The 40,677-nt window shown below is 33.8% G+C and carries 33 protein-coding genes; 22 read left to right on the top strand and 11 right to left on the bottom strand.

Annotation, left to right across the window (positions count from 1 at the left end):
- Positions 1 to 214: 214 nt before the first annotated feature.
- Complete coding sequence (locus ACGH6P_RS10400; protein WP_267349680.1) at positions 215 to 1,606, bottom strand: MATE family efflux transporter; 1,392 nt, start codon at positions 1,604 to 1,606, stop codon at positions 215 to 217.
- Between the two features lie 363 nt (positions 1,607 to 1,969).
- Between ACGH6P_RS10400 and yejK the strand changes: the two genes are divergently transcribed.
- The 5 genes from yejK to ACGH6P_RS10425 all read left to right on the top strand — a co-directional run bounded on the left by yejK (position 1,970) and on the right by ACGH6P_RS10425 (position 7,522).
- The gene (gene yejK / locus ACGH6P_RS10405) at positions 1,970 to 2,974 is read left to right on the top strand and encodes a nucleoid-associated protein YejK (RefSeq protein WP_267349678.1); all 1,005 of its coding nucleotides are present in this window, start codon (positions 1,970 to 1,972) and stop codon (positions 2,972 to 2,974) included.
- 43 nt (positions 2,975 to 3,017) lie between these two features.
- Complete coding sequence (gene nfo / locus ACGH6P_RS10410) at positions 3,018 to 3,857, top strand: deoxyribonuclease IV (RefSeq protein ID WP_411597420.1); 840 nt, start codon at positions 3,018 to 3,020, stop codon at positions 3,855 to 3,857.
- Positions 3,858 to 4,186: 329 nt separating this feature from the next.
- A complete protein-coding gene (locus tag ACGH6P_RS10415; RefSeq protein ID WP_411597421.1) occupies positions 4,187 to 5,194 on the top strand; it encodes a hypothetical protein in 1,008 nt (335 codons plus the stop codon).
- Between the two features lie 170 nt (positions 5,195 to 5,364).
- Positions 5,365 to 6,372: a hypothetical protein gene (locus ACGH6P_RS10420; protein WP_411597422.1), complete on the top strand. Its 1,008-nt coding sequence runs from the start codon at positions 5,365 to 5,367 to the stop codon at positions 6,370 to 6,372.
- A gap of 562 nt (positions 6,373 to 6,934) precedes the next feature.
- Positions 6,935 to 7,522: a hypothetical protein gene (locus tag ACGH6P_RS10425; protein WP_267349672.1), complete on the top strand. Its 588-nt coding sequence runs from the start codon at positions 6,935 to 6,937 to the stop codon at positions 7,520 to 7,522.
- Between the two features lie 107 nt (positions 7,523 to 7,629).
- Here ACGH6P_RS10425 and yccS read toward each other — a convergent pair whose 3' ends face one another.
- Positions 7,630 to 9,774, bottom strand: a complete 2,145-nt coding sequence (yccS, locus tag ACGH6P_RS10430; protein ID WP_411597423.1) for a YccS family putative transporter — start codon at positions 9,772 to 9,774, stop codon at positions 7,630 to 7,632.
- 455 nt (positions 9,775 to 10,229) lie between these two features.
- Between yccS and ACGH6P_RS10435 the strand changes: the two genes are divergently transcribed.
- Positions 10,230 to 10,556 carry a Grx4 family monothiol glutaredoxin gene (locus tag ACGH6P_RS10435; RefSeq protein ID WP_411597439.1) on the top strand — a complete coding sequence of 109 codons (327 nt, stop codon included), beginning with the start codon at positions 10,230 to 10,232 and terminating at the stop codon, positions 10,554 to 10,556.
- A gap of 41 nt (positions 10,557 to 10,597) precedes the next feature.
- Here the strand turns inward: ACGH6P_RS10435 and rnt are convergent, their stop codons facing one another.
- Entirely contained in the window at positions 10,598 to 11,281 is a 684-nt protein-coding gene (rnt, locus tag ACGH6P_RS10440) for a ribonuclease T (RefSeq protein WP_411597424.1), read from the bottom strand.
- 106 nt (positions 11,282 to 11,387) lie between these two features.
- Positions 11,388 to 12,140: a hypothetical protein gene (locus tag ACGH6P_RS10445; protein WP_267349666.1), complete on the bottom strand. Its 753-nt coding sequence runs from the start codon at positions 12,138 to 12,140 to the stop codon at positions 11,388 to 11,390.
- A 371-nt stretch (positions 12,141 to 12,511) separates the two neighbouring features.
- On the opposite strand from ACGH6P_RS10445, the gene ACGH6P_RS10450 reads away from it, so the two are divergent.
- The 7 genes from ACGH6P_RS10450 to cysZ all read left to right on the top strand — a co-directional run bounded on the left by ACGH6P_RS10450 (position 12,512) and on the right by cysZ (position 19,251).
- On the top strand, positions 12,512 to 13,270 hold the full coding sequence (locus ACGH6P_RS10450) for a Nif3-like dinuclear metal center hexameric protein (RefSeq protein WP_411597425.1): 759 nt from the start codon (positions 12,512 to 12,514) through the stop codon (positions 13,268 to 13,270).
- 95 nt (positions 13,271 to 13,365) lie between these two features.
- Positions 13,366 to 14,244, top strand: a complete 879-nt coding sequence (dapA, locus tag ACGH6P_RS10455; RefSeq protein WP_267360616.1) for a 4-hydroxy-tetrahydrodipicolinate synthase — start codon at positions 13,366 to 13,368, stop codon at positions 14,242 to 14,244.
- Positions 14,245 to 14,279: 35 nt separating this feature from the next.
- A complete protein-coding gene (gene bamC, locus ACGH6P_RS10460; protein WP_411597426.1) occupies positions 14,280 to 14,996 on the top strand; it encodes an outer membrane protein assembly factor BamC in 717 nt (238 codons plus the stop codon).
- 258 nt (positions 14,997 to 15,254) lie between these two features.
- A complete protein-coding gene (gene purC, locus ACGH6P_RS10465) occupies positions 15,255 to 15,965 on the top strand; it encodes a phosphoribosylaminoimidazolesuccinocarboxamide synthase (RefSeq protein WP_411597427.1) in 711 nt (236 codons plus the stop codon).
- Positions 15,965 to 16,420: a DUF441 domain-containing protein gene (locus ACGH6P_RS10470; protein WP_267380089.1), complete on the top strand. Its 456-nt coding sequence runs from the start codon at positions 15,965 to 15,967 to the stop codon at positions 16,418 to 16,420. The genes purC and ACGH6P_RS10470 overlap by 1 nt, the downstream gene beginning before the upstream one ends.
- A gap of 3 nt (positions 16,421 to 16,423) precedes the next feature.
- Positions 16,424 to 18,367, top strand: a complete 1,944-nt coding sequence (locus tag ACGH6P_RS10475) for a tRNA(Met) cytidine acetyltransferase TmcA (RefSeq protein ID WP_411597428.1) — start codon at positions 16,424 to 16,426, stop codon at positions 18,365 to 18,367.
- Positions 18,368 to 18,438: 71 nt separating this feature from the next.
- Entirely contained in the window at positions 18,439 to 19,251 is an 813-nt protein-coding gene (cysZ, locus tag ACGH6P_RS10480) for a sulfate transporter CysZ (RefSeq protein WP_411597429.1), read from the top strand.
- Between the two features lie 32 nt (positions 19,252 to 19,283).
- Here the strand turns inward: cysZ and ACGH6P_RS10485 are convergent, their stop codons facing one another.
- The 3 genes from ACGH6P_RS10485 to ACGH6P_RS10495 form a co-directional block, all read right to left on the bottom strand.
- Complete coding sequence (locus ACGH6P_RS10485) at positions 19,284 to 19,475, bottom strand: hypothetical protein (RefSeq protein WP_267360622.1); 192 nt, start codon at positions 19,473 to 19,475, stop codon at positions 19,284 to 19,286.
- Positions 19,476 to 19,600: 125 nt separating this feature from the next.
- Entirely contained in the window at positions 19,601 to 20,737 is a 1,137-nt protein-coding gene (gene dapE / locus ACGH6P_RS10490) for a succinyl-diaminopimelate desuccinylase (RefSeq protein WP_411597430.1), read from the bottom strand.
- Positions 20,738 to 20,750: 13 nt separating this feature from the next.
- Entirely contained in the window at positions 20,751 to 21,107 is a 357-nt protein-coding gene (locus tag ACGH6P_RS10495; RefSeq protein WP_411597431.1) for an ArsC family reductase, read from the bottom strand.
- A 353-nt stretch (positions 21,108 to 21,460) separates the two neighbouring features.
- Between ACGH6P_RS10495 and ACGH6P_RS10500 the strand changes: the two genes are divergently transcribed.
- The 5 genes from ACGH6P_RS10500 (at position 21,461) to tkt (ending at position 27,763) form a co-directional block, all read left to right on the top strand.
- Positions 21,461 to 21,703: a ferrous iron transport protein A gene (locus tag ACGH6P_RS10500; protein WP_267349646.1), complete on the top strand. Its 243-nt coding sequence runs from the start codon at positions 21,461 to 21,463 to the stop codon at positions 21,701 to 21,703.
- Positions 21,700 to 23,997, top strand: coding sequence for a Fe(2+) transporter permease subunit FeoB (gene feoB, locus ACGH6P_RS10505; RefSeq protein ID WP_411597432.1), 2,298 nt, complete (start codon positions 21,700 to 21,702; stop codon positions 23,995 to 23,997). The genes ACGH6P_RS10500 and feoB overlap by 4 nt, the downstream gene beginning before the upstream one ends.
- 95 nt (positions 23,998 to 24,092) lie before the next feature.
- Positions 24,093 to 24,323, top strand: a complete 231-nt coding sequence (locus ACGH6P_RS10510; RefSeq protein ID WP_267349643.1) for a FeoC-like transcriptional regulator — start codon at positions 24,093 to 24,095, stop codon at positions 24,321 to 24,323.
- 360 nt (positions 24,324 to 24,683) lie between these two features.
- Positions 24,684 to 25,634 (top strand): transaldolase, encoded by a 951-nt coding sequence (tal, locus tag ACGH6P_RS10515; RefSeq protein ID WP_411597433.1) that lies wholly within the window; start codon positions 24,684 to 24,686, stop codon positions 25,632 to 25,634.
- Between the two features lie 122 nt (positions 25,635 to 25,756).
- Positions 25,757 to 27,763 (top strand): transketolase, encoded by a 2,007-nt coding sequence (gene tkt, locus ACGH6P_RS10520; RefSeq protein WP_411597434.1) that lies wholly within the window; start codon positions 25,757 to 25,759, stop codon positions 27,761 to 27,763.
- A 78-nt stretch (positions 27,764 to 27,841) separates the two neighbouring features.
- On the opposite strand, the gene ACGH6P_RS10525 is transcribed toward tkt, so the two are convergent.
- From ACGH6P_RS10525 to ACGH6P_RS10540, 4 genes are all read right to left on the bottom strand, one after another.
- Positions 27,842 to 28,942, bottom strand: coding sequence for a phosphoethanolamine transferase (locus ACGH6P_RS10525; RefSeq protein WP_267360629.1), 1,101 nt, complete (start codon positions 28,940 to 28,942; stop codon positions 27,842 to 27,844).
- A gap of 797 nt (positions 28,943 to 29,739) precedes the next feature.
- On the bottom strand, positions 29,740 to 31,128 hold the full coding sequence (locus tag ACGH6P_RS10530; RefSeq protein ID WP_267349637.1) for an MATE family efflux transporter: 1,389 nt from the start codon (positions 31,126 to 31,128) through the stop codon (positions 29,740 to 29,742).
- 9 nt (positions 31,129 to 31,137) lie between these two features.
- Positions 31,138 to 32,454: a 30S ribosomal protein S12 methylthiotransferase RimO gene (rimO, locus tag ACGH6P_RS10535; protein WP_411597435.1), complete on the bottom strand. Its 1,317-nt coding sequence runs from the start codon at positions 32,452 to 32,454 to the stop codon at positions 31,138 to 31,140.
- Positions 32,455 to 32,847: 393 nt separating this feature from the next.
- Positions 32,848 to 33,777: a siderophore ABC transporter substrate-binding protein gene (locus ACGH6P_RS10540; RefSeq protein WP_411597436.1), complete on the bottom strand. Its 930-nt coding sequence runs from the start codon at positions 33,775 to 33,777 to the stop codon at positions 32,848 to 32,850.
- Positions 33,778 to 33,946: 169 nt separating this feature from the next.
- Here ACGH6P_RS10540 and ACGH6P_RS10545 point away from each other — a divergent pair, with 169 nt between their 5' ends.
- The 4 genes from ACGH6P_RS10545 (at position 33,947) to ACGH6P_RS10560 (ending at position 39,924) form a co-directional block, all read left to right on the top strand.
- Complete coding sequence (locus tag ACGH6P_RS10545; protein ID WP_411597437.1) at positions 33,947 to 35,935, top strand: TonB-dependent receptor domain-containing protein; 1,989 nt, start codon at positions 33,947 to 33,949, stop codon at positions 35,933 to 35,935.
- 756 nt (positions 35,936 to 36,691) lie between these two features.
- Entirely contained in the window at positions 36,692 to 38,260 is a 1,569-nt protein-coding gene (locus ACGH6P_RS10550; RefSeq protein WP_267349631.1) for a hypothetical protein, read from the top strand.
- An 841-nt stretch (positions 38,261 to 39,101) separates the two neighbouring features.
- Positions 39,102 to 39,260, top strand: coding sequence for a hypothetical protein (locus tag ACGH6P_RS10555; RefSeq protein ID WP_267360640.1), 159 nt, complete (start codon positions 39,102 to 39,104; stop codon positions 39,258 to 39,260).
- Between the two features lie 127 nt (positions 39,261 to 39,387).
- The gene (locus tag ACGH6P_RS10560; RefSeq protein WP_411597438.1) at positions 39,388 to 39,924 is read left to right on the top strand and encodes an antiterminator Q family protein; all 537 of its coding nucleotides are present in this window, start codon (positions 39,388 to 39,390) and stop codon (positions 39,922 to 39,924) included.
- Positions 39,925 to 40,677 lie beyond the last annotated feature (753 nt).

Consider the following 40,677-nt stretch of genomic DNA (forward strand, 5'->3'; position numbering starts at 1 on the left):
CTCAACTTGATACTCGATTTGGCTCAGATAAATATTCACGAATTGGTGGACAACTAGGTTTAAATTATTCATTCTAATAATAGTAATATCTTACTAAATACAAAGCAGTACAATTAAGTACTGCTTTTTTTATAGATAATTATTAATAACATCAAAAACGATACAACTGTATGGCTTAATCTAACCTAATAACCGATTCTAAACAGCTGAAAAATTATTCATTTAGTTTTGATGAACAATCTCGATTTTTAATGGATTTAAAATAACAATAGAGCACAATATAGGCCGTTCCTGTCGATAGCAGATCTGCTGTTGGCGATGCTGCCCAAACACCATCAAAACCAAAGAATAGCGGTAAAATATATAACGCAGGTAATAAAATTAAAATCTGCCTTGAAAGACTTAATAGGATCGAAATTTTTGCCATGCCAATACATTGGAAAAAGCTTGTTGTCACCATTTGGAATCCAACAAAAGCAAACGAAAGTGTCGTATAGCGAAGCGCTATAGCTGATAAAGAAACCAAATCCTGTTCAGAACTAAAAGCACGAACAAGTGTATCGGGAATAAAAAATCCCAGTATAAATCCAATAGATGTGACCACCGTTGCAACCTTAACCGCATAAAAAAACGTTGCTTTAACTCGTGCGTAATTTTTAGAACCATAATTGTAACCAATTATAGGTTGCATGCCTTGATTAATACCTATGACTATCATAATAATTAAGGTAATAAGTCGATTTGCATTTGAATAAGCTGCGATAGCATCATCGCTCGATTCATGGGCTAATGGTGCATAGTGATTAAGTTGCCAGTTGATAAACACAACCACAACGGAAGCGGCAATTTGCATAGCAAAAGGTGACATCCCGATGGATAAGATCGCTTTGACAATTTTTAAATTAAGTCTGAAATTGCGTAGATACAATTTAATATTGCTATTTTTACTAATAAAATGCTGCATGACAAACAGAAAACTTATCAACATAGATAGTGTGGTTGCCAAAGCAGCCCCACGCATACCCCAACCCAAACCAATAATAAAGATTGGCGCTAAAATTATATTAGCAATAACGCTGACAAACATCGTTACCATCGCTTTAAACGGATAACCACTTGCACGCATCATATTATTATAGTTAAACGTCAATGTCAGGAAGATACTGCCAGGTAAAAAGACTTCTAAAAATTCTCTGGCATAAGTGTGATTAACGGGACTAGACCCCACAAACCGTAAAACGGGATCAACAAAAAAAAGCAATAATGACAATGTTAAACCACTTAATAGCGCAGTTAACATAAACGAGGTACCGGCAACTTTTTCTGCCTGATCATTTTCGCCTCGCCCTAAAAAAATTGATATTCGGCTAGCAGAACCTATTCCAACTAACATACCTATTCCTGCCGCAAAATTCATGACTGGCAAAATAAGCCCAGCGGCGCTGAGTGCTTCACGTCCAATCCAATGACCGATAAAAATACCATCAATAATGTTATATAACGTATTAACAATTGTTCCTATTACCGCAGGCAATGCATATTGCCAAAATAATGAACTGATTTTTTTATTTCTGAAATCATTATAAATATCTTTGGAGTGAGCCATAGTTATTCTTACCACAATAAGGTTTTTTAAAAGTTATTTGTTTACAATATAGTTTAATATATTATTTAAAGTCAGTAATGTTTGCTAGTTGAATTAGCTAAATTCGTTACTTTGACGATTTATCAAACCAACATTTAAAATTAATATTCAATTAATACCAGTAAATTTTTTTAAGAAAGCGAGTCATCGTCATCTATTGTAGCTTTAAATGGTAAGAAAGCTTATGTAGATAAGATGTTATTGCCGATTTTGGAATGTTTATCTCATATAAGTCAAACAGGTTTTCATTTGTTGATAGCACTTTTTCAGTGCTTTGGTAAAATATATCATAATTTAATACTGCGATCCAAATAGGAATCCCTAATGAGTGTACAAATAGAAAAAGTTATTTTGCATAAATTAATTAGAAAAAGCGATACTGAAATTGAACTACAATTGCGTGACTCGATGTTAAGTAATCAACAAGCTGTGGTTAATTTAATTGAAGATATAAACCGTATTTATAATAATAAAAGTAAAGCATATGGTCTGTTCAACGAAGAAAGTTTATTTGAACAATCCCTTAAAGAATTACGGCTTGGCAACCAAGATTTTTTACATTTTAGTCAAGAATCTACCAAACAGTTACGCAATGAACTGGCTAAATATCCTTTTGCTGAAGGTGGCACAGTCGTTTTTTGTCACTATCGTTATTTAGCCGTAGAGTATCTGATCATTGCGGTTTTAAATAGTTGTTCGAGTATGTTAGTCAATGAACAACTTGATATATCTGAAACACAATATTTAGATATTGATCATGCTGATATTATCGCTCGAATTGATATCACTGAATGGGAAACCGATGCAGATTCTAAACGTTACTTAACCTTTTTAAAAGGAAGAGTAGGGCGTAAAGTATCAGACTTTTTTATGGATTACTTAGGTGCAAGTGAAGGGTTAGATGCCAAAGCACAGAATAAAACTTTAGTGAAAGCGGTTGATGATTATTGTCAGGAAATGCAATTTGATAAACAAGACAAAGTTCATGCACGTGAAAATGTTTACAATTATTGCCAAGCTCAGTTGCAAGCCGGTGAAGAAATTGAGCTTAAAAATCTCGCCAATGAATTACCAACTCATGGTGATAACAATTTTATGGAATTTGTTAAAAACAGTGATTACGATTTGGAAGAAACGTTTCCGGTTGATCGTAGTGCTTTGCGTCAACTTAAAAAATTCTCAGGAAGTGGTGGGGGATTAACACTAAGTTTTGATTCCGATCTCCTTGGAGAACGAATTAAATGGGATCCGCAAACCGATTCATTAGTAATAAAAGGTGTGCCACCTAACTTACGTGATCAGTTGCAACGCAATAGTAGTTCAAACTAATTATACACTTCCTTTTTTAACACAATTATCAGGATTCAAAAGTATGAAATATGTTGGCGCGCATGTGAGCGCTTCTGGTGGGGTTGATAACGCCCCAATCAATGCTTATCAAATTGGCGCAACTGCTTTTGCGCTATTCACCAAAAATCAACGTCAATGGCATGCAAAACCACTTGAAAGCGCTATGATCGATAGCTTTAAAAAGCGCTGTGAAAAATACGGCTTTACTAGTAAACAGATATTGCCACATGATAGTTATCTTATCAATTTAGGTCATCCGGATAGTGAACAACTTGAAAAATCACGCACCGCCTTTTTAGATGAAATGCAGCGTTGTGAGCAACTCGGATTAACGTTACTTAATTTCCACCCGGGTAGTCATTTAAAACAGATATCAGTAGATGAATGCCTCAGCCGGATTGCTCAATCCATTAATATTACGTTAGATAAAACTAACAATGTGGTTGCCGTAATTGAAAATACCGCAGGTCAAGGCTCTAATTTAGGTTATAAATTTGAACATTTGGCACAAATCATTGACCAAGTGGAAGATAAAAGTCGCGTTGGTGTCTGTATTGATACTTGTCACGCCTTTGCTGCCGGTTATGATTTACGTACTGAAAAAGCCTGTCAAGAAACGTTCGCCGAATTTGAAAAAATTGTTGGTTTTGAATATTTACGAGGCATGCATTTAAACGATGCCAAAAGTGAACTTGCCAGCCATGTTGACCGCCATAATAGTTTAGGAAAAGGGAACATTGGTGAAACGGCTTTTAAATATATTATGCAAGATCCAAGAATTGATGAAATCCCGCTGATTCTCGAAACTATCGATCCGGATATTTGGGCGCAAGAAATTGCATGGCTAAAAGCACAGGAGTAAATAAAATTAAATTAAAAAATGCCAATGAGAAGAGCAACTATTCAAAGATTTACTGCCAGTGGTATTTTGCTTTGAATAGTTCGCATTTAGCTGTGAAGGTCTCGATTTTATTGTGCCTGAAAAGGATAGGATAGCATTGAAATGTGATAATCGCTATTAAATGGGACTTTCAAGACATTATCCAGTTAAAATTTGACCAAAGTACATTGGTATTTGAAAGAATTACAATAACAATAAAGGTAATAGGAAGGCACACAAAGTGTGCTAAAACAGTGAATCAGACAACCAGTAGCCTAACGTTGTCTTATAAAAAGTGCATAGGAAATAAAATGAAAAAGCAGTTATATTTATTATTGATGAGTTTTATCACATTGTTATTACTCAGCAATTGCAGCACCAACACCAATTCGGATAAATCTGAAACATCTGGATCGAACATAGAAGTAATAAAAGATGTCGAGATATATTATGTGGAGAGCGTCGAATATCTCGACCCTGATAGTATATTTTTTCATGTATCGTTATCGGAAACTTTACCGCCCGATGCTGACAAGAAAATACTACCTGCCAATCTAACCCCAAAAAAATATACATTAACCGACAAAGAACGTAAATTGTTTATGAAAATGGCAGGGATTGCAGAAGATGCGTATTTCTGGATTTATGATTACACAAACAATCAACTCTACTCCTATCCAATTTTATCTATGGAAGCAACGGCGATATTAGATTCTTATAGATCCGATCGTTCGCCTCCTTATGATACGGAAGATTATCGAATTGGATTCGACTTACCGCAAGATTTATTGCCAAGATTTCGTTCAAATTATGATTTATTCGTTTCTATAACAAAAGACAATCCTTTTGCACAAGAACAACTTACACCACTTGACTGGCGGTTAATTCCAAATGCAAATTATCCGGATACAGGGCCAGATAAATTATCAAATAGAAATTATGGAAATCTCCCGAAGTATCTAAAAAGTTACATGGCCAATGCGAATAATATGACTTTTTATGTTCAGGATTATGTAGATGAAAAAGAGCCACAACTACGGGATATTTATAAAATTTTTGATAGAGAACTTCTAGTTGTAGATAAAGAAGGTAACACTCTTTTTAAAAGGCGCATGTATCAATCGGAAGGAACCTCATTAGTTGGTTTAAACAATTACCATGATTATGAAAATGAAAAATTCCAATGGGCAGGACAATTATTCAAAGATTTACCCCCAGTGGTATTTGGTTTTGAATGGTTTTCATTTAGCTGTGAAGGCCTCGATTTTATTGTGCCTGATAAGGGAGGGATAAGATTTAAATGTGATAATCGCCATTAAATGGTACTTTCAAAATATTATCTAGTTAAACTTTAACCAAAGTTTGTTGGTGTTTGAAAGAATTACAATAAAAATAAATGTAATAGTAAGGCACACAAAGTGTGCTAAAACAGTGAATCAGAAAACTAGTGGCATAACGTTGTCTTATAAAAAAGTGCATAGGAAATAAAATGAAAAAACAGTTATATTTATTATTGATGAGTTTTATCACATTGTTATTACTCAGCAATTGCAGCACCAACACCAAGTCGAATACATCTGAAACTTCAGGATCGAACATAAAAGTAATAAAAGATGTTGATATATATTATGTGCAGAGCGTCGAATATATCGACCCTGATAGGATATTTTTTCATATATCGTTATCGGAAACTTTACCGCCCGATGCTGACAAGAAAATACTACCTGCCAATCTAACCCCAAAAAAATATACATTAACCGACAAAGAACGTAAATTGTTTATGAAAATGGCAGGGATTGCAGAAGATGCGTATTTCTGGATTTATGATTACACAAACAATCAACTCTACTCCTATCCAATTTCATCTATGGTAGCAACGGCAATATTAGATGTTTTTAGATACGAAGGTTCCCCTCCTTATAATACGGAAGATTATCGAATTGGATTCGACTTACCGCAAGATTTATTGCCAAGGTTTCGTTCAAATTATGATTTATTCGTTTCTATAACAAAAGACAATCCTTTTGCACAAGAACAACTTACACCACTTGATTGGCGGTTAATTCCAAATGCAAATTATCCGGATACAGGGCCAGATAAATTATCAAATAGAAATTATGGAAATCTCCCGAAGTATCTAAAAAGTTACATGGCCAATGCGAATAATATGACTTTTTATGTTCAGGATTATGTAGATGAAAAAGAGCCACAACGACGAGATATTTATAAAATTTTTGAAAGAGAGCTTCTAGTTGTAGATAACGAAGGAAACACTCTTTTTAAAAGGCGTATGTATCAAGGTGAAGGTATGTCATTAGTTGGATTAAACAATTACCATGATTATGAAAATGAAAAATTCCAATGGGCAGGACAACTATTCAAAGATTTACCCCCAGTGGTATTTGGTTTTCAATGGTTTTCATTTGGTTGTGAAGGTCTCGATTTTATCGCACCCTACAGGGACGGTATAGAATTTAAATGTGATAATCGCCATTAAATGGTACTTTCAAAATATTATCTAGTTAAAATTTGACCAAAGTACATTGGTATTTGAAAGAATTACAATAAAAATAAATGTAATAGGAAGGCACACTCAGTGTGCCAAAACCGTGAGCTCGACAACCAGTAACAATAATTTATCTTAATAAACGGCATTGGCAGTGAAATAAAAATAATAATCACTAAGATTTTATTGGATATGGCATAACGCATTATTAAATTGATGTAATACACTTAAAACATTTAATGATCATATAAATTTAAAAATTATGGTCATAATATATTGAAAAAAATCATTAAATCAGTAAGATATTTTTTGAACTGAAAAGGTAAAAATATACAATAGCGAGAATATACTATTCGTTTTTTTATATTTTTTTGAGTTGTTGTTACATAAATAAGAGTATAATTGCCTAAAAATAAATACCATAGTTAATGGTATCAAAAAGTTTTTTTCTATGTTCATTAGATTGTATTATATTTAGACAGATTAATCATAATATAAAAACATTATAGTTTAACCCTATACGCTTAAATATTTTTAAAATCAAGGATGTAGTATGAGTTATATTCAAAAATTATTTAGAAACATTGGTATTTTAGTTGTTGTTACACTATTAAATTTTGTTTGTTATGCAATAGCTGCCCCTGCATCAAATCTATCTGATAATGAACAAATAGCCAAAAATGTTGAAGTACGTGAGTTAATCTATATTGATTATTTAAAAGAAAAAAAACGTTTTGCCTTTATCCCTGTCACTGATGATTTACTTAAACATGGTGGTCGTTCAATAGAAGCTTTTTTCTTAAGTCATGCAGAGCAAAATCATACCGATCCGGTAAGTGCAGAATACAAAAAAAAATATTACCGTATTGAAGGTAAAGACTATGAAATATTTATAGCTAAATCAGGCTTATCAAATTCAGATTTTGTCTTCGTGTTTGATAAAGATTCGAAACAACTTAAGTCATTTGCATTAAATGAGTTGAATGCTATAGCAATAATTAGCCCTGATCACTCTATTAAAGATAGTGGTCCTTATTTTGAATCCGATTTTTTATTTGGATTTGAAATTGATGCTGATAAATTAAAGGATTTTACCAATCCATTAGTTTACATTGGTAAAGAAAATCCATTTATTCATTAAAATTACCTTGAAGCATTCCAAAAATTTTTATTAGATGTTTGAGAATATAATTAATTGTATTGACCAGATTCATTAATGATCCTCAAACATCTAAATTTTCTAAGCAATCAGTTTGTTGGTTCTTCTAACTCCACTACTAAATTAATGAATTCTGGCAAAATGTCTAATATTAATGCCAGTTGCTGCAAAACCAAAATATCATTGGTGTTTTGTTCGTCATTAATGGAAATGGTTTCAATATAATTTGAAATCATTTTTTTCATGACTTGTTCATTTTCATCGATTTTTTTATCGTTTAAAAGATTGATGATATAGACTGCTAGATCATCAAATAGATCCAATGTATGTTGAGCAATGATTTTATCTCGGTGCGAACCTAATGTTGAAAGATAGCTGATTAACGTGTGATTAAGCGTTAATAAACGGAAACCCTGTTCAATCACGTTTCGATTTACATGAGGTTCTTTTGTCATCAGACTAATCAATGTCGATAGGTCAGCATTACTATCGTGGGCGGCGCGTCTTGCTAATCGATATTTTGGGTCATTGGTTTTGCCCGTTAAATATTGACTTCCAATAAGCGCCAGATAGTGACTATCATCATGGCAAACGCGATCAATTAGTTTGGTTAAATTTCTAAACTTCCAGTCTGGCCAAATAAAGCTAACAGCAAACCATGCAATAAAACAGCCTATCAGTGTTGCAATAATTCGTAGGATAGCAACTTCTACACTATTTTCGCCAATTAAACTGAAACTAAAAAAGACTAATAATGTAATAAATGCGGTAGCGTAAGCATATTGAGAATTTTTAAATAAGAAAAATAGCCAACCAGTTATGATGATTAAAATTAACTGTTCAATGATGCTTGGAAATAGATAGGTTAACGGAATGCCGACAATAATACCCAAGATAGTACCAATAATACGTAATTTTAGTCGATATTTAGTCGTTGAATAGTTTGGTTGGCAAACAAAAAGACTGGTAAGGATAATCCAATAACCATGAGAAAGATTAGAAAAATAAATGATGATATAGCCAACAAACAGGACAATACTCATACGTATTGCATGACGAAAAAGGGAAGACTTGAGAGTTAAATTATGCTTAATTTTAGCAAAAATATCATAGAAACTTGTGAGTTCCTCATCAATTAATTCATTATTTTCTTTGTCTTTTGAAAGATGTTGTTCATTATCAATATTTGCTAATAATAAGTCGATAGATAACAAATTTTGATAAAGATTTTGTAGGGATTTAACCAGTAAGGCTTCCGTTTTATTTTTAGCTTGATAATGGGCAATAGCTTCTTCTAAATATGAAAAATGACGAGCAAATAAGGAATCATGCTGATAAGTTTGATTCATTTTAATGGCAACAGCTAATTTGGCACATGCTTTTGATTGTAAATTCAAAATTCGTGCAAAGCGAAATAAAATATCACTATGTTTAAAATGTTGACTTAGCGCTTGATAATCACCATGTGAAGAGCTTGCTCGCTCATGAATATCTTGAGCAACAAAGTAATAACTAAGCATTTTTTTCACATATGATTGGCCTTGATAAGCTTTTAATCGGTTAAAAAGAGCGTGTTTAGCCTGATTAAACACATTAATCAATTGATTGTTACATTCGGTTAATTCTAATGTTTGACTTTTAAATTCATGAGTTTCATCTGGGTCAAACATCGCTGCTTTAGCATCAAGGTAATGACTTAATTTTACAAAACAAGTTGAAATAGTCTGTTGGGTCGTTCGAATCGGCTGAATAAGAGATTCAATCAAAGAGACAATGTTATACCATAAAGCGCCGAGTAATAAATAACAAGGTAGCGTGTAATTATCATCAAATAAATTATGCCCTAACATGGTATAGGCTGCGATCAATAACGATCCAAAAGCAATCACACCATAACGTTGACCCAAAGAACCAAGCATAATGAAGATAAATGTTGAACTCATCAACCCTATAATGAATAGAAGTGGAATATTAAATAATAGTTCGACAGAAAAGGTAGCAATTGCAAAACACACTAACGTTAATAAAATATTTATACATCGGCTTAGTAAACGTGTATCAATTTCGGATAATCCTGCTGCCACAACACCCAGTGTTAAAGGAATGACATACGACACATAGCCTAAGTACCAAGGAACCAAGGTTGAACCTGTTAAACTGATTAACATACGAATACTGAAAAGTAGATTACTACTATAAAAGACTTTACGTAAAGTTAAGATTATTGGATGCACGATGTTTTTTGAATTGAATGTTAGTTACTGTAAATGTAAGTAGCATACTATATTGTGTCAATTTGTAAAAGGGCTGAGGCAACTTGCTAAAACTAATGTATTGATTATTTGTGTTAACTAAAGTTAAATTAAAATATATCATTGACACAAAAGTCATTGCTAAGTGAGATCTCGTTATTAATGAATGTATTTATTACACTAATAGGTTAAGCCTTTTATTTATTTGTTTGGCTTCTTTTAATGCAAAATAAAACCATGTTACTTACTGAATTTAAAGTAATTTATCTGCTCATGTCCCGATTGATTACTGACTTAATTTATCTACTAATGACGTAATTAAAGGTTATCATTACGTCAACTAAATGGGTAAGAGTATAACTCGCCTTATTTCTAAGTTAAAATACGACGTAAAGTAGATATTAAATAACAAGGAATAAATCGTTATGACAACTGAAATGACAACACTTGATAAGATAAAAAAACAAATTGCAGAAAATCCTATCATTCTGTATATGAAAGGCTCGCCTAAATTACCGAGTTGTGGTTTTTCAGCACAAGCAGTACAAGTATTATCTCAATGTGGTGAGCCTTTTGCGTACGTCGATATTTTACAAAATCCCGAAATTCGTGCTGAATTACCAAACTATGCAAATTGGCCTACTTTTCCACAGTTATGGGTTGAAGGTCAACTAGTAGGGGGATGTGATATTATGATCGAAATGTTCCAAACTGGTGAACTGCAAACATTAATAAAACAGACAGCTGAAAAACATAAAGCTTAAAAATAGACACATTATTTAAATAAGAGAGTTTGATTACTCTCTTAAATCTCTTGAACTTCTTCGTCTATTGAACTTGGCTCGAGTTGAGGCAATGGCCAGCCTCCTAATCGCTTAAATCGATTCACTATTTCACAAAATAAAATAGCGGTTTTTTCGGTATCATAAAGTGCAGAGTGGGCTAACTTGTGATCAAAAGGAATGTGAGCAAGTTCACATGCTTTTGCTAGAACGGTATGCCCAAACACTAAACCACTCAGTGCTGCAGTATCAAAAGTAGCAAAAGGGTGAAACGGATTACGTTTAATATTGGCTCGTTCTGCTGCTGCCATTAAAAAACTATGGTCAAAGTTTGCATTATGCGCAACCATAACAGCACGATTGCAATCGTTTGCTTTAATTCCCGATCTAACCATTTTAAATATCGCTTCAAGCGCCATTTTTTCGTCAACAGCTTGTCTTAATGGATTGTCGATATCAATACCATTAAAAGCTAAGGCACTCGGTTCTAAAATTGAGTTTTCAAATGGATTGACATGAAAATGAAGGGTTTGGTCTGGAATCAGCCATCCCTCTTCAGTCATTTGTAGTGTGATTGCCGCAATTTCTAGAATAGCGTTAAGTTTTGGGTCAAATCCTGATGTTTCTATATCTATTACAACAGGATAAAAACCACGGAAGCGTTCACATAATTTAGCATTTGGCACAATAGTTGTCTTATTTAGCATAAAATAAAATTATTATGCCAGTTTTTACCGTATTCGCCTAGTTTTACCTTCGATTCAGCACTGTTGAACTCGAAAAAAAATATACTAAATAAAAACACTAAAAACGCTATCTGTATAATTTTTGTTTAGATTGTTCAATTGATTTTATCCAAGTCTGATTAATACGTTTAGCATGTTTAGGCATGTGTTTTAAGCGTAGTTCAATTTTTTGTAAAACTTCTTTAGCGAGTGAAAATTGCTGCCACTCAATTAAGGTTTGTAAATAGTATGAAGCGGCTTCTAAACTTGGATAATAACTGATTAATGCATTAAATTCTTCTTGAGCTTCTTTTTTTAAATCAAGTCCAATTAAGATTTTGGTATAAAGTAAATGTCCTTCATCAGAACGATAAGTTGGATTTTTATCTCTTAGATAATCCAAAGTTTCTTTTGCCTTTTTGTACTGTTCAACTTGATAGAGTGCGTAAGCATATTGTAATAAAATATCTGGTGCTGATTCATAGATCCCAGTTAATGCTTCTTGATAATAAATTAACGCTTCATGAGCTCTATCATTATCAACGAGTGCTTTAGCTAAACAGACTTTTGCTTCAACAGTGGGCGAAATTTCATAATTACTTAAAGCTTCGCGAAGTTCACGTTGCGGATCTAACGCTTTTAATAATTTTGATTCAATTTGATATCCCACTGAGGTTTGTCTAAAATCGGGTAGAAATATGACTAAAAAGTAAATCAAACTACCAATAAAAGGAAAAAGGAACAATATAGACAGCCAAAATCGTTCTTGCTCTGTTTTAATTACATGAACAGCAAAAAATAGAGCGATAATTGTACTGAATCCTATACCTAAAAATGGCAAAACATATACCTCATTGAATATAAACCGACGTAATGTATCATTTAGCTAAAACTTAATAAATAATAGAAAAGCACAAATTTGTTAATTTGTTTAACTCCGTGTTTTCATGCATCCAAAAATCATTTTAAAACAGGATGTTATTTATTGACCTTCTGTAAATATGAAAGAATTTATTTAAAATATCACCATTAATATCACTATATCGAATCGTTACGTGAGATAATTTATAATAGTTTATACTTAATCATATAGGCTGGTTTATAAAAAAATTGCCAATATTTCGATTATAATAATTTCGAGATTCATTAAAGGATTTTATTAAAAAATTCATATTGTTCTTTAAAAAGTCATTAAAAATACGAGAGGAAAACGTGCAAAATTTTGAACTTCAACAAATTATTAATCATGAATTACAAGTTGAACGCTACCGTGACTATGCACCTAATGGTTTACAAGTACAAGGACGTAAGCAAATAAAAAAAGTGATAACTGGGGTAACCGCATGTCAACGTTTATTAGATGAAGCCGTTAAATTAGATGCTGATGCGATTTTAGTTCATCATGGCTTTTTTTGGAAAAATGAACCACTAACGATAACAGGAATTAAATATAAACGCTTGCAAACATTGCTTTCAAATAATATTAATTTATTTGCGTATCATTTGCCTTTAGATGGACATCCTGTTATCGGCAATAATGTATTACTTGCGGATTTATTCAATATTGAAGTGGATAAACGTGAGGATATAACCGATTTACTGTTTAAAGGGACACTCATTGAACCGACCACATCACTGCAATTTAAGCAAAAACTTGAACAAGTTTTGCATCATCGTTCACGAGAAATATTATTTTGTGGCGATAATGCTCCTCAAATAATTAAACGAATTGCGTGGTGTAGTGGTGGTGGTCAAGACTTTATAGAAGCAGCAGCAGAACAAGGATTTGATGCTTTTTTTACAGGTGAAGTTTCTGAACGTACCATTCATATTGCTCGAGAATATGGAATTAATTTTTATGCAGCAGGGCACCATGCCACTGAACGTTACGGAATCAAAAAACTTGGTGAATGGCTAGCCAAGCAATATGACCTTGAAACTATTTTTATTGATATTGATAATCCTGCATAACAAAAGTTGAATTTAAATAAGAAATATCGCATACTTGTCGGTAGATTTTTTATTCTTGAAGTTGGTTATCAATAAATAATATGAGAGGTCATTTTATGTTTACAGGAAGTCTGGTCGCCCTTGTTACTCCAATGGATACAAAAGGAAATGTAGACCAAGTAAGCTTAAAAAAATTGGTCGAATATCATATTGCCAATGGCACATCGGCAATTGTTTCTGTTGGTACCACTGGCGAATCAGCAACGCTTGATCATCATGAGCATATCGATGTAATTAAAAGAACGATCGAATATGCAGATGGAAAAATAAATGTCATTGCCGGAACTGGCTCAAATGCGACTAAAGAAGCAATTGAATTAACTAACCGTGTTGAAAATATTGGTGTAGTTGGCTGTTTAACCGTTGCGCCATATTATAATAAACCAACTCAAGAAGGTCTTTATCAACATTTTAAAGCAATTGCGGAAAATACAGCTTTACCCCAAATAATCTATAATGTACCGGGTCGTACTTGCAGTGATATTAAGCCAGAAACAGTTGGACGATTATCTAAAATAAAAAATATTGTTGCATTGAAAGATGCAACAGGAGATTTATCAAGAGTTTATAAAACTCGTAAACTTGTTGGTAGTGAATTTAAATTATTAAGTGGTGATGATGCGACTTTCTTAGATTTCATGATTTTAGGTGGTGACGGTGTGATTTCCGTGACAGCGAATGTAGCTGCCAAACAGGTTGCAACAATTTGTGAACTTGCAACGAAAAATCAAATTCAAGAAGCTCGAAAACTGAATGATACGTTATCAGCACTACATAGTAGCTTATTTATTGAGCCTAACCCAACTCCAGCAAAATGGGCTTGCACAAAATTGGGTCTAATGGCGAACGATACGATCCGTTTGCCGCTGGTTTCACTTACAGATGCTTCTGTGTCTGTGGTTGAAAAAGCTCTTAAAGATGCGAATTTACTCTAATTTATGTATAACCAATAATTTATAAGCAGATATCTATGTTTAATAAAACTATGTTAAAAAACAAAGCGATTAAAAACACAATGGTGATGACAGCCATTGCATCTTTATTTTTGGTTGGTTGTGGTAGCGATCAAAATTATAAACGAGAAGTTGATGGGAACGAAGATTATTTGAATTCGCCAGTTTTGAAACCGCTAACTGTCCCTCAGGGTGTAACGGTACCTGCTGAAAGTTCCGAATATTATATTCATTTTAATAAAAATGAAGGCGCTGTATATGGTAAGCAAGTGGATATTCGGGCACCTATCATTCCTATTCCAACTATTCCTGATTCTTATGCGTCTTATAACTATGGTACCGCTTCATTAAATGCGCCTGCTGATGCAAATGTATGGTCTGTTATCCCAACTGCGCTGAATAAATACAATATTCCGATTAGTAGCAGTGATAATAATGTTATTGTTACGGGCAATGCTTCAATTTTTTCAAGTGATGAAGAGCCGAACATCCAAGCGTCTTATGTTATTCATCGACAAAATTATCCTGGTACAGAAAATATCATTGTCGAGTTGAAAACATTAACGCGTGGCACACAAGATATTTCTTCTGATTCTATTGAAGTGCAACGGTACGTTGTTCGCTTATTTAATTTAATAATGGATGAGGCTGCACCTAAGTCATCACAAGTAGCGCAAGAACAAACAGATGAAAACGCCGTTGAAGACAAAACCATTCATGAAGATTCAAAATAAAGCAAGACGCTATGAGATATTATTTGTGACAAGTAACATTTTGATAAATAGTTAAGATAATCAGTAGTGAAGAATTTAGTTAATTCTTTTATGTAAAACTGGCTATAGATTGAACTTCACTATTCGAGACGATATAGCAAACAATAGCATCTTATTATTTATTGCATTGGTACAAATAGGTGAGTATCGAAAAGTTTAAAACTAAGGAGCGAATAGCTCCTTAATCATTTGTTGGCAATTTGATATAAGGTTAGAACCATGAAAAAGTTGGCTGAGCTTTACCGTGGTAAAGCAAAAACGGTTTATACTACTGAAAATCCCGATCTATTAGTGTTAGAGTTTCGCAATGATACTTCCGCTTTTGATGGCTTACGTATTGAACAATTAGAGCGTAAAGGGCGCGTCAATAATAAATTCAATTATTTTATTATGAATAAACTGCGTGAAGCAGATATTCCTACTCAAGTTGAAACGCTTTTGTCTGATACAGAAGTCATCGTCAAAAAACTGGATATGGTACCTGTGGAGTGTGTGGTTCGAAATCGTGCCGCAGGTTCTTTGGTCAAACGCTTAGGGGTTGAAGAAGGTAAGGTGTTAAATCCGCCAACATTTGAATTATTCCTAAAAAATGATGCATTGCATGATCCCATGGTTAATGAGTCATATTGTAAAACATTTGGTTGGGCTACTGATGAACAGTTATCAACGATGAAGGCACTAAGCTTTAAAATCAATTCAATTTTGACCGATCTTTTTGATAAAGCAGGATTTATTTTAGTGGACTATAAACTTGAATTTGGATTGTTTAAGGGTGAAATTACGTTAGGTGATGAATTTTCCCCTGACGGTTGTCGATTATGGGAAAAAGAAACCTTAAAAAAAATGGATAAAGATCGTTTTCGCCAAGGGCTTGGCGGTGTCATTGAAGCTTATGAGGAAGTCGCCACCAGAATCGGCGTTGCTTTGTAATGTTTGCTCAATTTGATATCTCCTTTTTTCTTTTACTGGGTTTAGCTGCACTGTGTTATTTAACGCATAATAACACAGTCACTTTTGCCGTATTATTGCTACTATTATTTAAATTAACACCATTGTCGACCTATTTTCCGTTTTTAAATCAATATGGACTGACAATTGGTATTGTCATTTTAACGGCGGCTATGATGGTTCCGCTTGCCGACGGATCTTTGAGTATCAAAGACATATTAAAATCATTCACAACATGGCAATCAATTTTAGCTATCTTTGTCGGCGTACTTGTCTCTTGGCTAGGTACCCGTGGGGTTTCTTTAATTGGCGCACATCCCACCATTGTTAATGGTTTAATCATTGGAACCTTGATTGGTGTTGCCTTTTTCAAAGGTATTCCAGTTGGCCCCCTTATTGCCGCAGGCTTGCTTTCCATATTGATTGGAAAAAGTTAGTCGATGATTAATCTTGATAGCACCAGAACTTTATGGGTGTTGCGTGGTGATGTAACGAAATTATTCAGTCAATTAAGTGACATCATTAAGCAACATAAAGGGGATTGGATCACAATAAGTGATCAAGCCATTTTATCAAATTATGTGCCAAATATCGTATCAATATCTAATACTAAAACCCTTTTAGGACAAGAGTATTTACATGCCATTTTTGATGCAACTCAGTCATTTAATTTAGAAGCATTTGCCATGTTGTCAGGAACGCTTGTAAAAGGAAGCCGATTGATTTTGTTATTGCCTGAAAATTATAATCTTTGGGCAGACAAAGATAGTTTACGTTGGAATGAAGATGCTTATCCAATACCTGTGCCTAATTTTATAAACCATTTACAGCACACTATCTCTAAATTTAACGGTTTCCAAAAAAATAACTTTTCTGAATGTTATTTGACATCGCCTGATTATGATGAACAGCAACACACATTAAAACAAGTGTTAAACAGTGATAAGCCTATCAATGTTATCACGGCAAAACGAGGTAGGGGAAAATCCGCTTTGGCAGGTCAATTCTCTCACTATCGACATTGCATTGTTACGGCTCCTAACAAAAAATCGCTGACCACTTTCTTTCGTTTTGCTAAACCTGATGTTCGTTTTTATGCACCTGATGAATTAATCGAAAAAGGTGTCGATGATTTTGCTGACTATCTTATTATTGATGAAGCAGCCATGATACCTTTGCCAATGCTAAAAAAATTGCTGCAACTCGTGAATTTAGACAAAAGCCGTATTTTACTGACTACTACGGTTGAAGGTTACGAAGGTACCGGACAAGGTTTTTTATTAAAATTATTAAATGATAAGCAATGTGATCATTTTCATCTTGAAAAACCAATTCGGTGGAATGGCGATGATCAGTTAGAATATTTTACTGATTGTTTAGTTCTCAATGGACTAATATCAGCAGAAATTCAGCGAATTAATAATACAAAGCCAATTGATTATTCCATAGTAGCGCGTCATGATTTAAGTAGTTTGAAGGAGATCTTTTATTTACTGAAAACAGCCCATTATCAAACTACGTTAGTTGATTTAAGGCGACTTTTAGACGCGACAAATTTGACGATTTGGCAGGCTAAACAGAGTCATAACCTAATTGGTGCAGCCATAACGGTTAAGGAAGGAGATTTACCGGATGACTTAATTGAAGAAATATGGAAGGGTAACCGTAGACCAAAAGGAAATATGGTTGCACAATCTTTGGTAGCCCATGCAGGTGTTAAACAAGCAGCAAAATTAAAATCTGTCAGAATAAATCGCATTGCAGTGATAGCTTCTTATCGAAGACAAAATATTGCAACGCAATTGATACAACATACTTATGAAGCGGCAAAAAAACAACATCAAGATTTTTTATCCGTGAGTTTTGCCTATAGTAGGGAAAATTATCAGTTTTGGTCATCTGTAGGTTTTGTACTTGTACATGTTGGTAGTCGTTTAGAGGCAAGTAGTGGCACATATTCGGTAATGGCAATAAAACCGATTAACCAAAATGGTATAAATTTGGTCAACGTGCTATCCAAAAAGTTACAACGTAACATGATGTGGTTAAAAGAGATCATCGCACTCCCATTTGATGAAATGCTTATTGCTGATACTGATCAGCAATTGACTAAGCAAGATATTATGGAATTATACGGATTTTGTTATTTTCATCGAGCATTCGAAGCAACTTATGCTTCATTATGTCGCTTACAACAATTTAATGATAAGCAAAATAATCGAGTGAAATTATCTGTCTTAGGTGCTTTACTGAAAAATAAAAATCAAGGCAATGCGATCATTCAGCAATTTCAATTGACTGGGCGAAAAGCATTATTAGAAACAATTAAACAAGAGGTTAAGCAATGGTTGAATAGTAACAATGAAGTTATTTATGAAAAATAGCAATGTTGTTTTATTGAAAACCATGCTGATAAGTTAAATTTAGCGTTATTTCATGTTTAAAAGGAACAAGAGTGAAGAGTAATAATGTAGATAAATTAAGATTTAATTCAAATTTTAATCATGATCGGCGTAGATCGGGATTTGAATATTTTCTGTTAGGCTGGTCCTTAGCATTCAGCCCGAAAATTAGACATTTTGTATTCTTGCCTTTATTGGCGAATATGGTGATTATGTCAGCGCTATTTTATTGGTTTTTTTCCACAATTACCGGCATGGTTGACTGGGGATTATCTTATGTACCGGGGTGGCTTTCTTGGCTTGGCTATATTATTAGTTTTATGGTGATTCTGATTTTAGTCATATTATTTTGTTATTTTTTTAGTACAGTGGCTAACTTTATTGCTGCACCTTTTAACGGCTTGCTTGCCGAACAAGTTGAAGCTGAATTAACGGGTATACCTGCACCCGATACTTCTTGGTTAAGTGTAATCAAAGATTTACCTAGAATATTTGGTCGTGAAATTCAAAAATTAATCAATTATGTATTATGGTCTATCCCAATATTATTAACGTATTTTATTCCTGTTATTGGTCAAACAGTCACACCGATAATTTGGTTTTTATTTACTGCATGGCAAATTAATATTCAATACGCTGATTATCCTTTCGATAATCATAAGATTACTTTTCATCGTATGCGTGAGTTACTTAAGCAGGATAAAGTTGATAATTTAGTCTACGGTATTTTAGTTAGTTTTTTTACTATGGTGCCACTATTAAACCTAATTATTATGCCAATTGCAGTTTGTGGCTCAACTGCGATGTGGGTCGATCGTTATCGCCATCAAGCTTTATTTAAAAGTGATATTAACGATATCCGATAGGGAAGAAAGTGATTAATTTTTTTCGAAATTAATCACTTTTTGTTTTTATCCTCAGCACTTTTTGGAGTTTGGTTATTCTCCTCATCATCATAAGGTATGGGTTTAATTCCTTTTTTATCAATGTAAGACTTAAAATTAAGCTTATTGAGAGCTTTAATGGCATTAATAAAAATACCTAAGATGAATAATAAAATTACCCACCAATAATCTTTTATCCACTCCATTTTTTTACCTTTGTTGGATGCATGTTAGTGACGCTCGTTTAGTCGAATGTCCAAAGTAGCATTAAATAATCTATTCAAATTTTGTTTGAGCAGATTTAACAAGTTAGATAACTTAGCCAATCTTATTAAACGAGTAATTTTTCCAAAATTCTTTGATAAATTTTTTTCAGTGTGATGATATCCTGACAATTTACATTTTCGTTAATCTTATGGATTGTTTTATTTAATACCCCAAACTCGATAATCTGACAGCCCATTTTTGCAATGAAACGTCCATCTGATGTTCCGCCACTTGTTGATAATTTTGTCTCAATATTTGTGTTCTCTTTTATCGCACTTGCTGTAGCTTGAGTCAGTTCACCTTGCGGCGTTAAAAACGGATGACCTGATAAACGCCAATTTAACGTATAGTTTAATTTATGCTTTTGTAAAAGTTGCTCAACGCGGGTTTTAATTAATTCGTCAGTGAGTTCACTACTGTATCGAAAATTGAACTGCACCGATAGATCACCGGGCACAACGTTTTCAGCTCCTGTGCCTGCCTGAATGTTTGCAATTTGCATAGAGGTTTGCGGAAAATATTGATTGCCATTATCCCAAACCGTATTAACCAGTTCAGCCAGTGCAGGGGCAAATCGATGAACAGGATTGTCAACTAAATGAGGGTAGGCGACATGACCTTGCATACCATGAATAATTAAATTTGCTGTCAAAGAACCTCGACGCCCATTTTTAATTTGATCGCCTAAAACCTTATCACAAGAAGGCTCTCCTACAATACAATAGTCTACACGTTCCTGACGTTCAATAAGACGATTAACAACTTTAACTGTTCCATCGGTTGCATCAGCTTCTTCATCAGAGGTAATTAGAAACGCAACACGACCACGGTGATTGGGGTTTGCTTTAACAAAATCTTCAGCAGCACAGATCATTGCTGCGACACCACTTTTCATATCTGATGCGCCACGGCCATAAAGTACACCATGAGTATCAATGGTTGCCTCAAATGGGGGATACAGCCATTGGCTTTCATCGCCAGCAGGCACTACGTCGGTATGACCAGCGAACATAAGTGTTGTTTCTGACGGATCGCCATGATAAGCCCAAAGATTTTTAGTGCGACCAATATTGAATTCTTCAATGATAAAGTTAAGTGATGTTAAGCGCTCGATAAGGATATTTTGACAATTTTTATCATCTGGACTTATCGATTTTTCGGCAATTAATGCTTTGGTTAGTTCAATAACAGGCTCTGTCATAATGATCTCGGTTTTATTGTTGTTGTTTGAAAAATTGCGAATAACTTTCGTCTGAAAATCCGAGTAATACATGCTTACCCTTGATTAATAGCGGTCGTTTTATAATTGAAGGATTGTCCAGCATCAGTTTCATCGCAGCTTGCTCATTGTCAACGTTAGCACGTACTGATTCATCCAATTTACGCCATGTTGTACCCCGTGTATTAAGTAGGCTTTGCCAATCAACCAATTTCAAAATAGTCTGTAATTGTTCAGTTGACAGTCCATCTGTTTTGTAATTGTGAAATTGATACTTGATTTTATTTTCATCAAGCCATGTGAACGCTTTTTTCATTGTACTGCAGTTTTTAATACCGTAAATGGTTAACATAATTCTCATTCCTTAAGCAAAGTATAAAGTCAAATTATATCAGTTGTCTTACCGAATCTCTAATTTTGAATTGGATGAGTAATATAAACATTAATTAAATGAATAATCGAAAGATTAATCGCTTAAATTTAACCTTATTTAGATTCTTTTTGTTTTTCAGAGCAAAACACTTGAAAAAAACATATTAATCCTTATTTTTGACATAAATTTTATTTTTTAAAGTTACTTTTCTATTTTTTTAAATATTAAATATTAATATTGCGAATTATTCGCATTTTAAAACTATTTTTATAGGTAAATATTTTTTAAAATAAGCAGAATAAAACGTGCTAGCATAATTCACAGGAACATTAATGTCAGTATTAACATTAAATCACCTCCCTTTAGGAAATGAGGCGGTTATCTCTCGTCTATTACCTGAATCCTTACCTTTTCGTAGAAAGTTACTGGCAATGGGATTAACACCAGGCTGTAAAATTTCGATTGTTCGTGTGGCACCTTTGGGAGACCCACTTCAAATTAAAATACGTGGATTTTTTCTTTGTCTAAGGCATCGTGAAGCAGCAACCATTGAAGTAACGGAGATAAATGAGTGAAAATAGCACTGGTTGGAAATCCAAATTGTGGCAAAACAACACTGTTCAATTTACTGACAGGATTAAAACAGCGAGTCGGTAATTGGCCTGGCGTGACAGTTGAACAAAAATTAGGTTTATTTTCTTATCACCATCACCAATACGAGGTCGTAGATCTACCGGGGACTTACTCTATTGAGTCTGATGCGGTTTCAATGTCGCAAGATGAATGGATAACGCGTGAATTTGTTCTGACAGAAAAAAATAATGTCATTATTAATGTTATTGATGCCAGTAATTTACAGCGAAGCTTATATCTAACATTTCAATTGATTGATCTACAAGTACCGATGATTGTTGTACTCAATATGATTGATACGGTTAAGAATATGGGCGAAAAAATCGATCACCAACGATTATCTGTTTTACTGGGTTGTCCTGTAGTACCTATTTCATCAACCAAAAAATTAGGTATTAATTTATTTTATCAAGCAATTGAAAATAAGGCGGTCAATAAGCAAAAAGCTCAACCTTCTATAGACACGTTAGGACAATCTCAGCAAAAACTGTTGACTCGTTATATTAGTGAGTTACCAGAAGAAAGTCGTGTTCATCAACTTAATCGCTGGCAATTAATTGAAGCTTTATTAGGACACAACACAGATCAGTTTAATTCACTTGAATTAGAAAAACTTGAAATTTGTCGACAACTTATTTCGGCCTGGTGTGATAATGAAATTGATGTTGCGCTAGCAAGTGCCAGATATGAAACGATTGATCAAGTGTGTAAAAAGGTTATTGCTAAACCTCGAGAATTAAGTCCCGATATTTCAGAAAAGTTCGATAAAATTACGCTTGGACGCTTTACAGGGATACCATTTTTTTTAATTGTGATGTATGCCATGTTTATGGTGGCTATCAATTTTGGTTCGGTATTTATCGATTTTTTTGAAAAATTTTTCGGAACAATTTTTGTCAATGGAACCGCAGGTTTATTAGAATTTATTCATGCGCCCGATTGGGTTCGTGTCATATTGTCTGATGGCATAGGCAATGGGATTCAAACTGTTTCAACGTTTATTCCTGTCATTGCCGCGATGTTTTTTGCTTTATCTTTTTTAGAGGATTCCGGTTACTTGGCGCGTGCCGCAATGGTGGTTGATCGGGTTTTACGTTTTATCGGTTTACCGGGTAAAGCTTTCGTGCCCATGTTAATGGGCTTTGGCTGTGGTGTACCAGCAATTATGGGCACGCGTACATTAGAAAGTTCTCGAGATCGTATAATGGCTATCTGCATGATCCCTTTTATGTCTTGTGGGGCAAGATTACCGGTTTATGCATTATTTGCGGTTATATTTTTCCCGCTTCATGCTTCTTTCGTTGTATTTATGTTATATCTGCTTGGTATTGGTGTCGCAGTCCTGTCGGGGATGATTTTAAAAAACACGTTATTAAAAGGTGAGTTAACCCCCTTTATTATGGAGATGCCAGTTTATCGAATTCCAACCCTTCGTAGCATTTTACGCTTAACTTGGCAACGCTTGAAAAGTTTTATATTCAAAGCCGGAAAAGCGATTGTAATTATGGTGACGATTTTAAGCTTACTCAACTCTTGGGGAACAGATAATACCTTTGGACATGAAAATACTAATCAATCGGTATTATCAGTCATAAGCCAAAAAATTACACCTGTTTTTCAACCCATGGGGATCGATAACAAAAATTGGCCAGCAACAGTGGGCATTTTTACGGGAATTTTTGCAAAAGAGTCCATCATTGCGACGTTAAATTCACTTTATTCTATGGATAGTCAACCAGAAGATGATGAGCAATCGGATTGGTTTGAAGACATTAAATCGGCTTTTGCCACTATTCCAGATAATTTATTTGCTTTGTCTGAAACGATTACTGACCCTCTTGGATTGTCATCATTAAATGATGATATCGATACTTTACAAACTGATTTAGCGATCAATTCCACTGCTATTTCTAAAATTAAGACATCATTTACGTCTTCGTCAGCCGTAATAGCTTATTTAATATTCATCTTACTTTATACACCATGTACAGCAGTATTAGGGACTATTTATCGTGAAGCAGGGTGGCGTTGGATGATTTTTGTTGCAGTATGGACATTCACAATTGCTTGGTTGGTGGCGACAATCTATTATCAATTTACACAACTTGCCTATTCAAATACTGCAAGTTATTGGTTGTTCGCTTGTGGACTATTGATAACATTGATGATGTTTATTCTGCGCAAAGTGGGGAATGATTCATTCAAGAAAAATAATATTTTCAATCATAAAAAATAAAGAAAATCATCTTGTTGTGATTGATTTGCTTTTATCATTTGATTCTCTGGAGAACAAAGTAGGTAAAACCTATAAGACTAATATAGAAAATGTTAATGACCTCGATTCGTGATTATGTACAATTAAAAGGGCGCGTGGAATTGCAAGATATAGCACGTCATTTTAGATTGCCTGAAAGTGCCCTTATGCCGATACTAAACTTTTGGGTAAAGAAAAAAGTGATGCAACTCATCGTTGTAGAACAACCCGATTTTTGTCAGTCGAAAAAATGTGATAACTGTGCTGGTTGTAATTTTGCGAATAAAACGATTTATGCATGGATTTAGTCAATATTTAATATCATGCATTTTTGTTTTAGGGCTGGTCAATATAGCGTTAACGATTAGCTGAAAAATACTAGATTGATTTTTTATCGAGATATTTTTCATATTGATAAAGTGAATTTCGTGATTTAGGTCACATTAAAAAATCAATTTATAATGTAAAAATAACAAACTGATAGTAGAGATAAACAAGCTATAGTTGCTATCACAACTGTGTGAAAATTTTGCTTTTTTGTTATCTATTTCAGGTTATTGTTAAATGTATAAAAACGTTAAAATAACGAGTCGCTAAGTCGTTTTATCACTAGATAAATGCTATTATAATCTTTTAGAAAATTGAAGCTGTAGAGGATATAGAAGTATATGAGTCAATTAGATGAATTTAAAAAATTAACCGTCGTTGTTGCCGATACAGGTGATATCGATTCAATTAAACAGTTTTCACCAGAAGATGCAACCACGAATCCTTCTCTTGTATTAAAAGCCGCTCAACTTCCTCAATATCGTTATCTGATTGATTCTGCAGTTGAAACTGCAAAAAAATTAGGTGGTAGCAAAGAACAACAATTAGTTAATGCTTGTGACCAAGTTGCTGTCAATATTGGTGCGGAAATTTTGAAAATTGTACCCGGACGAATTTCGACAGAAGTGGATGCTCGTTTATCTTTTGATAAACAAGCTTGTATCGAGAAAGCCCGCCGAATTATAGAACTCTATCAACAAAAAGGTATCGATAAATCACGAATTTTGATTAAAATTGCTTCAACATGGGAAGGGATTAAAGCTGCCGAAGTTCTTGAAAAAGAGGGCATTAATTGTAATTTAACGTTACTATTTTCATTTGCACAGGCACGTGCTTGTGCTGAAGTCAATGTGTTTCTCATTTCGCCTTTTGTTGGTCGTATTTATGACTGGTATCAAGCTAAAAAACCAATTGAACCTTATATTGCCGATCAAGATCCAGGTGTGGTATCAGTACGTAATATTTATAATTACTATAAACAACATGGTTATAAAACGATAGTTATGGGGGCAAGCTTCCGTAAAGTTGAACAAATTTTAGCATTAGCCGGTTGTGACCGATTAACGATTGCGCCAAATTTATTGGCTGAAATGCAACATTCAACAGCGCCTGTTGAACAAAAACTGTATCCAAATCAAACTGTCGTTGAACGACCTGCACCGATTACCGAGTCTGAATTTAGATGGCAACATAATAGCGATGCCATGGCTGTCGAAAAATTGTCAGAAGGAATTCGTGCCTTTGCGGTGGATCAAGGTAAATTAGAAGAGATGATTGCAACACTTCTATAATAATAAAGGGGGAATCACCATTCCCCTTTCACTTTTTTTATAAAGTTAATAATATAAATCTGTTTCAAAAATACAGAAAAAATGAATTTGAATAACTTAAAATATATTTTGGAGATTAAAACATGAATGCAACGACGCTATCTCACCGCGAGCTTGCGAATGCGATAAGGGCATTAAGCATGGATGGTGTACAAAAAGCAAAATCAGGTCATCCGGGTGCGCCTATGGGTATGGCTGATATGGCGGAAGTACTTTGGCGTGGATTTTTAAAACATAACCCGAACAATCCAACTTGGGCAGATCGAGACCGTTTTGTATTATCAAATGGTCATGCTTCGATGCTAATTTATAGTTTACTACATCTTACCGGTTATAAAGTTAGCATTGATGACTTGAAAAATTTCCGTCAGTTGCATTCAATCACAGCAGGGCATCCAGAATATGGTCATGTTCCGGGCGTTGAAACCACAACCGGACCTTTAGGACAGGGCATTGCTAATGCAGTTGGTATGGCAATTGCAGAAAGAACTTTATCTGCACAATTTAATAAACCAGGTCATACTATAGTCGACCATTTTACCTATGTATTCATGGGTGATGGTTGTATGATGGAAGGGATTTCACACGAAGCTTGTTCATTGGCTGGAACACTGAAATTAGGAAAACTCATTGCATTTTATGATGAAAATGGTATTTCAATCGATGGCGAAATAGAAGGTTGGTTTACTGATGATACCGCGAAACGCTTTGAAGCTTATGGATGGCATGTTATTCGCGGTATTGATGGTCATGATGCAAATGCCATTGCTCAAGCGATTGAACAAGCACAAGCTGTGACCGATAAACCTTCTTTACTGATGTGTAAAACAGTTATAGGTTTTGGATCACCAAATAAAGCGGGCAGTCATGACAGTCACGGTGCACCACTGGGAGATGCTGAAATTGAAGCAACCCGTCAAGCACTTGGGTGGAATTACCCGCCGTTTGATATTCCGAAAGCTTATTATGAAGCGTGGGATGCGAAAACCAAAGGCAAACAAATCGAAGATGAGTGGAACACTCGCTTTGAAGCTTATGCCAAAGCATATCCAGAACTTGCAAGCGAATTTAAACGACGAATGCACGGCGATTTACCTGAAAATTGGCAACAAGTGGCTACCGATTTTGTCAATAAATTGCAAGCAAACCCTGCATCGATAGCGACGCGTAAAGCATCACAAAATGCAATTGAAGCTTTTGCACCTGTATTATCTGAGTTTCTTGGTGGCTCGGCTGACTTAGCACCAAGTAACTTAACAATGTGGTCAGGTTCAAAAGAAATTTTAGCCAATCCGGATGGTAACTATATTCACTATGGTGTACGTGAGTTTGGGATGTCTGCTATTATGAATGGTATTGCACTTCATGGCGGCTTTATTCCTTATGGGGCAACATTCTTAATGTTTATGGAATATGCACGAAATGCGGTACGCATGGCTGCCTTAATGAAGATTCGTTCACTGTTTGTTTATACCCATGACTCAATCGGACTAGGTGAAGATGGACCAACACATCAACCTGTTGAACAAATGGCAAGTTTACGGGTAACACCAAATGTCAGTACTTGGCGTCCATGTGACCAAGTTGAATCAGCCATAGCATGGCAATATGCCATTGAACGTAAAGATGGTCCAACAGCATTGATCTTCTCAAGGCAGAATCTTAAACAACAACCACGAACAGCTGAGCAATTAGCCAACGTTTATCGTGGCGGTTACATTTTAAATGATTGTGCAGGAACGCCAGAGTTGATCTTAATTGCGACGGGTTCAGAAGTCGAATTAGCAGTAGAAGCCTATCATCAATTAACAAAAGCGGGGAAAAATGTACGGGTTGTTTCAATGCCATCAACCGATGCATTTGATAAACAAGACTGCGCTTATAAAGAGTCAGTATTACCTTCTTCAGTCACTGCGCGTATTGCGATTGAAGCCGGAATTAGTGATTACTGGTATAAATATGTGGGGCTAAATGGCAAAATTGTTGGTATGACAAGTTTTGGCGAATCAGCACCTGCAGAACAGTTATTTGAAAAATTTGGTTTTACAGTTGAAAATGTGATTGCAAAAGCCAATGATTTATTGAAATAATTGTAATTCCTGTTTAAAGCGCCATTACCATTTAGATAATGGCGTTTTTTTTTGGATCTATCTTAAGATATTATGATTTTATTTGATAAAAAAAGGATTCGGATCTTTTTTTAATTTCTCATAAGGATATAACTCATTTTTCCAATCTTTAATTTTAATCTTTGTTTGGTGTGGTATATCTGTCAACTTGTTTTGCATATATTCATGTGAAACATCTAAGGTGATACCCATCCATTTACTTAACAAGTAAACAAGCTGATAACCTGAGATTTTTTTCTCAATTTTTTGTTGTGTTGTACTTTTCGAATCAAAGAAAATAAAAGGTACTTCGTAGCTATTTTGGTATTCCCAGTTATGTCTTAAATCTTGATATTGATCCAAGTGGGTAAGACCATGATCGGCAAAATAGACAAGCGAATAATCTTCATTATGTTTTTTTAGTATATCAATTGTTGATTTAATCAGGTCGTCCGTTTCTTTTATACTGCTGACATAGCAAGAAATATTTTCGTTATATAGATTGAATTGAATATCAAATTGTAATCGACGACAAAAATTGGAATGAGATCCCATAAGGTGCATGACGATCAGTCTTGGCTTAGCCTGTTTATCTGATAATATTTTATCTAATTCTGGTAATAGTAAAGTATCATGTTTTCCGTGTGATGACTTACCATTATATTCCCCTTTTTTGGTGTAGAAGTTATAGTTTGCATAAGCGGCAATGCGAGGTACGGTAATCTCAATTTTTCCGAGTTTGCCTTGATTAGAAAGCCAATAAGTTTCAAATCCTGCATCGTTAGCAATACTAACAATATTATTATTTAACTGAGCATTCACTATTTTATCGTCCGAATAAATAGCTTGGCTAATCAAATGAGGGACAGATGCTTGCGTATTCGAAGCGGGTGCGATTAAACCATCCCATATCACATTTGCATGTTGAGTGGCAAAAGGCGTATTGTCATAACTAAATCCATAGGCATTCATATAATCTTTACGGACACTTTCACCAATAATAATAAGGTAATTTTTGTGGTCTGGATTAACCGATAAAATAGGAATCGTATTTTGTTGTTCAATTTGTTTAAGTTGTGCTTCTTTCTCGGAACAATAAATTTTTCCACTGGTAAAAAGCGCTTTATAAAATTCAAAAAAAGGATATTTCACATTATCCATTAGCTCTTCAGACAGTGAATGAGAAGGGGTCGGGATAAACTTAATATACGCTTTAATCGGTTTATAGCACAATAAAATCAATGTAAAAATAATCAGGTAATAATTGTGAACAGTAGGAAATGGCAGTTTGATAAATATAAGAACAAAAGCGATTATTAGTAAAAAGGTAATCAAAAATAGATAAGTCGATATTTGCGAACAGAATTCATTTACTTCGTCCATGTCTGTTTCAAACAAAGCACTTATTACTGCTACATTAGGAGGGCCGTAATAATAAGCAATGGGAAAGTAAAGAGCAGCTATAACAAATGATAGACCAAAAAAAAATCGAAAAATGGTGAATCTGCCTAGGAAAATTAATGAAAAATAAGTAAGCAATATACGATCTATTCTTTTCGGATATCCTAATAAATACACGACTAAGACTGCAAGGCTAAGACAAATACAATGAGAAAACAAAATTTTTTTAGAGAGCTTCACAACATTATTACACTATATTAAATTTATCTACAAGGCACGTGATTATATAGTGAATTATTATTTAATCAATTTATATCGTCATTTTGTGTTTGATTCAATTTGAATTGAACTAAATGATTTTTCTATCATTTATGTACCTAATAAAAGGCGTTTAACAGCCTTAAACGAAGGAATAAAATAGCTGTTTGAGTTAAAAAATGGTTAACTGTATTGAATAGTTGTTATGGAGTAGAGGCTATTAATGATTTAACACTTATCGGTTAATTTGATAAGTGTTAAATATTAAGATGAGAAGTGGCTTACTAGCCAATAAATCGTTATTTTGATGATCGATTTAATATTATTGCTTCAGGCTGTTTTTGGATATAGATCATTCTGGCTATTAATAAAATAGCGGCGACTGCCAGACCTAAAATAATGCCAATCCAAAAACCGGCAGCCCCAATTGGCGCTATAATCAGATCGGTTAAACCTAAGATATAACCTACAGGTAATCCTACTACCCAATAAGAAAGCAATGTAATAAAGAAGATGCTTTGCGTATCCTTATAACCACGAAGCACATTGCTGGCTACAACTTGCAAATAATCAGAAGCCTGATAGATTGCTAATAAAATAATTAGGTGCATACATATCGTAATGACAGCAACTTCTTTAGTAAATAATGCAATGATTGGTGTTCGAAAGACAACCAAAATTAATGCGACAATAATTGCTATTGCCAACGAAATAGCTAAACTTATATATGCGGTATGTTTGGCAAGAGATAGCTTTTTTTGACCTAACAAATAACCAACACGAATGCTAGTAGCAACACCGAGTGAAAGAGGAATGGCAAATGTTAAACTGCTAATCGTAAATATGATTTGATGTGCCGCAACTGTAATTTTACCCAATGGGGCTATCAGTAATGCTATGACGGCAAATAAACTCATTTCGAAAAAATAAGCCAATGCCAGAGGCGTGCCTAACAGGATAACTTTTTTAATAATAGACCAATCAATAAGTTTTGTGAAAGGTGTTATACGAATATCACGTTGGCTAGTGGTGGTTAACGTATAAAGGCGAATTAAAAAAAACATTAGCCAAAATATAATCGCTGCGGTAATGCCACATCCAACTCCACCGAAAGCAGGCAAACCTAATTTTCCATAAATTAATACATAATTAATGGGAATGTTGGCAAGTAATGCAATAAAGATGATCACCATGGCTGGTTTGGTATTGGATAACCCTTCACACTGATTTCGGTAAACTAAAAATAATAAGAACGCGGGAACACCCCACATAATGGCACGTAAAAAAGAAACGGCAACTTCAACCATTTCAGGATCGATAGGATGTTCAACTGAACTTCTTAAACTAATCAGTTTATCTGAATGGTATAAAATGAACATCATTACCACTGATAAGAACAAGGCAATAACGACTCCTTGTCGAGTGTGATCAGCAACTTGATGACGTTTAGCAGCCCCATTTAAATTGGAAATAATCGGTGTTAAGACACTAAGTAAACCCTGTCCAAATAATATGGTTGGTAACCAAATTGAGACTGCAATGGCAACCCCTGATAATGCTGTGTTACTGTAGTTACCAGCCATAATGGTATCGACGAAGGTAATCGCTGTTTGCGATATTTGTGCTATCAGTACGGGTACCGAAAGGGCAATAAGTTTTTTGATTTCGTTTCGATAATGTTGTTTCATTGGATGTGTTTACTGTTTAACAGTTCCCCATAAATCATATTCATCGGAATGTTCAACTTCAACTTGAACAATATCACCAACGTGAACATTTTTTTCTTCATTTAAATAGACAACACCATCAATTTCTGGTGCATCAGCCATACTGCGTCCAATAGCGCCTTCTTCATCCACTTCATCAATAATAACCGATAAGGTTTTGCCAATTTTATTTTGTAATTTTTGGGTAGAAATTGTCTGTTGTAATTGCATAAAACGATGAAAACGTTCTTGTTTAATTTCTTCCGGAATTTGATTTGCGAGCTGATTGGCTGCTGCACCTTCAATCGGGCTATAAGGAAAACATCCCACACGATCAAGCTTAGCTTTGTTTAAAAAATCGAGTAATAATTCGAAATCTTGGTCTGTTTCCCCTGGATAACCAACAATAAACGTTGAACGTAAAGTAATATCTGGACAGATTTCTCGCCATTTATGAATTCGTTCAAGTGTTCTATCAATGGTGCCTGGGCGTTTCATTGATTTTAAAACCGAAGGACTGGCATGTTGAAGTGGTATATCCAGATACGGTAAAATTTTCCCATCCGCCATTAACGGGATCAAATTATCAACACTTGGATAAGGATACATGTAATGGAGCCTTACCCAAATGCCTAACGTTGCTAATTGTTCGCATAACGTTTGAATATCAGTTTTTAATGGCATACCATTCCAAAAGTTGGTACGATTTTTAATATCGATACCATATGCTGAAGTATCTTGAGCAATAACGAGTAACTCTTTAACGCCACTATCAGCTAATCGCTTTGCTTCATCAAGTACATTACCAATTGGTCGGCTAATCATTTCGCCACGTAGCGATGGAATAATGCAAAATGTACAGTTGTGATTACAACCTTCTGATATTTTTAAATACGCATAATGCTTAGGCGTTAATTTCACACCTTGCTGTGGTACTAAACTGGTAAACGGATTATATGCGGGTTTAGGGGCATATTTATTAACATGAGTAAGTACTGTCTCGTAGCTATGGGGGCCTGATATTTCAAGTACTTTAGGATGTACATTACGTATTTGATCTTCTTTTGCACCTAAACAGCCTGTCACGATGACCTTGCCATTTTCATTTAAAGCTTCGCCAATGGCTTCTAACGATTCTTGTACGGCGCTATCAATAAAGCCACAAGTATTGACGATAACTAAATCTGCATTTTCGTAGCTTGGTACTACTTGATAACCTTGTGTTCGTAATTCAGTTAAAATTCGCTCTGAGTCAACCAAATTTTTGGGACAACCAAGGCTCACAAATCCAATAGTAGGGGATGACATATTCATAATATTTATAATAATGCTTAATATTTAAAGAGGAATTAAATTGATAATAAAATAAATTTTATCGATTAATTAGTTGTTGTTAATTTAAAATGTCGGCATTTTAACACATTTAAGCATTGTAAATATACTGATTTTCAAATTCTTAATTAACAGAAAATGGGTTTTAAGTGGTAACGTCAGGCGAGTGTATAAAGTGGGATTTTGACCTGTTAAATTTACCATATTTGATTGAAATCATGCGAGCACAACTTAATAGATGAATATTACCTTCTCAAATTTTGTGACCTAAGAATACTTGTGGGCAGGTCGATTTAATGTGATAAATCCGTTGATTGCTAACTCATACAGCCTTTTAATTGGGCTGTATGAATTAATTTAAACAAAATGTTAATCGTTTAAAGCATTGAGCACTTCAGACACTTGACGGTCTAAACTTTCTGCTCCACCACCAGATAAGTACCAAAGATCAGGTGTCAAATAGATAACGGTGGTTTTACTTTTATTGAGAACTTTTGTATCAAAATAGTTGGCTTTCATGGCTTGTTGACCAATAGCATGACTTCGGTCAATGACAAAAATAATATCTGGCTTAACGGTTTTAATATATTTATCGTCAACAAAAGTAGGTGCTGGGCGTTCTCCATTTGTAGCTAGCTGGTTAGCTAAAAGTGGTACCGCTCTTTTGACTTTTAATACATCATGGATAAGCGCAGCACTTGAGCTATTATTAATAAGAATCATTTTTCCATTGTTGTGAATAGCGACAATGGCCTTTTTAGGGCTTGCTGAGGTCATTCTTTGAGCTTGGTTGATTTTGTTATTGAGCGAAGCAATGAGTTGAGTTGCTGTGTTTTCGGTTCCGGTAAGGCTCGCTAACAAATTGATATGATTTTTTGTTGATTCAAAATAATGTTTGCTATCAACACTTAAATTAAGCACTGGGGCAATTTTTGACAACTCATCTTTTTTATTTGCTTGACGTCCATCAATAATAATAAGATCAGGATTAGTTTGTTTAATTGCATCTATATTGGGTTCTTTCATATTACCCGTATCAACCACATCATCCCTTTTAAATTGATTCAAATAGGATGGAATGACCGATTGTGGGGTTGCCGTCACTATTGAGCCTTTACCTAAAGCATCTAATGTATCTAATGCTCCATAATTCATGACAACAATTTTTTTCGGAGATTTAGGTACGATGATCGTTTCACTATTGTTTGTGACAGTCATTGTCGATGGTGATTGACAACCGGTTAACCCCAAAACTATTAATGCAATGCTACTTAGCAGCAATTTTTTCTTTCTGTTCATAGACACCCTTTATATTAAATGTAAATAATAATTATTATCATTTAAAGTAAGTTGCTTGTCTAGCGAAAAATAATTTAATAAAAGATATTGATAATTATTATCATCTAATGTAGTGTTCATACTCATGGGTAATTATAAAATATCATTATAAATAATGGGGTTATAATAAATGAACGTTAAGCTAAAATTTAAACTGACAAATTATGTCATTAATTCAGGTTTTTTATTATTATCAAGTACAGCACTAGCCGCTGTGAATAGTTCAGATACTGATACAATGGTTGTTACCGCTTCGGGTTTTGCACAGCAAATCAAAGAAGCCCCTGCAACCATTTCTGTTATTACCTCAGAAGAAATTAGTCAAAAATCGTATCGTGATGTCACTGATGCGTTAAAAGATATTCCTGGTGTCACCATTACCGGTAGCGGTGATTCAACAGATATAAGCATTCGAGGTATGGATGCCAAATATACGATGATTTTAGTTGATGGTAAAAAAGTCAGCACCCGAGAAACGCGACCAAATAGTGACGGTTCCGGATTTGAACAAGGTTGGTTACCACCATTAACGGCGATAGAACGCATTGAGGTAGTCCGTGGTCCTATGTCATCACTGTATGGTTCTGATGCAATGGGTGGGGTAATTAATGTTATTACCAAAAAAGTGTCAGATAAATGGCATGCAGGATTACGTTTAGAATCTGTAATTCCTTATCGTTCTGAAGAAAAAAACACTTATACAGGAAGTTTTTCAGTCATGGGACCGATTGTTGATGATAGAGTTGGCATCCAACTATATGGTCAATATTCAAAACGAAATGAAGATAAATTTTTGAATGGTCATGCCCAACAAAAACTTCAAAGTCTAAATGGTAAGCTGTCTTTAAATGCAACAGATACGCAACGATTTGATTTAGATATGGGGCGTTCAATTCAAAAAAGTAAGGCAACAGCGGGTAATACCCGAGCTAAGCATAGAGGCGATTTTCCTCGTGATAATCGCCGTAATACGTATAGTTTAACTCATACTGGGCTGTTTGGTGATATTTCGACAACTTCATTTATTGCTTATGAAGGTAATAATAACCCGGAAAGAAAGATGAAAATTCGAAATACCGATCTTGATACCCGTGTAACAATTCCGCTTAATATTAATATGTTAACAGTAGGGGGAAAATATAATTACCAAGAGTTACACGATAAAGGTAATCAATTGAAGAAGACATTAACTAAAATAGATCGTTGGAATTATGCTCTATTTGCTGAAAATGAAATAAGTTTATTAGAAAATTGGAATTTAACTGTTGGATTACGTTATAACAAAGATGAAAACTATGGAAGCAACTGGAATCCAAGAGTTTATAGCGTATGGAATATTGATGATAATTTCACTCTCAAAGGCGGCTATTCAACGGGTTATGCAACACCACAATTACGGCAAGTCGTTGCTGATTGGGGACAAGTTACAGGGGGTTCCGGCACGGGTAATAAAGGAATGGTACTGGGAAATCCTAATTTAAAACCTGAAAAATCAGACAATATCGAAATTGGACTGGGCTATACTAATGATTATGGAATAGATGCTTCAGCCACGGCGTTTTATACAAAATATAAAGATAAGATTCAAACTTATTACATTTGTCAGGGACCAGCTGGAAAAGGTAAATGTAAAGTGAATGGTTACCAAGAAAAATTTGATTTTGTTCAAGGCAGAGAAAATGTCGATAAAGCCGATCTTAAAGGCGTTGAATTAACGTTTAAAACGCCATTGTTTAATGAGTTCTTGTTGACGTCAAATTATTCATGGACAAAGACAGAACAAAAAACCGGTATCAATAAAGGACGTGCATTAAACCGTACACCTAAACAAAAATTTAATATGCAATTGGATTGGTACATCAGTCATAATTGGGACTTATGGGCTAAGATGGCATACTACGGACAAGAAAACGCCAATAAGCGAATGGGTAAACAAAGTAGGTATGTCACGTATCCTGGATATACGTTCTGGGATATGGGAGCAGCGTATCAAATCAACAAGAAAGCAAAAATTTACACGGGTATTTATAACTTGTTTGATAAAGATGTTGACAATGAAGACTTTGGTAAAACCTTAGATGGACGTCGCTATTTTGTTGGAACAGAAATTAGTTTCTAGATAACATTTTTCTCATCAATTAGTCATCAAATGTATTTAATTGATGAGAATGATTATTTTTAGTCAATGGTATGATTAATAACATTTTTATCAAATCTTCTTTTTTAATCATTTTTTTAATCTTAGGTAAATTCTCATTGAAATATTTGAATTCATTTTGTACAAATTACACATTGCTTACTTATTCATAACAATCCGTTTACATATGTTTTAATAAATTGTAACTTACTTAACCTATAATTTTGATAGGAAAAATTTATTGAAGAAAATGAATTGTATAAAACCTAGATAAAACGCTTAAAAATAAATTAATATTATTCATTATGTTATTTTAAAGTGTGAACTAATGTGATTAACCTGTTTTTATGTTTGCATTATAACGAATATGTCATAAATATCGTGATTTTATATTGTTTTGATAGTGATTCTAAATTGATCGTATATTGATAGATCGATAAATCCGATCAATAATATTTTTGAAGATTATCTCTTCTTTTAAATTAAGTGGATAAATTTTTCAATTATTAAATCAATTTTATTATCTCCTCATATTGAAAATAATGTAAGGAATATAGCAGTATCTTATTATTTTTGATAGTGATTTTAAATTGATTGGGTGTTGATGGATCGATAAATCCGATCAATAATATTTAAAAGGATCACCTCTTCATTTAAATTAATTGGATGAATGTGAAGTTATTAAATCAATCTTAAGATTTGTGATTGATTTGTTATTTTGTTAATGAAGAAAACTATATGAAGCACATTATCAACCCTAATTCACGAAATTTTAGTGAATACAAACCTAACCATTTAGTCATCTCTAAATTGAATATAGGTTCGCATTTAAATTGCTTATTATCTATGCTAAAAAAAAATAGGACTGCAACTAAACTGAGTTATTTAAGTGCAGTTTTGGCTTTCATTTCAGTTAATCCTGCTAATGCAGCACTATCAACAACGACCGTCAATTCGATAAAAGGGGATAAACCTGTCTTTTTTGCAACAGAATCGATCGTTAATAAATTAGGTTTTAATTACAACGGTACTGATTACAATGAAATATCCGGTAACATCACTAGTAATACCACCAAATATTTTGATCATACGACTAACTTAAATGATTTTGTCATAAAAAGTTATTTTGTTCCTAGAACAACTATTGATGATAATAAGGGTGATTATTTTGATATTAATAATGATGCTTTTGATCCTAAGCAACCCATCAGCAACACATTAAATTACGTTTGGAAGGATAGTAATAATGTTAAAATCGATCCTGCAGATTTTAATAATATTGCTTGTAGCCATAACAAATATAAAATGCCGTTAAAATTAGAAATCACCGCGACTGATATTAAAGTTCATACTCAATTTGGCGATCCTAATGAAAGTGATCCTGTCAATTTTATTGAAACTCAATCAATGGGTGCTCAGCCTATAACAAAAACTTATCAAATAGCTATCGCTAATACTTGCTTTGCAAAACCTTATAGTCTTATCTCAGATCCACTTACTCAATGGCGTTCAGTTAAAAATGACAAATCTGAGAATGATGAAAAGTGGAATCTCACCGGAATTGGTATAAATAACATTCCTAAAAATAAACCTAATTTTGCAGTAGGTGGCGGAGTAACTGAAGATTATGTCTTCAATCAAGGATTTAAAGTGACGCCTACCTTATCTAAAAAACATTTTCCAACGACAGGTTTTGCCGGTGCGCAATTTCAGTTAGTCATGGGTGGTGTACAAAACGATTATACCTTCACGACAAATAATAGTTCTGTTACTGTTGATAAAGATGGTTTAATTACGCTTAACCAGCCTACTAAAACGGTCACTATAACGGCAACCTTAAAATCTGATGATAAAATCCATTATGATTATACATTCAGTCTTGATTTATGGCTTGAACCAAAATTACAATCTTTCCAAAATCAAAACGATGCAAGGGCTCAATGTACAGGTTCTTCAAAATTGTTGAGCCGAAAAGAATTAAATAATTCATCCGAGTTCTCGACTAAAAATTTAGATGGTGCGAAAGGTCGTATTTATAATGTGTTTACACGCGGAATTGGATATGGTGTCTTCAGTGAGTGGGGGAGATCGCTTAATCAACAGTATAATAGTTTGATTGTAACTTATCCAAAATCTAATTGGAAATTTGGTTGGTATTATACTAATGAATCTCACAACACCACTAATGACAATAATGAAGCCATTTCAGAAGCGATTCTGGTTTCAAGTCACGATGGAATGATTTCGTTTCCTAGTGCTTGGGGTATAGATGAAGCAAAAAGAGCCGTTTGCGGAACTTACTTATAATGATTATAAGGAGTATTTAACCCATTCAACAAGGATTGTTATTTAGCTAGTATTAGGGATGAATTTACACTGACTAATATTTCAAAAGTAGCGTTACCTATTAAAATGATTTTATCAAGTTTGATATGAAAATATGATAGGTAACCTCTTTATCACTTTACCTTTTTCTTCCAATAAAATGCCTATATTAAATCACAGTTATGATCAAAATGATTTTTTGTTATCTTGCTGGATTTCATCATTAACTGTATTGTTTTAACCTTTTTATAAAAATTTGAATAGTCATAATAAGGTTAAAAAAGCCCCAATATAGGGGCAAAAATGTGGACTACCACTGTCTTTCCAGTTGTCAGGTACTCAATATTGTAACTTTAAAATACGCTATCAAGTACCGTATCAAAACTGCAGTATGTTCGTACGCCTCTGCTAGCTACTTGAATCTTCTTACCCCATTAGTAACTCGTGGTCTTGCTAACTTTATGGTAAGTCAATTAGTTTTGATAAAACCAATGATAATATAAGTTATCAATTTAGTCAATACTAAAAGTTATTGTTTTTAGTTTTAGTTAAATATTAAATACCAGTGTTTTGATTGCAAATTGTACTATACATGTTGGGTCATTATTTTAGTTTTCGTAATTTTTATTAATAATTAACCGATATTTAATTAATTTTTGTTTTCTTATTGAGGCAATGTGACTCCAACTTTAATAAAGACATGTTAGAGTAAAACTTTAAACATTATAGGATTATCATTAATTATTTATAACAATAGTTATTGATTTTTATGATAACTATTGTTATTATTGGTTTGTTTAATTTTGAATAGGAAAACTTCACGATGACACCTGAACAGCAATTAGCTTTACTTGATGAAAAAATAAAAGTCGCTGAGAAACATGTTGAACAACTCTATGATTATCGCCGTCGACTCATAAATCAATATGATCTTAATAAGGGAAAATATCAAAACATTAACGTAACGCGTCCCCTTTTTTAATTAATCCTATCGATATTGTTACTAAAAAAAGAGTTTTTCAACATATGACAATAAGTTAATAGTCACAGATTAATAAATAGTTAAACATTATAAATTGGAATTATATGGAAAATATATGAGGTAAATAATGACAGCACCGTATCTGAATATTCAAAAAAATAATAAACCGACCCAATGGCTAAATAAAGTGAGTTTGAATGCTGATTATGATATTACTCAAATATTAACCCGTTGGGGTAATTGGGCTCGAAAAGAAGCTTATCAACAACGCAAAGTGTTTAGTCTATATCAATCCCAAAAAAAGGAATATAAACAGGTCTGTTTAGATAAAGACGGGTTAATAATAGATGGCATTATCTCAACGATGAAAAACAGTAAAATCGCGAAAATAAAAGAAGAAGCAAAAGTCTTAATTAAATTCTATTATGGAGACGAAATGATTGTTGACGATCATCTTTATATCGAACGAAGCAAAACACAAACATCGTCGACATTAATTATCAAACCTAAAAATTTACGTGAAATAGCGAAGGATTTAGCCTGCAGTGAAGGCAATATCCGAAAAATAAAAAGTAGTGGTGAAAGTTACATTATTGGTGCATTATCGATGCAAACGATGTTAACCGGCACTGAACTGGAGTTATTGCAACATTTAGTGTTTTAAAAAAGTGGGACAGTTAATCTTGACAACGTACGTAAATGTATGTATAATTATATCAAAATAAAGAATTGTTACTAAAGCTCGCTAAGCGGGCTTTTTTATTCTTCTTATTGCTATCTTAACTATTTAGTCAATAGTGTTAATAAATAAAATCTCTCAAAACAATAATTGAATTTATTAGCTATAACTTTTCTCATATTTCTGCCTATATTCGTGCTAAATAGATATTCATTTTATGTTAATACGATTAGTCATATTTTTAATAATTTCATCCTAATTTTATTAATATGATTATTTAACATCTGATAAATAATCAGAATTTTTGAATTTCAATTATTTTTCCCTATTGTGCCCTTATTAAAACTTATTTTATTAAGCTTAACGAATAATATTAGAATGAAATATTAGCTCAAGGGGTTGACAACGTACGCTAATGTATGTATAATTATCTCAAAATCAAGAATTGTTACTTAAGCCCGCTAAGCGGGCTTTTTTATTGCCTTTAATTTGCAATTTATTATTTAACATCCTGTTTATTCATATAAAATAATTAAATCAAAATAAATTAAATAAACTTCTTTAATATAACTCTCTTTTATTCAACCGCTTCATTGCGGTTTTTTTATGTCTACGATTTAACTATCAGTTATCACAATTCAACGGGTTCGCAGAGCAATCTCAGAAAATAATTTATACATAAGTGCTGCGTAACCCTTTCTTATTTTTAACTGCCTCAGCAGGAGGCTCACGATGAAG

It is taken from the genome of Gilliamella sp. CG25 (assembly GCF_046635705.1).
Classification (GTDB): domain Bacteria; phylum Pseudomonadota; class Gammaproteobacteria; order Enterobacterales; family Orbaceae; genus Gilliamella; species Gilliamella apicola_I.

Bases quoted from the DNA above. Each gene is read 5' to 3' on its own strand.
- ACGH6P_RS10400 (WP_267349680.1), bottom strand. From the start codon at position 1,606: ATGGCTCACTCCAAAGATATTTATAATGATTTCAGAAATAAAAAAATC.
- yejK (WP_267349678.1), top strand. From the start codon at position 1,970: ATGAGTGTACAAATAGAAAAAGTTATTTTGCATAAATTAATTAGAAAA.
- nfo (WP_411597420.1), top strand. From the start codon at position 3,018: ATGAAATATGTTGGCGCGCATGTGAGCGCTTCTGGTGGGGTTGATAAC.
- ACGH6P_RS10415 (WP_411597421.1), top strand. From the start codon at position 4,187: ATGAAAAAGCAGTTATATTTATTATTGATGAGTTTTATCACATTGTTA.
- ACGH6P_RS10420 (WP_411597422.1), top strand. From the start codon at position 5,365: ATGAAAAAACAGTTATATTTATTATTGATGAGTTTTATCACATTGTTA.
- ACGH6P_RS10425 (WP_267349672.1), top strand. From the start codon at position 6,935: ATGAGTTATATTCAAAAATTATTTAGAAACATTGGTATTTTAGTTGTT.
- ACGH6P_RS10435 (WP_411597439.1), top strand. From the start codon at position 10,230: ATGACAACACTTGATAAGATAAAAAAACAAATTGCAGAAAATCCTATC.
- rnt (WP_411597424.1), bottom strand. From the start codon at position 11,281: ATGCTAAATAAGACAACTATTGTGCCAAATGCTAAATTATGTGAACGC.
- dapA (WP_267360616.1), top strand. From the start codon at position 13,366: ATGTTTACAGGAAGTCTGGTCGCCCTTGTTACTCCAATGGATACAAAA.
- bamC (WP_411597426.1), top strand. From the start codon at position 14,280: ATGTTTAATAAAACTATGTTAAAAAACAAAGCGATTAAAAACACAATG.
- purC (WP_411597427.1), top strand. From the start codon at position 15,255: ATGAAAAAGTTGGCTGAGCTTTACCGTGGTAAAGCAAAAACGGTTTAT.
- ACGH6P_RS10470 (WP_267380089.1), top strand. From the start codon at position 15,965: ATGTTTGCTCAATTTGATATCTCCTTTTTTCTTTTACTGGGTTTAGCT.
- ACGH6P_RS10475 (WP_411597428.1), top strand. From the start codon at position 16,424: ATGATTAATCTTGATAGCACCAGAACTTTATGGGTGTTGCGTGGTGAT.
- ACGH6P_RS10485 (WP_267360622.1), bottom strand. From the start codon at position 19,475: ATGGAGTGGATAAAAGATTATTGGTGGGTAATTTTATTATTCATCTTA.
- dapE (WP_411597430.1), bottom strand. From the start codon at position 20,737: ATGACAGAGCCTGTTATTGAACTAACCAAAGCATTAATTGCCGAAAAA.
- ACGH6P_RS10495 (WP_411597431.1), bottom strand. From the start codon at position 21,107: ATGTTAACCATTTACGGTATTAAAAACTGCAGTACAATGAAAAAAGCG.
- ACGH6P_RS10500 (WP_267349646.1), top strand. From the start codon at position 21,461: ATGTCAGTATTAACATTAAATCACCTCCCTTTAGGAAATGAGGCGGTT.
- ACGH6P_RS10510 (WP_267349643.1), top strand. From the start codon at position 24,093: ATGACCTCGATTCGTGATTATGTACAATTAAAAGGGCGCGTGGAATTG.
- tal (WP_411597433.1), top strand. From the start codon at position 24,684: ATGAGTCAATTAGATGAATTTAAAAAATTAACCGTCGTTGTTGCCGAT.
- tkt (WP_411597434.1), top strand. From the start codon at position 25,757: ATGAATGCAACGACGCTATCTCACCGCGAGCTTGCGAATGCGATAAGG.
- ACGH6P_RS10525 (WP_267360629.1), bottom strand. From the start codon at position 28,942: ATGGATAATGTGAAATATCCTTTTTTTGAATTTTATAAAGCGCTTTTT.
- ACGH6P_RS10530 (WP_267349637.1), bottom strand. From the start codon at position 31,128: ATGAAACAACATTATCGAAACGAAATCAAAAAACTTATTGCCCTTTCG.
- rimO (WP_411597435.1), bottom strand. From the start codon at position 32,454: ATGTCATCCCCTACTATTGGATTTGTGAGCCTTGGTTGTCCCAAAAAT.
- ACGH6P_RS10540 (WP_411597436.1), bottom strand. From the start codon at position 33,777: ATGAACAGAAAGAAAAAATTGCTGCTAAGTAGCATTGCATTAATAGTT.
- ACGH6P_RS10545 (WP_411597437.1), top strand. From the start codon at position 33,947: ATGAACGTTAAGCTAAAATTTAAACTGACAAATTATGTCATTAATTCA.
- ACGH6P_RS10550 (WP_267349631.1), top strand. From the start codon at position 36,692: ATGAAGCACATTATCAACCCTAATTCACGAAATTTTAGTGAATACAAA.
- ACGH6P_RS10555 (WP_267360640.1), top strand. From the start codon at position 39,102: ATGACACCTGAACAGCAATTAGCTTTACTTGATGAAAAAATAAAAGTC.
- ACGH6P_RS10560 (WP_411597438.1), top strand. From the start codon at position 39,388: ATGACAGCACCGTATCTGAATATTCAAAAAAATAATAAACCGACCCAA.